Origin of the sequence: Stygiolobus sp. CP859M, assembly GCF_037389975.1 — an archaeon.
In the GTDB taxonomy this organism is placed as follows: Archaea; Thermoproteota; Thermoprotei_A; order Sulfolobales; family Sulfolobaceae; genus Stygiolobus.
Genome location: NZ_JBBHKS010000024.1, coordinates 1 through 56,811 on the forward strand (window position 1 = coordinate 1; position 56,811 = coordinate 56,811).

The 56,811-nt window shown below is 38.6% G+C and carries 58 protein-coding genes, 4 tRNA genes and 7 pseudogenes; 28 read left to right on the top strand and 41 right to left on the bottom strand.

Translation table 11 applies throughout. From position 1 onward, the window contains the following. Both WIW72_RS11275 and WIW72_RS11280 read left to right on the top strand, forming a co-directional pair. Positions 1-214 (top strand): annotated as a pseudogene (locus WIW72_RS11275) (DUF1286 domain-containing protein); the annotation flags it as partial. Positions 215-277: 63 nt separating this feature from the next. Continuing rightward, a pseudogene (locus WIW72_RS11280) lies at positions 278-582 on the top strand (type II toxin-antitoxin system RelE family toxin). Here WIW72_RS11280 and WIW72_RS11285 read toward each other — a convergent pair. Together WIW72_RS11285 and WIW72_RS11290 are read right to left on the bottom strand one after the other, a co-directional pair. Beyond that, positions 539-688, bottom strand: coding sequence for a hypothetical protein (locus WIW72_RS11285; RefSeq protein ID WP_009075704.1), 150 nt, complete (start codon positions 686-688; stop codon positions 539-541). The pseudogene WIW72_RS11280 and the gene WIW72_RS11285 overlap by 44 nt on opposite strands. A 99-nt stretch (positions 689-787) precedes the next feature. Then, positions 788-1,507, bottom strand: a pseudogene (locus WIW72_RS11290) (IS1/IS1595 family N-terminal zinc-binding domain-containing protein). A gap of 178 nt (positions 1,508-1,685) precedes the next feature. Between WIW72_RS11290 and WIW72_RS11295 the strand changes: the two are divergent. Together WIW72_RS11295 and WIW72_RS11300 are read left to right on the top strand one after the other, a co-directional pair. Then, a pseudogene (locus WIW72_RS11295) lies at positions 1,686-2,360 on the top strand (IS6 family transposase). Positions 2,361-2,521: 161 nt separating this feature from the next. Next, positions 2,522-2,692 (top strand): annotated as a pseudogene (locus WIW72_RS11300) (putative integrase); the annotation flags it as partial. A gap of 30 nt (positions 2,693-2,722) precedes the next feature. On the opposite strand, the gene WIW72_RS11305 reads toward WIW72_RS11300, so the two are convergent. Beyond that, positions 2,723-2,797: transfer RNA gene (locus WIW72_RS11305), tRNA-His, on the bottom strand. A 132-nt stretch (positions 2,798-2,929) separates the two neighbouring features. Next, positions 2,930-4,168, bottom strand: coding sequence for a bifunctional phosphopantothenoylcysteine decarboxylase/phosphopantothenate--cysteine ligase CoaBC (coaBC, locus tag WIW72_RS11310; protein ID WP_337699764.1), 1,239 nt, complete (start codon positions 4,166-4,168; stop codon positions 2,930-2,932). 45 nt (positions 4,169-4,213) lie between these two features. Between coaBC and rimI the strand changes: the two genes are divergently transcribed. Further along, positions 4,214-4,717: a ribosomal protein S18-alanine N-acetyltransferase gene (gene rimI / locus WIW72_RS11315; protein WP_337699762.1), complete on the top strand. Its 504-nt coding sequence runs from the start codon at positions 4,214-4,216 to the stop codon at positions 4,715-4,717. Here rimI and WIW72_RS11320 read toward each other — a convergent pair. The 10 genes from WIW72_RS11320 to WIW72_RS11365 all read right to left on the bottom strand — a co-directional run bounded on the left by WIW72_RS11320 (position 4,697) and on the right by WIW72_RS11365 (position 10,727). Further along, positions 4,697-5,119 carry a hypothetical protein gene (locus WIW72_RS11320; RefSeq protein WP_337699760.1) on the bottom strand — a complete coding sequence of 141 codons (423 nt, stop codon included), beginning with the start codon at positions 5,117-5,119 and terminating at the stop codon, positions 4,697-4,699. The two genes, rimI and WIW72_RS11320, sit on opposite strands and share 21 nt — an antisense overlap. After that, the gene (locus WIW72_RS11325) at positions 5,103-5,993 is read right to left on the bottom strand and encodes a triphosphoribosyl-dephospho-CoA synthase (RefSeq protein WP_337699758.1); all 891 of its coding nucleotides are present in this window, start codon (positions 5,991-5,993) and stop codon (positions 5,103-5,105) included. The genes WIW72_RS11320 and WIW72_RS11325 overlap by 17 nt, the downstream gene beginning before the upstream one ends. Further along, on the bottom strand, positions 5,962-6,885 hold the full coding sequence (locus WIW72_RS11330) for a nucleotidyltransferase domain-containing protein (RefSeq protein ID WP_337699756.1): 924 nt from the start codon (positions 6,883-6,885) through the stop codon (positions 5,962-5,964). The genes WIW72_RS11325 and WIW72_RS11330 overlap by 32 nt, the downstream gene beginning before the upstream one ends. Next, positions 6,849-7,751: a DUF1464 family protein gene (locus tag WIW72_RS11335; protein ID WP_337699754.1), complete on the bottom strand. Its 903-nt coding sequence runs from the start codon at positions 7,749-7,751 to the stop codon at positions 6,849-6,851. Before WIW72_RS11335 ends, WIW72_RS11330 begins: the two co-directional genes overlap by 37 nt. Further along, the gene (locus WIW72_RS11340; RefSeq protein ID WP_337699753.1) at positions 7,748-8,263 is read right to left on the bottom strand and encodes a hypothetical protein; all 516 of its coding nucleotides are present in this window, start codon (positions 8,261-8,263) and stop codon (positions 7,748-7,750) included. Before WIW72_RS11340 ends, WIW72_RS11335 begins: the two co-directional genes overlap by 4 nt. A gap of 56 nt (positions 8,264-8,319) precedes the next feature. Then, entirely contained in the window at positions 8,320-9,006 is a 687-nt protein-coding gene (locus tag WIW72_RS11345; RefSeq protein ID WP_337699751.1) for a hypothetical protein, read from the bottom strand. Between the two features lie 232 nt (positions 9,007-9,238). After that, a tRNA-Met gene (locus tag WIW72_RS11350) sits at positions 9,239-9,329 on the bottom strand. Between the two features lie 91 nt (positions 9,330-9,420). Beyond that, a tRNA-Ser gene (locus tag WIW72_RS11355) sits at positions 9,421-9,532 on the bottom strand. Positions 9,533-9,633: 101 nt separating this feature from the next. Continuing rightward, positions 9,634-10,542: a polyamine aminopropyltransferase gene (speE, locus tag WIW72_RS11360; protein WP_337699749.1), complete on the bottom strand. Its 909-nt coding sequence runs from the start codon at positions 10,540-10,542 to the stop codon at positions 9,634-9,636. Next, on the bottom strand, positions 10,542-10,727 hold the full coding sequence (locus tag WIW72_RS11365) for a 50S ribosomal protein L37e (RefSeq protein WP_337699748.1): 186 nt from the start codon (positions 10,725-10,727) through the stop codon (positions 10,542-10,544). Before WIW72_RS11365 ends, speE begins: the two co-directional genes overlap by 1 nt. Before the next feature lie 88 nt (positions 10,728-10,815). Between WIW72_RS11365 and WIW72_RS11370 the strand changes: the two genes are divergently transcribed. Beyond that, entirely contained in the window at positions 10,816-11,517 is a 702-nt protein-coding gene (locus WIW72_RS11370; protein ID WP_337699746.1) for a peptidylprolyl isomerase, read from the top strand. Here WIW72_RS11370 and WIW72_RS11375 read toward each other — a convergent pair. Beyond that, entirely contained in the window at positions 11,510-12,562 is a 1,053-nt protein-coding gene (locus tag WIW72_RS11375; RefSeq protein ID WP_337699744.1) for an NAD(P)-dependent glycerol-1-phosphate dehydrogenase, read from the bottom strand. The two genes, WIW72_RS11370 and WIW72_RS11375, sit on opposite strands and share 8 nt — an antisense overlap. A gap of 82 nt (positions 12,563-12,644) precedes the next feature. Between WIW72_RS11375 and WIW72_RS11380 the strand changes: the two genes are divergently transcribed. Continuing rightward, a complete protein-coding gene (locus tag WIW72_RS11380) occupies positions 12,645-14,558 on the top strand; it encodes a beta-CASP ribonuclease aCPSF1 (protein ID WP_443295032.1) in 1,914 nt (637 codons plus the stop codon). A 49-nt stretch (positions 14,559-14,607) separates the two neighbouring features. Beyond that, positions 14,608-15,453, top strand: a complete 846-nt coding sequence (locus WIW72_RS11385; protein ID WP_337699742.1) for a CAP domain-containing protein — start codon at positions 14,608-14,610, stop codon at positions 15,451-15,453. Positions 15,454-15,456: 3 nt separating this feature from the next. Here WIW72_RS11385 and WIW72_RS11390 read toward each other — a convergent pair. Together WIW72_RS11390 and WIW72_RS11395 are read right to left on the bottom strand one after the other, a co-directional pair. After that, a tRNA-Val gene (locus tag WIW72_RS11390) sits at positions 15,457-15,545 on the bottom strand. Between the two features lie 107 nt (positions 15,546-15,652). Then, positions 15,653-15,910, bottom strand: a complete 258-nt coding sequence (locus WIW72_RS11395) for a hypothetical protein (RefSeq protein WP_337699740.1) — start codon at positions 15,908-15,910, stop codon at positions 15,653-15,655. A 192-nt stretch (positions 15,911-16,102) separates the two neighbouring features. Between WIW72_RS11395 and WIW72_RS11400 the strand changes: the two genes are divergently transcribed. After that, entirely contained in the window at positions 16,103-16,552 is a 450-nt protein-coding gene (locus WIW72_RS11400; protein WP_156004954.1) for an EVE domain-containing protein, read from the top strand. Here the strand turns inward: WIW72_RS11400 and WIW72_RS11405 are convergent. After that, the gene (locus WIW72_RS11405; RefSeq protein ID WP_337699738.1) at positions 16,545-16,856 is read right to left on the bottom strand and encodes a hypothetical protein; all 312 of its coding nucleotides are present in this window, start codon (positions 16,854-16,856) and stop codon (positions 16,545-16,547) included. The two genes, WIW72_RS11400 and WIW72_RS11405, sit on opposite strands and share 8 nt — an antisense overlap. 116 nt (positions 16,857-16,972) lie before the next feature. Between WIW72_RS11405 and WIW72_RS11410 the strand changes: the two genes are divergently transcribed. Both WIW72_RS11410 and bluB read left to right on the top strand, forming a co-directional pair. Next, positions 16,973-18,136, top strand: coding sequence for a pyridoxal-phosphate-dependent aminotransferase family protein (locus WIW72_RS11410; protein WP_337699736.1), 1,164 nt, complete (start codon positions 16,973-16,975; stop codon positions 18,134-18,136). A gap of 45 nt (positions 18,137-18,181) precedes the next feature. Continuing rightward, positions 18,182-18,811 (top strand): annotated as a pseudogene (gene bluB, locus WIW72_RS11415) (5,6-dimethylbenzimidazole synthase). A gap of 236 nt (positions 18,812-19,047) precedes the next feature. Here the strand turns inward: bluB and WIW72_RS11420 are convergent. From WIW72_RS11420 to WIW72_RS11440, 5 genes are all read right to left on the bottom strand, one after another. Continuing rightward, positions 19,048-19,542 (bottom strand): 3-isopropylmalate dehydratase small subunit, encoded by a 495-nt coding sequence (locus tag WIW72_RS11420; RefSeq protein WP_337699734.1) that lies wholly within the window; start codon positions 19,540-19,542, stop codon positions 19,048-19,050. Next, positions 19,539-20,786 (bottom strand): 3-isopropylmalate dehydratase large subunit, encoded by a 1,248-nt coding sequence (locus WIW72_RS11425; protein ID WP_337699732.1) that lies wholly within the window; start codon positions 20,784-20,786, stop codon positions 19,539-19,541. Before WIW72_RS11425 ends, WIW72_RS11420 begins: the two co-directional genes overlap by 4 nt. A gap of 63 nt (positions 20,787-20,849) precedes the next feature. After that, positions 20,850-21,683: a twin-arginine translocase subunit TatC gene (gene tatC, locus WIW72_RS11430; protein WP_337699730.1), complete on the bottom strand. Its 834-nt coding sequence runs from the start codon at positions 21,681-21,683 to the stop codon at positions 20,850-20,852. Beyond that, complete coding sequence (locus WIW72_RS11435) at positions 21,680-22,036, bottom strand: hypothetical protein (protein WP_337699728.1); 357 nt, start codon at positions 22,034-22,036, stop codon at positions 21,680-21,682. The genes tatC and WIW72_RS11435 overlap by 4 nt, the downstream gene beginning before the upstream one ends. A gap of 20 nt (positions 22,037-22,056) precedes the next feature. Further along, positions 22,057-22,347 (bottom strand): twin-arginine translocase TatA/TatE family subunit, encoded by a 291-nt coding sequence (locus WIW72_RS11440; protein ID WP_337699727.1) that lies wholly within the window; start codon positions 22,345-22,347, stop codon positions 22,057-22,059. Positions 22,348-22,853: 506 nt separating this feature from the next. On the opposite strand from WIW72_RS11440, the gene WIW72_RS11445 reads away from it, so the two are divergent. The 5 genes from WIW72_RS11445 (at position 22,854) to WIW72_RS11465 (ending at position 29,097) form a co-directional block, all read left to right on the top strand. Continuing rightward, positions 22,854-23,567 carry an ABC transporter ATP-binding protein gene (locus WIW72_RS11445; protein WP_443295075.1) on the top strand — a complete coding sequence of 238 codons (714 nt, stop codon included), beginning with the start codon at positions 22,854-22,856 and terminating at the stop codon, positions 23,565-23,567. Further along, positions 23,564-25,201 carry an ABC transporter permease subunit gene (locus tag WIW72_RS11450; RefSeq protein ID WP_337699723.1) on the top strand — a complete coding sequence of 546 codons (1,638 nt, stop codon included), beginning with the start codon at positions 23,564-23,566 and terminating at the stop codon, positions 25,199-25,201. The genes WIW72_RS11445 and WIW72_RS11450 overlap by 4 nt, the downstream gene beginning before the upstream one ends. Positions 25,202-25,405: 204 nt before the next feature. Then, on the top strand, positions 25,406-26,944 hold the full coding sequence (locus WIW72_RS11455; RefSeq protein WP_337699721.1) for an acetyl-CoA carboxylase biotin carboxylase subunit: 1,539 nt from the start codon (positions 25,406-25,408) through the stop codon (positions 26,942-26,944). Then, positions 26,944-27,447, top strand: a complete 504-nt coding sequence (locus tag WIW72_RS11460; RefSeq protein ID WP_337699719.1) for a biotin/lipoyl-containing protein — start codon at positions 26,944-26,946, stop codon at positions 27,445-27,447. The genes WIW72_RS11455 and WIW72_RS11460 overlap by 1 nt, the downstream gene beginning before the upstream one ends. An 81-nt stretch (positions 27,448-27,528) precedes the next feature. After that, positions 27,529-29,097 carry an acyl-CoA carboxylase subunit beta gene (locus tag WIW72_RS11465; RefSeq protein ID WP_337699717.1) on the top strand — a complete coding sequence of 523 codons (1,569 nt, stop codon included), beginning with the start codon at positions 27,529-27,531 and terminating at the stop codon, positions 29,095-29,097. Here the strand turns inward: WIW72_RS11465 and WIW72_RS11470 are convergent. Beyond that, a complete protein-coding gene (locus tag WIW72_RS11470) occupies positions 29,069-29,251 on the bottom strand; it encodes a hypothetical protein (RefSeq protein ID WP_337699715.1) in 183 nt (60 codons plus the stop codon). The two genes, WIW72_RS11465 and WIW72_RS11470, sit on opposite strands and share 29 nt — an antisense overlap. Then, a complete protein-coding gene (gene hel308, locus WIW72_RS11475) occupies positions 29,220-31,340 on the bottom strand; it encodes an ATP-dependent DNA helicase Hel308 (protein ID WP_337699713.1) in 2,121 nt (706 codons plus the stop codon). Before hel308 ends, WIW72_RS11470 begins: the two co-directional genes overlap by 32 nt. A 156-nt stretch (positions 31,341-31,496) precedes the next feature. Here hel308 and WIW72_RS11480 point away from each other — a divergent pair, with 156 nt between their 5' ends. Together WIW72_RS11480 and WIW72_RS11485 are read left to right on the top strand one after the other, a co-directional pair. Then, positions 31,497-31,721 carry a ribbon-helix-helix domain-containing protein gene (locus WIW72_RS11480; RefSeq protein WP_337699711.1) on the top strand — a complete coding sequence of 75 codons (225 nt, stop codon included), beginning with the start codon at positions 31,497-31,499 and terminating at the stop codon, positions 31,719-31,721. Beyond that, positions 31,708-32,688, top strand: coding sequence for an inorganic phosphate transporter (locus tag WIW72_RS11485; RefSeq protein WP_337699709.1), 981 nt, complete (start codon positions 31,708-31,710; stop codon positions 32,686-32,688). The genes WIW72_RS11480 and WIW72_RS11485 overlap by 14 nt, the downstream gene beginning before the upstream one ends. Here the strand turns inward: WIW72_RS11485 and WIW72_RS11490 are convergent. Genes WIW72_RS11490 through WIW72_RS11500 form a run of 3 tightly spaced genes read right to left on the bottom strand, consistent with a single transcriptional unit; the run spans position 32,677 to position 35,643 of the window. Beyond that, entirely contained in the window at positions 32,677-33,336 is a 660-nt protein-coding gene (locus WIW72_RS11490) for a DUF47 domain-containing protein (protein WP_337699706.1), read from the bottom strand. The two genes, WIW72_RS11485 and WIW72_RS11490, sit on opposite strands and share 12 nt — an antisense overlap. Positions 33,337-33,395: 59 nt before the next feature. Beyond that, positions 33,396-34,520 carry a citrate synthase/methylcitrate synthase gene (locus WIW72_RS11495; RefSeq protein WP_337699704.1) on the bottom strand — a complete coding sequence of 375 codons (1,125 nt, stop codon included), beginning with the start codon at positions 34,518-34,520 and terminating at the stop codon, positions 33,396-33,398. Next, positions 34,498-35,643, bottom strand: a complete 1,146-nt coding sequence (locus tag WIW72_RS11500; protein ID WP_337699703.1) for a DUF763 domain-containing protein — start codon at positions 35,641-35,643, stop codon at positions 34,498-34,500. The genes WIW72_RS11495 and WIW72_RS11500 overlap by 23 nt, the downstream gene beginning before the upstream one ends. 36 nt (positions 35,644-35,679) lie before the next feature. Here WIW72_RS11500 and WIW72_RS11505 point away from each other — a divergent pair, with 36 nt between their 5' ends. Further along, positions 35,680-36,360, top strand: coding sequence for a metallophosphoesterase family protein (locus WIW72_RS11505; RefSeq protein WP_337699701.1), 681 nt, complete (start codon positions 35,680-35,682; stop codon positions 36,358-36,360). Here the strand turns inward: WIW72_RS11505 and WIW72_RS11510 are convergent. The 5 genes from WIW72_RS11510 to WIW72_RS11530 all read right to left on the bottom strand — a co-directional run bounded on the left by WIW72_RS11510 (position 36,337) and on the right by WIW72_RS11530 (position 39,793). Further along, positions 36,337-36,984 carry a peroxiredoxin gene (locus WIW72_RS11510; RefSeq protein ID WP_337699699.1) on the bottom strand — a complete coding sequence of 216 codons (648 nt, stop codon included), beginning with the start codon at positions 36,982-36,984 and terminating at the stop codon, positions 36,337-36,339. The two genes, WIW72_RS11505 and WIW72_RS11510, sit on opposite strands and share 24 nt — an antisense overlap. Before the next feature lie 113 nt (positions 36,985-37,097). Beyond that, positions 37,098-38,075: a DHH family phosphoesterase gene (locus tag WIW72_RS11515; RefSeq protein WP_337699697.1), complete on the bottom strand. Its 978-nt coding sequence runs from the start codon at positions 38,073-38,075 to the stop codon at positions 37,098-37,100. 13 nt (positions 38,076-38,088) lie between these two features. After that, positions 38,089-38,697, bottom strand: coding sequence for a cysteine hydrolase family protein (locus tag WIW72_RS11520; protein WP_337699696.1), 609 nt, complete (start codon positions 38,695-38,697; stop codon positions 38,089-38,091). A 47-nt stretch (positions 38,698-38,744) separates the two neighbouring features. Next, positions 38,745-39,341 (bottom strand): endonuclease V, encoded by a 597-nt coding sequence (locus WIW72_RS11525; RefSeq protein ID WP_337699695.1) that lies wholly within the window; start codon positions 39,339-39,341, stop codon positions 38,745-38,747. Then, positions 39,323-39,793, bottom strand: a complete 471-nt coding sequence (locus WIW72_RS11530; RefSeq protein WP_337699694.1) for a phosphatase domain-containing protein — start codon at positions 39,791-39,793, stop codon at positions 39,323-39,325. Before WIW72_RS11530 ends, WIW72_RS11525 begins: the two co-directional genes overlap by 19 nt. A gap of 172 nt (positions 39,794-39,965) precedes the next feature. Here WIW72_RS11530 and WIW72_RS11535 point away from each other — a divergent pair, with 172 nt between their 5' ends. Both WIW72_RS11535 and WIW72_RS11540 read left to right on the top strand, forming a co-directional pair. Continuing rightward, positions 39,966-41,303, top strand: a complete 1,338-nt coding sequence (locus WIW72_RS11535; RefSeq protein ID WP_337699692.1) for an FAD-binding oxidoreductase — start codon at positions 39,966-39,968, stop codon at positions 41,301-41,303. Then, positions 41,281-41,802, top strand: a complete 522-nt coding sequence (locus WIW72_RS11540; protein ID WP_337699690.1) for a nicotinamide-nucleotide adenylyltransferase — start codon at positions 41,281-41,283, stop codon at positions 41,800-41,802. Before WIW72_RS11535 ends, WIW72_RS11540 begins: the two co-directional genes overlap by 23 nt. Before the next feature lie 5 nt (positions 41,803-41,807). Here WIW72_RS11540 and WIW72_RS11545 read toward each other — a convergent pair whose 3' ends face one another. Together WIW72_RS11545 and WIW72_RS11550 are read right to left on the bottom strand one after the other, a co-directional pair. After that, positions 41,808-43,349 carry a M61 family metallopeptidase gene (locus WIW72_RS11545; RefSeq protein WP_337699688.1) on the bottom strand — a complete coding sequence of 514 codons (1,542 nt, stop codon included), beginning with the start codon at positions 43,347-43,349 and terminating at the stop codon, positions 41,808-41,810. Between the two features lie 9 nt (positions 43,350-43,358). Continuing rightward, positions 43,359-44,051 (bottom strand): TIGR00266 family protein, encoded by a 693-nt coding sequence (locus tag WIW72_RS11550; protein ID WP_337699686.1) that lies wholly within the window; start codon positions 44,049-44,051, stop codon positions 43,359-43,361. 39 nt (positions 44,052-44,090) lie between these two features. Here WIW72_RS11550 and proC point away from each other — a divergent pair, with 39 nt between their 5' ends. Together proC and WIW72_RS11560 are read left to right on the top strand one after the other, a co-directional pair. Beyond that, on the top strand, positions 44,091-44,876 hold the full coding sequence (proC, locus tag WIW72_RS11555) for a pyrroline-5-carboxylate reductase (RefSeq protein WP_337699684.1): 786 nt from the start codon (positions 44,091-44,093) through the stop codon (positions 44,874-44,876). A gap of 69 nt (positions 44,877-44,945) precedes the next feature. Further along, the gene (locus WIW72_RS11560) at positions 44,946-46,304 is read left to right on the top strand and encodes a RuvB-like helicase (RefSeq protein WP_337699682.1); all 1,359 of its coding nucleotides are present in this window, start codon (positions 44,946-44,948) and stop codon (positions 46,302-46,304) included. 46 nt (positions 46,305-46,350) lie between these two features. Here the strand turns inward: WIW72_RS11560 and WIW72_RS11565 are convergent, their stop codons facing one another. After that, the gene (locus WIW72_RS11565) at positions 46,351-46,803 is read right to left on the bottom strand and encodes an NUDIX hydrolase (RefSeq protein ID WP_337699679.1); all 453 of its coding nucleotides are present in this window, start codon (positions 46,801-46,803) and stop codon (positions 46,351-46,353) included. A gap of 3 nt (positions 46,804-46,806) precedes the next feature. Continuing rightward, positions 46,807-48,246 (bottom strand): annotated as a pseudogene (locus WIW72_RS11570) (L-aspartate oxidase). A 66-nt stretch (positions 48,247-48,312) separates the two neighbouring features. On the opposite strand from WIW72_RS11570, the gene WIW72_RS11575 reads away from it, so the two are divergent. Together WIW72_RS11575 and nadC are read left to right on the top strand one after the other, a co-directional pair. Next, positions 48,313-48,879 carry a GMP synthase subunit A gene (locus tag WIW72_RS11575; protein ID WP_337699677.1) on the top strand — a complete coding sequence of 189 codons (567 nt, stop codon included), beginning with the start codon at positions 48,313-48,315 and terminating at the stop codon, positions 48,877-48,879. Then, positions 48,879-49,712, top strand: coding sequence for a carboxylating nicotinate-nucleotide diphosphorylase (gene nadC / locus WIW72_RS11580; RefSeq protein ID WP_337700056.1), 834 nt, complete (start codon positions 48,879-48,881; stop codon positions 49,710-49,712). Before WIW72_RS11575 ends, nadC begins: the two co-directional genes overlap by 1 nt. Here nadC and WIW72_RS11585 read toward each other — a convergent pair. Both WIW72_RS11585 and WIW72_RS11590 read right to left on the bottom strand, forming a co-directional pair. Next, positions 49,704-50,396, bottom strand: a complete 693-nt coding sequence (locus WIW72_RS11585) for a DUF929 domain-containing protein (RefSeq protein WP_337699676.1) — start codon at positions 50,394-50,396, stop codon at positions 49,704-49,706. The two genes, nadC and WIW72_RS11585, sit on opposite strands and share 9 nt — an antisense overlap. Positions 50,397-50,541: 145 nt before the next feature. Continuing rightward, positions 50,542-51,225: a CRISPR-associated protein Cas4 gene (locus tag WIW72_RS11590; protein ID WP_337699674.1), complete on the bottom strand. Its 684-nt coding sequence runs from the start codon at positions 51,223-51,225 to the stop codon at positions 50,542-50,544. Between the two features lie 258 nt (positions 51,226-51,483). On the opposite strand from WIW72_RS11590, the gene WIW72_RS11595 reads away from it, so the two are divergent. From WIW72_RS11595 to WIW72_RS11605, 3 genes are all read left to right on the top strand, one after another. Further along, entirely contained in the window at positions 51,484-52,488 is a 1,005-nt protein-coding gene (locus WIW72_RS11595; RefSeq protein WP_337699672.1) for an AIR synthase family protein, read from the top strand. 99 nt (positions 52,489-52,587) lie between these two features. Beyond that, positions 52,588-53,724: a radical SAM/SPASM domain-containing protein gene (locus tag WIW72_RS11600; protein ID WP_337699670.1), complete on the top strand. Its 1,137-nt coding sequence runs from the start codon at positions 52,588-52,590 to the stop codon at positions 53,722-53,724. After that, positions 53,697-54,749, top strand: coding sequence for a TIGR04053 family radical SAM/SPASM domain-containing protein (locus tag WIW72_RS11605; RefSeq protein WP_337699668.1), 1,053 nt, complete (start codon positions 53,697-53,699; stop codon positions 54,747-54,749). The genes WIW72_RS11600 and WIW72_RS11605 overlap by 28 nt, the downstream gene beginning before the upstream one ends. Before the next feature lies 1 nt (position 54,750). On the opposite strand, the gene WIW72_RS11610 is transcribed toward WIW72_RS11605, so the two are convergent. Further along, the gene (locus WIW72_RS11610; RefSeq protein WP_337699666.1) at positions 54,751-55,104 is read right to left on the bottom strand and encodes a NifB/NifX family molybdenum-iron cluster-binding protein; all 354 of its coding nucleotides are present in this window, start codon (positions 55,102-55,104) and stop codon (positions 54,751-54,753) included. A 76-nt stretch (positions 55,105-55,180) separates the two neighbouring features. Continuing rightward, positions 55,181-56,803 carry a thiamine pyrophosphate-binding protein gene (locus WIW72_RS11615; protein WP_337699665.1) on the bottom strand — a complete coding sequence of 541 codons (1,623 nt, stop codon included), beginning with the start codon at positions 56,801-56,803 and terminating at the stop codon, positions 55,181-55,183. Positions 56,804-56,811 lie beyond the last annotated feature (8 nt).

Genomic DNA, 56,811 nt, shown 5'->3' on the forward strand with positions numbered 1-56,811 from the left:
TTAGTTTGTTGAACGGCCCATCACACATGTTATTGGACGTGTTTACTGAAAGAGGAATATACGTAAAGAGGAACGGGAAGTGGAAAAGATTTGCATTAGCCCACTTCTCTTACGACAACCCGGCAGTAAACGGTGTAGCTGTTCTCATGGGATACTAATGCTGTTTGCAGCAACACAACTACATAACTACCATTATTACAACTATTATTTCTAGCGAGATAATATACGAAAAGAGATAGAAATAGATTTTTAAAGTAAGTTCTCTATATCTTTTATCGTGGTTTGCAGAGAGTGGAAGTTAAGGTTTCAGCTGAAGAAGGCTAAGAGCTATGAGGAATTCATAGAATTCGCTACTGATGAATTCAATGATAAATTGCTCATGCTGATTTTAGAGAAATAGGAGTTGTTGCAAGAGACCCTTTCAAATACTCCAGGGAGAAGTTGGGAAAAGATATATACGGAAATACTATGTTTTCCATAGAAGTAAGTGGGGATATAAGGATACTTTATAGCGTTGATCCAAAAAATTGCATAGTTTTCATTTGGGAGATTGGGTCTCATAAGAAGGTTTACGGGCATTAGCCTTTTCCTTAGCCCTCTTTAATAAATCCTCCTTAAATTTCCTAAAATCTTCCTTATTCTCGATTTCTAGAAACCTATTACCGTACTTGTCCTCAACAATTCTCATATGTATAAACTTCTCAAAGAGGTTATTAAAACAATTTGCCAATAGAGTTTCTTCTTATCCAATTTTAAAAAATTGTTAAGTAAGCAGATAGTGTCGTCATTAAGCTACAAATTCTGGGATTAACCTTCTCTCCCATAAGACTAGGGCTATGGAGTACATCATGCTATGAATGCTCCTATTTACTGCCTTCGTTGCTCTCTTGAATCTAATTAGCCTATCCCTTAATGAGAAAGGACTAGACGGGTTAACTAGCTAGACAACCGTGTGGTCTTTCAACCAGAAGTACAAGTTATAATCATCGCTCACCCATCTACCCTCTTCAGGCAAATACTTTTTGACCTCACGGAAAGTTCTCTCATCCCTATCCCCTAAAACGAGCTAAACTCCCAGCTTCGTGTACACGTAACAAGTGAAAACCCACTTGTAAAAAGCCCTAGTATTCTTGTACAAGTAAGTCCACATCTCATCAACAACCTTAGCAACAACCTTACCCTTGACCAACTCCTTAGCCCTACCCCACAACTCCACTAACTTCTCATACTTCTTCCTACCATAACGCTTAACCCAAGTGAAAACAGTACCAAGAGGTACGTTAAGGCTAGAAATAGCCCTCATACTCATACCATTAGCATACATTCTCAAAGCCTCCTCCCTCAACTTCCTAGAATGATGATGATAACTAGCATCACCCAAGAAGTACTTACCACAATCCCTACACAAATACTTCTGCCTACCCAAAGGCCTACCACACTTAACAACGTGATGACTACCACAAGAGGGACAAGAAACGTCTTGCCTAAATACAGGCTTCCTACCCATAAGTAATACTCGTTATACAAATATAAATAACTTAACGACGACACTATCAGTGTGGTCAACAATTTTGTTAATTTAATATAATTTTATTCAACAATCTTCTCTTGTTCTGTAAGAACTTGTTTTCGCGTAATACTATTTAAGGGTGAGCACGGGGTTTTATCTTGGTGAGCACACGGGAATCAAGTGGAAAGTTCCCGTGCTCACCCAAATTATATTTTGAGTATATTAATGTTAAGCCAAGGTTTTACACTAGAGAGCAAGTAGCCCGAGCGTTGGCAGAATACTTGTGTGGTTTGTCCTCTTGGAGGGTTAGTTTACCGCATTCTACACTCTTGTACTATTTTAAGAGGTTGAGTTATGTTAGGTATGTTTCTTTGAGTGGGGTTTACACTGTTGATGAGACTAAGGTTTTGAGTGTTAAGGGGGAGTATTACTTGTGTTAGGACTGTTAAGACTAGGGCTGTGCCTTTCTTCATGGTGAGGAGTGCTAGGAGTGGTGTTCATGTGTTAGTAATTCTCACTGCAATGAGGGGCATGGAGGAGTTAGCTAGTAAGCAAGAGGGTGGACGAGGTAGTATACTTGCACGATGGTGCTTCAATATACAACGCTTTCACTTGGCTTAACGTGAATCACAAGAGGGTAACGTTCGGAAAAAGGGACTATGCGGAACAAGGTTTTAGGAGTGTCAAACATAGGCTTTCACCAATGGACAAACACTTCCCTTGGAACTCTAACGCAAAGACGATCGAGAGATGGTTCGCAACCTATTTCCTTATCTATAACATCCTTTACTGCCCGGTGTATTTGTTAGATAAGGGGGTGATAATAAATGTAAATATTTCAAATGAGTGAAAATGTTGTCCACACTCACAGCTGCTTAGACAAAATTCAATTTTTCGCACAAATGAGGGATCTTTGCCGTCTTCTTTCAACTCTACACAAATCACGGCAAAAATTGATGGGTTGCCAATGCTTATAAACGCGAATTGGCAACCATAATACGGTTGGCGTTCTTGGGCGAAAAACAACGTCGTTATAAATTCGGCGACTATATTTTACGCGAAAGAAAAGGTCGGTATTACGTTTACAAGATAGAGTGTGAGGACGGTAACCCAAGGGAACGTTACGTAGGTCCTTTAGCTGACGTAGTTGAATCGTATCTAAAAATGAAAGAAAATAGCATTGGGGGTATTAGGGGGTATCCCCCTAATGAGGGCTCGGGCCGGGACTTGAACCCGGGACCTACGGGTCCACAGCCCGTCGCTCTAACCAGGCTGAGCTACCCGAGCCACTTTGTGTCCCAGCCAATTAGAGTTTAACGAGTTGTAGAATTTAAACTTAAAGCTGAATAACATTCAACAAACTACGCTACAATAAGGAGAACCAATTTTCCAACGGTATGCGGAAAGACGCTTAAAGACTCAATTACTTCTCCCCTTTCTTTTCATGTATTCCTCTTTTATCTTGTCTAACAAAATTCTTGCTATTACGCTCTTGTAATCCTTACCTAGCTTCTCGATCTTGTCGTCACTTATAACGATGACTTCATTGAACTCCGACGAGAAAGCTATATCTTTTCTCCTAGCGTTATTCGCGACGATCATATCAAACTTGTGCCTTTCTTTCTTTAACTTAGCTTTCTCTATTAATTCTTCATCATCCTTAGCAGTTTCGGCAGCAAAACCCACTAAGAACATGTCGTATTTCCTAATCGTTGAAGAGATCTTAGGAGTTTTTTCCAATTTGACCTCTGGAACTACAGTATGGCTATCGATTTTGCTTTCTGCAGTGATCACTGGTCTGAAGTCCGCAGGGGCTCCTGCAAGGATTACAATATCGTAACCCTCCTTGACTAACTTTTCCACCTCGTCCGCCATCTCCGCGGTTGTAGTTACTGGTACAGTCCTAGTATATGGTTTATGATGTGTAGATAAGGGTCCATGAACCAGCACTACGTCAGCTCCCCTGAAGTAAGCCTCGTTAGCTATATCAACTCCCATAGTCCCGCTACTGGGGTTTGAGATAAACCTCACCGGGTCTATGAACTCTCTGGTCGGTCCAGCGGTAACTACAATTCTGAAACCAGTCAAGTCTTTACCCCTAAGCATATAAGTGACTATATACTGAGTTAGGTAATCCACTTCCGGATAGTGTGCTAAGTCCTTGATTATCATGGGTTCTATTATCTCTGCACCGACTGATCTTAACTTTTGCAAATTGTCCCTTAACTGAGGGGAATGATACATTGGTAAGTGCATTGCTGGGACCATTACTACCTTCTTCTTCATTCCTATGAAGTTCAGAGCCGTAAGTGTTACCGGAGTGTCCCCTATCCCGTTGGCAATTTTTGAGATTGTGTTAGCAGTTGCAGGGGCTATGATAAATACGTCGTAGTCCTCAGCCAACTCTACGTGTTCTAGTTCGCCACCTATTTGCGTTATAACATCATTACCGGTAGCCCAATGGAACATAGTAGGTGAGATGAGTTTACTTGCATCTTCGCTCATTATCACCTTTACTTCGGCTCCCCTTCTCATTAAGCTCCTAGCCAGATCTAGGGACTTATAAATGGATACACTTCCAGTAACGCCGAGCAAGAGCCTCTTACCTTTAAGCTCTTCCGAGATCTCTCCGATGATCCTCTTGGATGGGTGTATCATTAAGTGTCAGACATAAATTTAAACTACGGATAAAAACCTTATATTATGGAGTTCGCCGAAACGAAGAAATACGGAGCTTTCATAGTCAGATTGGCAAGGATTACTGATATAGACCAGATTGTAAAGATTAACAGACTTACCCTCCCAGAAAATTACCCATACTACTTCTTCGTAGAACATTTAAAGGAATATGGGGGTGCGTTTTATGTAGCTGACATAGACGGAGAAGTAGTAGGATATATCATGCCCAGAATAGAGTGGGGGTTCAGTAACGTTAAACAGATACCTACGTTAGTCAAGAAGGGTCACGTAGTTTCAATAGCGGTATTGGAAAAATTCAGGAAAATGGGAATCGGTACGGCGCTTTTACAGAACTCCATTAAAGCTATGAAGGAAGTATATGAGGCTGAAGAGGTCTATTTAGAAGTGAGAGTGTCAAACGCGCCAGCAATATCGCTTTATAAAAAACTAGGGTTTTCCGAAGTAAAGGTGTTAAAGCACTACTATGCAGATGGAGAAGACGCTTATTTAATGGCTCGCCCTCTCTAGCTCTACTGAATTATTAGACGAGTCGAAAATTAAATAGTAGCCATCTTCCAGACTACCTGCTGAATATACTCTTGTTTTTCCTACACTATACTCCTTCTGAGATCGTAAATGACCGTGAATAAGTAGTTCTGGGGACTCTGAGAGTATTTTCCCTAGAATCAGCTGTGAACCGTAAGATGTCCTAGGCTGGAAGTGGGTTATAACAATCTCAGTAGAGAAGTCTACAGATAAATTCCCAAAGGTTGTGGTAATCAGCTTGTTTCTCTGCCTTAAGTGCTTTTGAGTTGTTATGTTATCCATTTCACCAAGTATTCCGTAATAGTTAGATATGTACTGAGGGCATTCTACATCTCCTAAGCCTACTATGTAGTCTACACTTAACGAATTAAGGAACTCTATCACATCCCCTTTGCACGGAGTTAAAGTAATTAACGCCGTTTTTGTCATACCAATCACCTAGTTTGAAGAGAGCGATCCCCACAGCCACTATATCTGCTGTAGAGCCCGGGTTATATCCATTTTTTAAAAGGAACCTATCTAGTTCATTTATTAATTTTGGATTTTCTAAAGCCTCACATGACATTTTAGAAACTGTTATAGCCGTCCTTCCCCCGTGTTTTCTCCATATCAGCCCGTCAGGGACTTGACATAGGACTGATAGAAAACCTTCGAGTACACCCTTTTCCATTCCCAGTTTTTCGATCTTATCGACTACTAACCTAGAGAACTTATAATCTTCAAGCATATTTTTGACAGCACTATCTGAGGATGAGTGCAATAAGACTTCGTAAAGGGGAAGTTTTCCTATAGTTCTATAGTCGAAACCGCTGTCTATCTCGCCCAAGTAACTTAATCCTAATATTTGTAACGACTTTGAGAAATAAATAGAGTCGTTCTCGTCTAAACTCCTGATGGTTACCGAGGCTTTTTTTAGCGTGTCGTCTAGGGATCTGGAAATAGAGGAATAAGCTATAGGGATCATTTGGATAAACGTGCCTAGAATAGCGAAATTTATTCCCAATTCCACACTTTTTAGTACAGCCTTGTATAAAGAGTCAAACAAAGGTTTCTCTTTCCTAAGTCCCCTCTTACACAATTCTTTATAATACTCCTTAGATACTAGTGCGGAGAGTACCAAGTCCTTAAAGCTTACGGATTTAATGTCCCTCCGTCTCGACGCGTTACCAGGTTTATCATAAAATGCCTCTTCTACAGTAGACGAAGAAAGGATGAAAGAGATCGAGTTACAAAATTCTTCTAATGTACCCAGGTGCATCTCTATCACCTACAACTATAATGGGTTTTTCACATTCAACTAGCATCCCATTAGCTTCAATTTTCCTCGATTTAAAGAGGAGTGTGGAGTATATCCCCTCATAAGACACTAAAATTTCGGGCTTCAGTCCCACTTTTCCTGAGACCACGTTGACGTTGTGTAAAATAACTTTAGATGGGTAAAATAGTGCATCACAGCTACCGTTTTCTATCTCAGCCGTTATAGTTATCTCTCCCTTCCTCTTGCATACTTCCTTACACGGTCTCTGCGGTCTCGGATCCACGAAGAGAATAGAGAACTTTATTCCTTTTATCACACCCCGAGTCCTTTTATCATATAATTGCTTAGAATAGTCTAAAGTTAGCCCGTAATTACGTGAGGTCTCAACAATCCAATCTTTATCTTCTTCAAAGCCGTCAAAGTTATTCATAACATGTAGAGTGTCTTCACAACCGTATATTACTATATCGAGGTCTGAGTTTTCATGGTTAATCCCCGCTAACAAGCTCCCCGTTATTCCTATTTGTCTGACTCCTAAGGCTGTATAAAGTTCGAGAAATGAGATTTCGTGTTCAGAACCAGACGCGTGCTTAATTAATTCTAACGCTTTTTCTTCTGGTTTTAAATGCTTTGAAACACTGGAAAGTCTTAATATAGGGAAAGTTACATCACAGCATGGTTCCATGAGGAACTCTTGATTTAGTCTAAGCATGTTATTTACACCGTAATATTTTAGCACTCTTTCGTACCCTTTCCATAATCCTTCCCCTGTATAGACATACTTTAACATGGCGTAGATGTAACCGTAAGGGTTTATATTAGAGAATACTAAGTATATGTTTCTGTCCTTGTCCACTATAATGTCTTTATCAAGGAAATAATCTCTTCCCATCCTTTCAACCTCACGTAGTCTATCGGCGTGCCGACACTTTCGAGGAAGTTAACGTAATTCCTGAATATACCTCCGAATAAAGCGTTAGCAATATAAGCTGAACCTACCGACGACTCCTTAAATTTGAAGTTATGCTTAATACCGAAAGGTACTTCCCACTTTTTATTACCGGATATTATGATCGGTATTTTATACTGAGCCGAATACCACTCCGAGAGTATTTGTAAGAGTTTTAATCCCCTAGCCCAATTTCCTCGCGTATATATAGTGTCTTTATTTATCTTCGAGTATTTGCATAACAAGTAAGCCACTTCACCGTCCAAGAAACCAGCCGAGTTAACTCCGGGCATTATACTTCCCCCTAACCCGTCTACAACTTTCCCGTCAATTACTACTAGAAATGACGAAAAAGAAGAACCCACTTCAACCAAGACGAAACTATCATACATGGTTCTGTAGAAGAAAGCGGAAGCTACTTTATCAGCCGTACCCATGTCGATGAGGTTTATTTTCTTGTTCTCATCTACGCTTTTTAATTCTATGACCCCGGGTACGGTAAAGGCGTTATGTAATAACTTAGCTGAGATTATAAAATTTCGTAAAGGACCATCAATGTCAGGGTCTTTTAGGGTCATGAGGAAAATGTCTCTATTAGTGATTTCTGAAATCCTTTTAAATGGCAACCCATGTCCTGAAGGCAGTGCTACTCCATTAGGTCTAAGGTCGGATATAGCTTTGACCAGAGTACTTGATGCTTTACTGACAAGCTCTGTAGGAACGGAGAAAAACTTTATTATCCTTCCCATTTCGTCGACAAAAGCAAATTCATATGTCCTACTACCGGGATCTACTCCCGCAAAAATCATTCCGTAACCCTTACAACCGTACCATCCCTCTTGACTTTTAAACTTAACGAATAACTTTCATTTAACATCCTAGCTAAAGATTCAATTATATTCTCGAAATATATAGCAGCTTTCTCATTTTTAAAGGAGTAAGTAAAGGTGTTTCCGTTATTAGATGGTATTGGTAGGGGTTTCCCATCCATGAAGTCCAACAGTAAATTTAGAATGCTAAACATGTTGTTTAAAACAGTGCTTTTTGACACGCTTCTTGCCATTAAATAAGACCCCAAATAAGTTGCAAGAGTTTCAGATGGTATCTCGAGATTAATACGTAAGACTTCGGCTTGTTTTAATAGTTTATAAAGTTCTAACTCAGTTAAAAAAAGGGATAAATTTACTCCAAGAGATAATAACCTATTATAAACCATTATTGCCTCATTTGTAGCATCATAAATGGTCTTACCGCTTGCATCACAGTAGGACTTAATTATCGAATATGCCTCATCTGACATAAAACACGGTTTTCTTCCCATGCGTATACAAATGTATATTCCTTAATATAAATTTTATGATAATAGTTAGGGAACATCTAAATAATTATAGAAAATTTTATGGTCTGTTCTAAAAATTGTTGATCTTCTACTTTAAATCCTATACGTGTGAGGAAATTCCTCAGGATTTCACCAATTCTTTCCGTAAGGTCTTTAGTTGACCCTTGTATCGCAACTATTACGTAGAATTTATTTTGATTAGGATATGCTTGATCTTTATTAACCATTATTAATGGAGAGATGTCCATTAGTATGGGGGTTTTATCAAGCAAATTTTGGATATCGGTCTCAGTTATTATATCCTTTTCTGTAATAAGATCTTTAATACTATCTGCATATTGCAACGTAACGTTTTCATACCATAAGAAAATTTCATTAATGATCGTTTTATCTAACTTACTGAAAACTGAAAGCGGAACACGTAAAAATCCTTGTCTATTTAATTTAGTTAAATAAGCAAGTAATATATAATTCGCTGGATACTCTACAATATCTATATTGCGGGTGACCTTCAAAGAGTATGTCGTTTGCTTAACAACATTGCTGAGGTAAAGGGCACGTATATCTTCTTCCTTTCTGTTTTTACCGTCAAGTGAAGTGTATTTCAAATTTAGTTGTAAACGTATGAGTTGTTCCATCTCATCTAAGGAATGTACGGCATCTTCATAAATTGGTATGAGTTTCTTGTTATCATCTTTCTTGGGCTTATTATTTTTCTTCGCCACGTTATCATGAATTAACGGTTTTTAGTATTAAAATATTTTCGTTAACTGCTTATATTTTTCAACAGATTGAATAATGACTTTAATATATTATTATAAGTGTTTCGTTTGTTATACCAAGTGTTGGGCTATTAGTATTTTTGTTTTGATAAGTAGATAAATAGTTTTCAGTGGCTGCCCACAGAAAATGTCACTACTCCATTCGGCTCTTTGTCATCATAAATAGCGGGGAAGGTAGCGGCGCCAGGATTTGAACCTGGGATCTCGGGGTGTCTCAGGTTGAGACCCTATGAGCCCCGCGGGATACCTGGCTACCCTACGCCGCTACTATTTCCCCGCTAATATCTCTTTCATGGGCTATGTAATTAAAGCTTTCTATGAAGTAATACGGTGAAAACTACAAAAAAGTTGAAATAACGCCGGGGGCGGGATTTGAACCCGCGTGCCTCAGAGAGGCAGTAGGTCGCGCGCCTCTGAACGCTGGAAATGGTCTCGAGCCTACCCCCTTGGTCCGCTCGGGCACCCCGGCATTTATTACTTTTTGTGTGTGAACTTAAAAGTTGTACGGTAGGGTAAAAAATCGTAATCCGTATCTAGAAAATGAAACGGAGATAGGAAAGTTAACCTAATTCACGCTGGAACTGCTATAGGCTCTTTTTCCGTAGATATCCTTTTTTCACTCTCAAGCTTAACCCTAATGTGCTTAGGTATGCTGAAGATCATCTCGTGAGTCTCACCGTCATAGAACTTCAGTTCGCCAATAATCGTCTCTTTTATCAGCTTGTCAACTTGTTCGGCAGTGAGCGAAGAAGGACTACGATAATCTGAAGCATATACGAAACCCCATAGACTGTCAAAGCCCGGTATATATGCTATGGACGCACTGACGTACTTAAACACGTTTCTTAATGTGTTATAAATAGCTGAGAACGTGTCCAAACTAAATGAAGGAGAAGTAGCTTGAGTCACTAAACCTCCGTTTTCCTTTAGAATTCCCTTCACTTGTTTGTAAAACTCCACAGTGTAAAGGAGCTGAGAAGGAGAATCTTTAATTGGATCCGTAAGGTCTAAAATCACAGCGTCAAACTTCTGATTTGTCTCCTTTACAAATTTGTAACCATCCCCTATAATCAGTTTGGTCTTTGGATTGTCAAAACTACCTTGATGCCATTCGTGGAGGTACTTTTTGGCGAAGTCTATAACTACAGGGTCAATATCCACCATCACAGCACTATTTACACTTTTGTGCTTCAAAACTTCTCTAAGTGTAGCCCCTTCTCCTCCGCCTAATATTAGCACATCTTTAGGATTATCTAGAGTTATTAAAAGAGGGTGAACTAAAGTCTCGTGGTAAATATATTCGTCTGAAACTGTAGACTGCACTTTACCATCAATTATCAGGCTTTTTCCAAACCTGAAAAGCTCTACTAGGAGAACCCTCTGGAACTCGCTCCTTTCCTCTGCTATAACCCTCTTTATTGCATGAGCGTGATACTCATAAGGAGTTTGCCATTCTATGTGCCAGTGCCATTCGTACATTATACTAATCTCACTCCGTTCACCTTCTTGTTTTGCCAACTATATCTTCTGATTTTCTTAGTCCTCCCGAACCCGCAGGCTGCACAGTAGCCTTTTCTAGCGTTAAAGGAATTTCTACCACATCTTCTGCATCTAACATGAGTAGCTCCTTTATTCATCTTACCGAATGAGGGTGTACCTTTCATTACCTTTCACAATCTGATTAACTAACTCGTTTATAACTTTATTTGCTTAGCTTTAAAAACTAGTAGCTCAACTAATTTTAGATACTCAATGTTTAAAGACAAAGATTTTGTCTATATTGACTACATAGCAAGAATAAAAGATACTGGAGAAATATTCGATACAACTATTGAAGAGGAAGCTAAAAAAGCTAACATATATGATAGTGAAAAAATTTACAAACCAAAACTCGTGATTCTGGGTGAAGGAGCTATAATAAAAGGTCTTGAGGACGCCCTATACCAAATGAGTGTAGGAGAAGAGAAAGAGATAGAAATACCGCCGGAGAAGGCTTACGGTGAGAGAGATCCAAATAAAGTAAAAACGATGTCTTTAGGAGAGTTAAGGAAACAAGGTATTAGACCATATCCTAACATGATGTTAAGGATGAGTAACGGAAGTATTGCCGTAGTAAAAAGTGTCACTGGAGGTAGAGTTGTCCTAGATTATAATCACCCACTAGCTGGAAGGACATTAATATACAAGGTAAAGGTCGTAAAAGTAGCGGAAACAGAACTAGATAAAGTAAAAGCACTTTTGGAAAGATACTTCGGTAGCTCTAACGTAGACAAGTTCGCTGTCGAGATAAGTAATGATAAGAAAGAAGTAAAGATAATTGTTCCCAAGGAACTTTACTTAGTGGAGGACTTGCAGTCAAGAATTTACGTTACCGCAAAGGATATAATAACCTACGTATTGCCTGACGCTAGTGTGTCATTCATGGAGACATTTAACAAATCTAACTTCAGCTAATTACACCAGTTTCCTTAGCAATTTTTTCAGCCGAATTCCAACTTAATCCTCTGTCTCCCAGAATAGTATATCTCTCTGGTCTTAAGCTATGAGCGATTGTTAATGCCTTTATAACACCCTCATCAGGGATTCCTATTTCTTTGGCTTTAGTAGGTAACCCTACTCTTTTCATAGCTCTTTTAATTTTTCTCCAGTTAATTCCATGAACGTAAGCCATTAGAATAGTCCCTATAGCAACCAACTCACCGTGGAGACCCTTTCCGGGGTATAACATCTCTATCGCATGGGCGAATAAATGCTCCGAACCACTTGCAGGTCTAGTACTACCTGCCATCCCCATAGCTACTCCGCTACTTATAAGCGCTTCAACGAGAACTCTAACACCAGCCCTTATATCCTTGTTAAGAAGTTTCGTGCAAGACAATGCATGCTTAGCTGAAAGTAAAGCTAGAGAGGCAGTATAATCACCGTAATACTCTCCGGTAATTTTGGAAGACAATTTCCAATCCCTGACTGCAATGAATTTACCAAGAGTATCACCTACTCCTGCGTTTATGAGCCTTCTAGGAGCTGATGAAAGTACTTGAATATCAGCTATGATACTCAAAGGTCCTTTTGCCTTAACTGATATGGGCTTTCCTAATCCTTTTATCGCAGCAAAAGGTGAAGTTATGCCATCGTGAGATGGAGCTGTAGGTATACTAATGAATTCTTTATCTATCCTAAATGCAACGTATTTAGCAACGTCTATTACACTACCTCCTCCAATACCTATTATAGTATTAGCCTTGAACTGTTTTGCAGATTCTCCTACTCTATTCACTTCCTCTATGTCCGCACTTTGGACTTCTATGACTTCATGCTTAAAATCTTCTATTGACTCAAGAAGTTTCGAGGCTATACTTCTCCTAACTATGGGACCAGTAACTATCAGAAAGGGATCAGATAGATTTAGAGAAGTTAGATATTCTCTAACATTTAAAAGAACGTCATTGCCTATATAAACTCTCTTCGGTAGATCAATCACATGTTCTCTACTTTCCACATTTGTACATAACAAGAATTTAAATATTAAAAGTTGCTATACATGAGCTTGTAAGTCTACTTCTTTAGAGTTGGTGAATAGTGTGAGTTCAGTTAGATTAAATATAATATCAGCAATATATGGAAATCTACCTAAAGAAGCTCAGATAACCAAAATCGAGTTTGAAGGACCAGAGATAGCAGTCTATGTAAAGAACCCTTCAGTGCTTGCCGATAAGGGTGAAATAGTAAAGAAAATAGCCAAAGATATAAAGAAAAGAATAGTTATCAAAGCTGATGAAAAAGCGAGAAAAGATAAGAAAGAAACAGAAGAAATTATAAAGAATTTGGTACCGAAAGAAGCTGAAATTGTGAACATAAAGTTTGATGACGAGTTAGGTGAAGTTTTAATCAAGGCTAAAAAGCCTGGTCTCGTAATAGGAAAAGGAGGAACACTTCAGAACAAAATCTTTTATGAAACTTATTGGAGACCTGTTATTGTTAGAGAGCCTCCAATAAAATCGAGGACTATAGACAGTATCCTTACTCATATATACAATGAAACCGAATACCACGCAAAAATCCTGAAAGTTTTCGGAGAGAGGATACATAGGGAATTACTATTTAAAGATAGGTCTGTTAGAGTCACTGCATTAGGCGGATTTTACGAGGTAGGTAGATCAGCAGTTTTAGTAGAGACCCCTGAAAGCAAAATCTTACTAGACGTAGGGCTTAACCCTAGTGTTACGGGAGGAGAGAAGTTCTTCCCCAGGCTCGACATCGACCAAGTAAGGCTGGAGGATATCGATGCCGTAGTGATAACTCACGCTCACTTAGATCATTGTGGAATGGTTCCTCTCTTATTTAAGTACGGCTATAATGGACCCGTATACACTACAGCACCTACGAGGGATATAATGGCTTTAATGCAGTTAGACGCATTAGACGTGGCTGAGAAGGAAGGTAGACCCGTACCATACACGGCTAAAGAAGTAAGGAAAGAACTACTCCACACGATAACTTTGGATTACGAGGAAGTGACAGACATCGCTCCAGACGTTAAACTGACGTTCTACAACGCTGGGCATATTATAGGATCAGCGATGGCTCATCTACACATAGGAGAAGGGACGCATAACATAGTTTACACTGGTGACTTCAAATATGCAAAGACTAAATTACTTGACAAAGCTAACGACGAGTTTTTAAGAGTAGACACAATGATAATGGAAACAACCTACGGTGCACAAGAGCAAGAAGGAAGGGAAGAAGCGGAAGAGAAGTTAATCAACATCATAAATGGCACGTTAAATAGGGGTGGTAGAGTGCTAATACCAGTTCTGGCGGTAGGTAGAGGACAAGAGATAATGCTGGTGCTTAATGAGGCGATGAAAAATAAGAAGATACCAGAGGTGCCCATATACGTCACTGGATTAGTTGACGAGATCACGGCAATACATAATGCATATCCTGAAATGTTAAGCAGAGAAGTAAGGGAGGCAATACTTTACAAAGATGAAAACCCGTTCACTTCTGAGTTCTTCCATAGGATAGAAGGATTCAGAGAAGATATTGCCCAAGGAGAACCGAGTATAATCTTAGCTACTTCTGGAATGCTAAACGGCGGTCCTGCAGTAGAGTTTTTCAAAACTATGGCATCAGACAGCAAGAACTCAATAATCTTCGTAAGTTATCAGGCTGAAGGAACCTTAGGTAGAAAGGTTAGGGAAGGAGTAAAAGAAATCCAGATTATAGATAGAGATGGAAGAGTAGAAAATATAAAGATAGAGATGGAAGTAAATCACGTTGAAGGATTTTCAGGGCACTCTGACAGAAGGCAACTCCTGCATTACTTACGTAACTTAAGTGCTAAGCCTAGGAATCTAGTACTAAACCACGGCGAACCTAATGCTATAGAATCTTTCAGAAGACAAGTTGATAGAGAGAAAGAAAAACTGGGGCTAAGAGGTACAAAGATATATACTCCACAGATCTTAGACAGCTTACGAGTGGCGTAGACTATCCTAATTGTTTTAAACTTTAATCGTCCAAGATATACGCTAGAATATGGTTCTTAGAAATGAAAAGGCTAATTTTGACTTTTCTTTATCATTACGTCTAATAAATTTCCTTAATACGTTGAGAATACAAAATAATGTACCCAGCGTGAGATATACAAATACCGGTTTCGCCCACTTTAGATCAGCCTATATGCTAAAGACGAGAGTTTTCAGCCATTATGACGTAACTGGAATAGCCCCTCCGCTTTTCTTTACGACTCTAGGCAATTATTACTACATGGAAGAATCGATTGGATACGCATGGTCTAATACACCTCTTTCTTATTCAACAACTGTCCAAATTAGTGAAAAGTTACTTTACGATATGGTATATAATGACGCAGATGAAGGATGGTTCCATAGAGATACTTTGCTCGATCCTTGTTTTAACTATGCAGATATTTCCGTATCTTTCAACTTTAATGAGATATATCTAGACGTAGTTATGATAAATGCAAGAATCGACTGGATTTCTACACCGAAAATTAGTAACGGAAATTTTTCTTTAAAAGGTAGGTTAACGGACGATAACTTCATTCCGAAGCAATTAATCATTTATAGGGACGAGCCAAAACCTGATCGTATCAATGATCACAGTTATTCCTTAGGAGAGCCAGTTGCTGGGGTAATACCTAAGCCCCACTATTATAAAAGCATTGAGACAATAAGACCTTATAAGTGGAGGATGGATTCAAGTATTATCGAAGTAGAGTTCCCGCTTAAATTTTTCACAAGGGGAGTATATACGATTCTACTTCACGCTGAGGATAAGAGAAAAATCCATTGGAGCCCATATACTAAGAGAAAGATAGGAGAGTGCGGGATTATGATGTATTCCTTTCTTGTAAAGTAGATATGGGCCCGCTGGGATTTGAACCCAGGATTTCCGCCGCTCTAACCCTAGGTCGTCAGGGCGGCGTCCTAACCAGGCTAGACGACGGGCCCATTATAAAAGTAAAAAGTACTCGCTTAAAAGATTAAGGCTTAAACTATTTTAGGAAAAAGTAGAAAAGGGAAAAGTAAAAGGCTTTACGTCTAATACATCCTAGATTTTACTCTTCTGACCTTAACGATTCCTTTCTCCACTGTTTTATTTCTGCTATTGCTTCTTTTCCTTCCATATATTTCATTCTTATTTTTCCTTTTTCGAATAAGGCGTTTATATACCTTATATCGCCGTCATCCCATCTATCATACTCTATAAGCCTACCTAAGTTGAACTTTTTGGATATGTTTCTTAGCATCCTGATCTCATAATCTCTTAAGGAATCGTCTCTCTGTGGTGTTATAAATGCAAAAAGCTTTCTCACATGGTTTTGATCGATTATGTCTTATTAAGTTTTAGGTTTATTTTCCTTGTAAGACTAAACTTTTACGGCGGACTTAAAGGAAAAAATAAAGAGTGCCAACAGTGATTGTATGCAATTTTCTTTTTTGAAATTATTTTGAATTATTTGGAAAAATACGTCACACTTAAATAGTCAGCGGGAGTTTTGATAACCGTGGCTTACTGGATAATCCCCGTACAAGAAGACTTTTGGGAGACAATTTTCTCAACAAACATTTATGGTTACAATAAGGAGAACATCAAACAGTACGTGAAGAAGGACGACGGGATAATATTTTACGTGAATAAATACTACGCAAAGAAATACGGGGGGAAATTTGTAGGGATTTATAAGGTTGTATCAGACTGGTTTGTGGATAACACTATATTGTTTCCTGAAGAAAAAATAAAAAATAAACCGATTTATATTTATAGAATAAAATTGGAAAAAATTATAGTAGGTGAGTGTGCATCTAAGGACATTATTGAAAAAGTACACTTTATCGAAGACAAATATCAGTTTTCCAAGTATCTCAGAAATGTTCCAGCTAACCTTAAGAGACCGGTACCTTTCATAGACGTTCAGCTAATAGAGCAATGCCTTAGGGAGTCAATATTCATATAACCGATATGAAGTACTTAATCGCGTTGATTAACTCCTTGACTAGTCTTTCGAGGATAAAGTTGTAGATGAAGAATATCAAGTACTTCAGTTTCATCAGTGTTAGAATGTTCCTCGCTATTTTAATGTGCCGTTGAATATACGTCCTTAATTTCTCTCCTACAGCTTCCAAATACATGTCTTTTAGAAAGTCCAAGAACCTCTTGATCACTAATCGTAACTCTTTGTCATTCTTACAATAACTTATCTCCTTGAGGTAACTCTCATAGGTTTTCCTAACAATAGTGTAGTCAATAACGTCCGTCATGTTATATATATTATTTGATAATATAATTTAAAACACAAGGTCGGAGCATTTACCTAGTTAACCGTATTCCCTATAAAGGATAGGATATTTTACCTTTTAGTAACATATTATTACCCATGGACTTAATAAAAAACAAAAAACTACTTATGCATGTAGGCCCTGTAGACATATACGAAGAAGTGCTTTACGCGGGTCTCAAAAATAACGTAGGCTTCACCTCCGAAGAATTTGTAAACGCATTTAGGGATTCTCTGAAAGGACTAAGGTACTTATTCCAGGTAGACGACACATACCAGCCTTTCATAATCCCTGGAGGTGGCACGTCTGCTATGGAAAGTGTTACGTCCTTTTTAACGAAAGGAGATAAAATACTAGTAGTATCAAACGGAGTTTTCGGAGACAGATGGATAAACATCTTTAAAAAGTACCCAGTAGAAGTAGATTACCTCAAAGCTGAAGCAGGAGATTACGTTTCAACAGACTCTGTAAAAGAGAAAGTAAAGCAAAAACATTACAAACTTGTTACGTTTACCCACGTGGAGACAAGTACTGGTGTAAGACATCCAATAAAGGACAGTGTTAAAGAGATCAAGGACTACGTAGATATAGTAGTAGTAGACGGCGTGTCAAGCGTAGGTGCAGAAGAAGTAAAAGCTAAGGATTGGGATGTTGACATCTATTTAACGGCTAGCCAGAAAGCGATAGGAGCTCCCCCAGGTTTAGGTCTTTTAGCGGTCTCGGAAAACGCCATGAAACACTTGAGAGAAGATAATATAGCTGGCTATTACCTTGACCTAAAGAATTGGCTACCAGTGATGAGGAGTATGGAAGAAGGTAAAGCGGCTTACTTCTCTACACTTCCAGTCCATACGGTTTTCATGCTTAATGAAGCACTTAAGTTAATACAAGATGAAGAAATAGAGAACAGAGTAAAAAGACACGAGAAAGTAGCAGGGACTATAAGGGCTGGTATTGAAGGAATGGGATTAGAAATAGTAGCAAAGAGACCAGACGCCTATAGTAACACAGTGACTGGAGTGATGTTAAGGAAAGCTAAAGCGCAAGACGTTCTCTCTGAGATCATAAAAGAGGGAGTAGAAATAGCCCCAGGTGTACATCCGTCATTACAAGGTAAATACGTTAGAATAGGTCACATGGGCTGGGTAACTCCTAACGATGCAATAATTACCATTTCTGCGTTAGAGAGAACCCTTAAAAGATTAGGAGAAGACGTCAGAGTAGGCGAAGGAGTGAAAGCAGCACAATCTTATTTAACATAGTCTGGATAGATTAACCATATTGACTTATATGAGGCAATTAAAAATATGAAGTTATTACATTAAAGATAAGCCCATACCAGACCATGTTTTAGCTAAAATTTTGTTAGCCGCCCATTACGCACCTTCTGTAGGTTTTTCTCAGCCTTGGAACTTCATAGTAGTAAAAGACCCAGAGATAAGAAAGAGAATCAAGGAGTTAGTAGAAGTTAAAAGAGAGAAATTTAGAAACTTATTACCTGAAGACAGAAAGAAGGTTTTTGATAAAATAAAGATTGAGGAAATACTGGATACTCCTATCAACTTAGCAGTAACATGTGATCCTACACGATTTGCTCCTTATGTCTTGGGCAGAATGACAATGCCTGAACTCTGTCAGTATAGCACTGTTCTAGCTATAGAAAATCTATGGCTTGCGGCTACAGTTGAAGGCATAGGTGTAGGATGGGTAGGCTTTTTCAAAAAGGAAGACGTAAAGAGGATTCTTTCGATCCCAGAACACGTTGACTTAGTAGCTTATTTAACGTTAGGTTACGTAGAAAGGTTCCCTGAGAGACCAGAACTTGGGAAAAAGGGTGGCTTAGTAGACTACCGTTAGAAGAACTAATTTACATAGATACCTTTGGCAAAAAACCTGATGAGAGTTTTATAAATGTCTTAAGAAATTCAAAATTTTAGTTCCGAGAGTAGACACCACAAGATACTCTACAAAAAACACGCTAAGTATATAAAAAAGCAATAAGAACGGTGTCGAAATTAAAAGTGAGAAAACCTTCTCGCCATAGATATCTTTAATTACATATAGCCCTATCCTAACGTCAATAATTGTTAAAAACAGAGAGAGTAAGCCGAAAATAATTTTATTCATTAAGGAAAAAATATATTTACTAAAAGATAAGGATTTTTATTTCGTTCTAGTTCGTAGATTTAGTAGTCTTTAAGAACGAAAGTATTCCTCCGGCTTTTAATATCTCAAGTGGCATCCCAGTTATTCCTTTTCCCTTTAGTATCGTATTACCATTTACTATTATTTCTCCAGTCTCTACATTGACCTTAACATAATCATCTTGATTTATCTTCTTAGTAGCGTCGGGAAGTATTATTGCAGGAAGGCCATTATTGATAGCATTTCTGAAGAATATTCTAGCAAAAGACTCAGCAATTACAGCCCTTACCCCGGCAGCCTTTAAAGCAATAGCAGCTTGTTCTCTAGAGGAGCCCATTCCAAAAACTTTCCCTGCTACTAGTATAACACCTTGAGATGCTTTCTTATAGAATTCAGGGTCTAAAGGCTCCATAGCATGTTGGGCTAGATATTGCGGATCAGTATACTTTAAGTGCCTTGCTGGAATAATAATGTCAGTGTCTATCTTATCTCCGAATTTTAGAACCTTTCCTTCTATAATCATGAGAATCGCCTTGGGTCAGTGATTTTACCCTCCACAGCAGTAGCTGCAGCTACTGCTGGTCCAGCTAGGTATACCTTTGACTCTGGACTTCCCATCCTACCTTTGAAGTTTCTTGAACTCGTTGACACCATCACCTCACCCGGTCCAGCAACTCCAAAGTGTCCTCCCAAACAAGGACCACATGTTCCGTAAGTCACGACACAGCCAGCCTGGACTAGAGTATCGATATAGCCTAATTCCATAGACTTCTTGAACAAATCATAAGAGGCAGGGATAGCTATACACCTTGTCTTAACCCTTCGTCCCTTCATTATCTTAGCCGCCATTTCAAAATCGCTCAGTCTACCGTTAGTGCATGAACCAATATACACCTGATCCACTTCTAATCCCTCTACTTCACCTACTGTCCTTACGTTGTCTACGCTGTGAGGAGCAGCAACTAACGGCTCTAACTTCGAAAGGTCTATCGTATACTCGTCCTTATACTTAGCCCCGCTATCAGGCTGAATGACCGGAGGCTCATAACCCCTCATAGTCTTAATATAGTTCACTGTCTCAGAATCTGGAACGAACATCAAAGCATCTGCATTCATTTCTATTCCCATGTTTGATACAGTTGCTCTAAAGTCCATCGGGAATGCTGAAGGCTCTCTTACAAACACCTCTATAGACATACCGTTGAAGTAGTCCGCCTTAAATTCTCCAAGTATCTTCAGTGCTACGTCTTTACCGTTTACCCATTTGTTAGGTTTACTTTCTAATGTAATCTTAAACGGTTCAGGAACCACTACCCATGTTTTTCCAGTAATTACCGCAGCAGCTACATCACTTGCACCTAACCCTTGTGCAAAAGCCCCTACAGCTCCAGAAGTTGTAGTGTGGCTGTCTGCTGCTACTATCACATAACCGGGGTTTGCATATTTCTCCAGCAATAGCTGATGTAATATACCAACGTTTATGTCATGAAAGTTCGGTATTGATAAGTTCTTTACAAAATGCCTTATTTGATCCTGGATTTCTGCACTTCTGACATCAGGGGGTGGAGCTAAGTGATCAAACGCTATTACTATCTTATTCTTATCGAAAACTTTCAACATGCCGGCTTTCTCCATGACCTCTATTACGTGGTATCCTGTTAGATCGTGAAACGCCGCTATATCCACTTTGATTTCTGTAACGTCACCAGGGGACACGTTTTTCCCAGCAGCTCTGCTCAAAATTTTTTCGGTTAATGTTTGGGACATCAGGTAGATAAGTTAGAAAGGGTAAAAATAAATATTTATACCGTTGATGGTTTCCGTTTCGAACTATATAGTGATCACTTTTTTCGAATTATTACTCTTTTTAGCTATCAGGTAAGATACTCCTATTCCGGCAAAATACAAAGCGGAAAGAATCGTGCCTATAGTAGTCTCTATGAGCCCACCTGTAGTACCCGGTGATATTATCCATGCTATTATGAAGGAAATCATAACACCCCATCTCCAGTTTTGTAACCACGTCTGAGGTTTCACTAAACCTAACTTTGTCATTCCAGCCATCACTAACGGTAACTCAAATGCCATACCAGTAGCGGTCATGAGTAGTAAAATCGTTGAGACTATCGACTTAAAGCTAAGTGTTGGGTCAATATTTAACGCTATATCATACCTGTAGACGAAGAGGAACATAAAGGGGATAATTATAAAATACGCAAATGCAGAACCTGCCGCAAAAAGGAGAACGGCAGGAACTATAGTCATCCTAATGAATTTTTTCTCGTGCTCGTATAAGCCTGGAGCTACAAAAGCCCAAAACTCCCTAGCAATAAACGGGGAGGCTGAAAATAAAGCTAGATAAGCCGCTACCGATAGTCCAGAAAAAATAGGATCCAAGGTATTTATAGTTATTGGTTTTAGCCCGACAGGTAATTCCCTATCTATAAAATCCCTAACAAAAACCACTGCTATACTATTATATAGTGAGGGATAAAGAATCGGAACTGTAAAAGAACCTATTTGTATGAATGCAATTCCAAACATAAAGTATAGTATGAAGAAAAAAGCCAAAATCATAACCACTCTTTTAATCCTAGTAAGTAATTCCTTAATATGCTCTAGTAAGGGTAATTCTTTGTCTTGAGTCTCTCTCTGATAACTCATTTATTAACGCCACCTTGTTGCTTTTTGAGCCTTTCAATTTCCTCTTCTAATTCCCTTATTCTTTCTTCCAAGATCTTTACTCTTATATCTTTAGCTGCGTCATTCAGAGTAGTTGACGTCTCCCTAAAAGCTCTAGAAGTTACTTGAGTAGTCTCTCTTACTATTTCGTCAGTAGAGTTAGTCACATCTTCTAATTCTCTCCTGAGTTCACTCACTAATTCACTCTGTTTTCTCTTGAGTTGGTTATACCCTCTAATAGCAGACTTTATAGCGGATAAGGAATTCTTATCACCTGAAAAAAGGAGGAGACCAACTAACACTAAAACCAAAAAATCATCTATTGAATTAATCATATCCCCCACCTTTAGGGGATTTAACTATTCTGTTGTTTTTGCTGCTTTTTGAGCTCCTCTAACTGTTTCTGTAGTTCTTCCATCTTTCTCTGTAGTTCTGCTTCTTTAGAAGACTGAAGCTGTTGGAAATTCTGGTTTTGAGCTTGTTGCATTTGCATTAACTCCATTTCAGCTTCCATCTTACCCTTCTTGAATTCGCCGGTTGCCCTACCCAAAGACCTAAAGATCTCAGGGATTTTAGTTGCACCAAAGAACACTATTATGGCGACAACGATTATTATTATCACGTCACTAGGAACTAACCCTACCATATTTTATCACATATAAATTCTTGTATTTCGTACTAATAAACTTTCACTTCGCTTAAAATAAATAACAAATGAAATTATGGTAAACTAAGCATATTTTAATTAGTTATTTAATAAATACTATTTCAGGGATTTAAGCATTATTCGCAAATATTATGCTTATTCGTAATTATACTTAATTTATTTAAGTAATGTAAAAATACATAACTAGATTTAATTACAGAATTATTTTAACTCTAGTTCTTTTCAGAAGAGACAGTTAGTTTCTAGAACTAAAGAGCATTCACATCACAAAATATTTCATTAAATTTATAATAACTTCTTGTCTGTTTTTGTGATATCTTTTACGCCCCATCGAAATAACCTAAATATATTCTCTCTAAATTAAGAGTAAAATTTTTAAATGGTTAAAAGACCTTTGCCTTAGGTGGTCAGATGGAAGAATCTTAGAGACGATAGATCTTGGGTATGCTTACGTTGAGGACAACTTCGTGATAAGACATGTTAACATGGAAATGCACGATAACGAACTAGTTGCTATAGTTGGCCCCTCTGGAATAGGAAAATCAACCTTGTTGCGAATTCTGGGAGGGTTCGTTCAACCAAAAGAGGGAGAAGTGAGATTACTAGGGAAGAGAGTTGTTCAACCTTCTCCTAAGATAGCACTTATCCATCAATCGATAGCTACATTCCCTTGGATGACAGCCCTTGATAATGTTAGGCTCGGGTTGAAGTATAGAAAACTCTCTAAAGAGGAGGAAATAAGGATTGCTAAAAAGATGCTTGAGTTAGTTGGACTATCAGGATTTGAGAACTTCTATCCTAAACAAATGAGCGGAGGAATGAGGCAAAGAATAGCCATAGCTAGAGCACTAGCTGCTGAACCTCTAGTCCTTCTTATGGACGAACCTTTCTCCCACTTAGATGAGTTGACAGCTGAGGGTCTTAGGCAAGAAGTTTACCAAATGTTGTTTAGCGAAGAGTCTCCGTTGAAGACGGTGGTATTAGTATCTCATAACTTATTCGAAGTTGTAGAACTGGCGGATAGAGTTTATGTCTTAAACGGTATACCTGCTACTGTAGTCGGCGATATAAAAATTAACTTACCAAGACCGAGAGATCAGCACGACCCCAAATTACAAGAATACGTAGATACTCTTTACAAGTTATTGAGCCCATCTCTCAAAAAGAAATTAACGGATGGAAAAGGTGAGACTATTTGACCGACTTTCTCTCCATACTTCCTACCCTTATTTTGGCTTCGTTGGTATCTATAGGAAGAGTATGGATAACTATTCTATTTTCCATAGTCACTGGGTGGTTTCTAGCATGGGCTTCTATTAAGAGCAAGGTTTTTGAAAACACTTACATTAGCTTAAGCGAAGTTTTTGAGTCAGTCCCGGTCTTTAGTTTCCTACCTATAGTATTTATCTTCTTTGTTTATGATATTGGCGGTAGCTTAGGTATAGAATTATCTGTACTCTTCTTAGTGTTCACAGCAACAGTATGGAATATCTGGATGGGGATTTATCAGGCTTTTAAGACAATTCCTCATGACTTAGTAGAAGTCACCGAAAACTATAAACTAGGTTTTTGGGGGAAGATGCTAAAACTTTACATTCCATATTCTGTTCCGCGGATAGCTTCTGAGCTAATGTCAAGTTTTTCTGATGGCTTATTCTACGTAACCGTAAGCGAGGTTTTTAGTGTAGGTACCAGTAATTTTGAAGTTTTCGGCATAGGTTCGGTCATAGCTAATTTAACTCAAGAAGGAAACTACCTAGGAGCTTTAGAAGGTGTAGCTGTAATCGGAATCTTTGTAGCTGTAATAACATACTTACTCAGGGAATTTGCAAAGTACAGCGTTTCTAAATACGGTTTAGACACCGAGATGATTATAAGAAAGAAAGGGAGGCTTAATATACGAAGTTCTTTAAGGGTTACAAACAGTTTGCCAACTTTCACTAAAATTGCTAGAGTATTCCCTACTTTAGACAAACTCAGGAGAAGTTCCACTGAAGACTATTACGAGGAGCCGCATAAAAGAGAAAAATTATGGAAAATTGTAGGTGGGACTATAGGCGTAGTATTGCTAGTCTTAATTATATACGGTGCTGTAAGAATTATAATATCCGTACCCTTTACCGAATGGGCTCAGCTAATTTCTTCAATACCAAGAGATTTAGTCGCTATAGGTGTAGATTACCTGAGAGTAGGAATAATAGCTGGAGTTTCCTTTTTACTTGCTGTATTTCTAGGTTATTATTTAGCTACTCACGAGAGAGTTGAGAAAATAGTAATTCCAGTGATCCAGTCCTATGCTGCATTACCTGCCCCTGCTTATTTTCCCCTAGTCTATCTAGTTACTTTACCGTTTGTTCACGAAGTCTTTGGACCTTTCACCAACGAGTTTTATGTACTATTTATCGGCTTTATATCTACGTTTTATTACATATTTTACAGTTTCTGGCTAGGGGTAAAGAACATGCCTACACAGTATTGGGAAATCATGAAAAATTACCAGTTAGGTTTCTTTGAGAAAATGAAAAGTATAATACTCCCGAGCACACTACCTTACATAGTTACCGGTTTGTCAAGCACCATAAATAGTGCATGGGGTGGTTTAGCAATAGCAGAATACTGGCCTAACATAATAAATGGACATAACTTATACGTTAGAACCGGGATGATGAGGGACATAGTCTATTACACTAATGTGGGAGACATAGCAGACGCAGCATGGCTTTCGTTCCTCTTCGGAATAATAGTAGTATTATACTCAATACTATTTACTAGAAAACTTATGGACCTGTCTAGGCAAAAGTATGTAGCAGAAGAAGGAATATACTTAGCTTAAGCCCCTTTTTCTCAGCTTTACCTGAACAGTTACTTATGAATTTATTATACTCGACTTACATTTTGAAAAAGATGATGTGGAATCCGGGAACTGAGTATGATGACAAAGCGCGAGCACTGAACTTTTCTTTTTTTAAATTTACACGAAACAATTTGTAAAGTTAAAACCTTTTAAACCCCTAAAACAGTAATATTATGACTTAAAATGCCACCATTCAATAAAGTTCTCGTAGCAAACAGAGGAGAAATAGCAGTAAGAGTAATGAAGGCAATTAAAGAGATGGGAATGAAAGCAGTTGCTGTATACTCTGAAGCTGATAAATACGCTTTACATGTGAAGTATGCTGATGAAGCTTATTATGTTGGACCTGCTCCTGCGTTACAGAGCTACCTGAACATTCAGGCAATTATCGACGCTGCTGAAAAAGCGCATGCAGATGCTGTCCATCCTGGTTACGGATTCTTGTCAGAAAACGCTGACTTCGCGGAAGCAGTAATAAAAGCTGGCATGACATGGATAGGACCCTCGGTAGAAGCAATGAGATCGATAAAGAGTAAGTTGGACGGAAAGAGAATAGCTAAAATGGCAGGAGTTCCCGTTTCACCCGGTTCCGACGGACCATTAGAAAGCCTAGATGAAGCCCTGAAACTAGCGGAAAAAATAGGTTACCCAATTATGGTAAAGGCTGCATTCGGAGGAGGAGGTACTGGTATAACTAGAGTAGATAATCCAGAGCAATTACAAGAGGTTTGGGAGAGGAATAAAAGATTAGCATATCAAGCGTTCGGTAAAGCTGATCTATATATCGAAAAAGCAGCTGTTAATCCGAGGCACATAGAATTCCAGTTAATTGGAGACAGACATGGAAATTACGTAGTAGCATGGGAGAGAGAATGCACTATCCAGAGGAGAAACCAGAAGTTGATAGAAGAAGCACCTTCTCCAGCTCTGAAAATGGAAGACAGAGAGAGAATGTTCGAACCCATTATCAAGTTCGGACAAATTATAAAGTATCACACTTTGGGTACATTTGAAACCGTATTTTCTGACGTAACTAGAGACTTCTACTTCTTAGAATTGAACAAACGACTACAAGTAGAGCACCCAGTAACTGAATTGATATTCAGAATAGACCTTGTAAAGTTGCAGATAAATCTCGCAGCTGATGGTTATTTACCTTTTACTCAGGAGGAATTAAATAAGAGATATAGAGGACATGCTATAGAATATAGAATAAATGCTGAAGATCCTATAAATGACTTCACCGGTAGCTCTGGGTATGTCACTTACTACAAGGAGCCCTCAGGCCCTGGAGTAAGGGTAGATAGTGGTATAACTGCTGGTAGCTACGTACCTCCGTATTATGATTCTTTAGTTTCTAAATTAATCGTTTATGGTGAGAATAGAGAATATGCAATACAAGCTGGTATAAGAGCGTTAAATGACTATAAGATTGGAGGAATTAAGACTGTTATTGAGTTATACAAATGGATATCCAGAGATGAGGACTTCTTAAAAGGAAAGTTCACAACAGCATACGTTTCAGAGAAGAGGGAACAATTTGTTAAATACCTGAAGGCTAAGGAAGATATGAAGGCTGCATTAGCAGCATCAATTTATGAGAGAGGCTATATGAAGAAAGCAACAATATCTACACAACAGCAGCAAAATACAACAAGAAGATCCTCCGGATGGAAGACCTACGGTATTGCAGCTCAGTCTTCTTATAGGGTGATGTGGTAATGAAAATACTCAGAGTATTTTCGGATTTAGGCGATGTGACTACTACGACTTACGACCAAAAAGGCAACAAAGACAAGATAAAGACCGAGATAGGAGAATACGAAATAGAGTACTTAGGCTCTGCGTGGAGAGAAGGTGAGTTATTATTCAAAGTTAACGGGGAGATCCATAGAGTATACTTTGACAACGGATTTATCATAATAGATGATGAGGCGCTCTTCAAGATCGACAGAATATCAGAGAGCGCCGTTGAGGAGGGAAAGTCTTTAGAAGAACTAATAAAAGGAAAAGAGGGCGAAATACTCTCGCCAATGCAGGGAAGAATAGTTCAGGTAAGAGTAAAAGAGGGCGACATTGTAAACAAGGGACAACCGTTATTATCTATTGAAGCTATGAAGAGTGAAACAATCATATCAGCTCCAGTTTCAGGAACTGTACAAAAGATAATGATAAAGCCGGGACAAGGTGTAAAGAAAGGAGACTTATTATTAATAATTAAGTGATAAGATTTTTTCAAATGTTTAAAATGTATAAAAATTTAAAACTAAGTATGGGTAATATATAATCAATAGGTGAAGAGAACTATGTCAGCTGAAAAATCCGCATATGAAAAATTATTAGATGAATTAAGGCAAAGAAAAGAAAAAGCATATAAAGGAGGAGGAGACGAAAGGATAAAGGTACAACACTCTAAAGGTAAACTAACAGCCAGAGAAAGGCTTGCACTATTATTTGACGAGGGCACGTTTAACGAGATTATGACGTTCGCCACTACAAGAGCTACAGAGTTCGGGCTCGATAAAGAAAGATATTACGGTGACGGTGTGGTAACTGGTTGGGGTAAGGTAGACGGAAGGACTGTCTTTGCTTACGCTCAAGACTTTACGGAAATCGGCGGAACCTTAGGGGAAATGCACGCTGCAAAGATAGGAAAGATTTATGAATTAGCACTTAAGGTAGGTGCGCCAGTAGTAGGAATTAACGACTCAGGTGGTGCTAGAATTCAAGAAGGAGCAATGGCACTAGAAGGATATGGTCTTGTGTTCAAGAATAACGTAATGGCCTCTGGAGTAATTCCACAGATAACTATTATGGCTGGACCAGCTGCAGGAGGAGCAGTGTATTCCCCAGCACTTACCGACTTCATTATCATGATCAAAGGGGACGCTTACTATATGTTCGTAACTGGTCCAGAGATCACCAAAGTAGTATTAGGTGAAGAAGTTACCTTCCAAGACTTAGGTGGAGCAGCTGTTCACGCTAGTAAATCCGGTGTAGTGCACTTTATGGTTGACAGTGAACAAGAAGCAATAAACACGGCTAAGAAATTGTTATCTTACTTACCTTCAAACAATATGGAAGAACCACCTTACATGGACACTGGTGACCCAATGGACAGAGATGTTAGCGGAGTAGATCAAATAATGCCAGATGACCCAGCAAAACCGTATAACATGAAGGAAATAATAAGTAGAATAGTTGATAACGGCGAGTTCTTAGAAGTTCACAAACACTGGGCTAGGAATATAATAGTAGGATTCGCTAGGATCGGTGGAAACGTAGTGGGAATCATAGCTAATAACCCAGAAGAGTTCGGAGGTTCAATCGATATTGATGCAGCTGATAAGGCTGCAAGGTTCATCAGGTTCTGTGACGCGTTTAACATACCATTGATAAGCTTAGTAGACACACCAGGTTATGTTCCGGGTACCGACCAAGAGTATAAGGGAATAATTAGACACGGTGCTAAGATGTTATATGCCTTTGCTGAGGCTACTGTGCCCAAGATAACAATGATTGTCAGGAAATCTTATGGCGGAGCCCATATAGCCATGAGCATTAAAAGCTTAGGTGCTGACCTAGTTTACGCATGGCCTACGGCAGAAATTGCTGTAACCGGACCGGAGGGCGCCGTAAGGATCTTATATAAGAGAGAGATTCAGCAAGCAAGTAACCCAGACGACTTCATAAAGCAGAAGATAGCTGAGTATAGGAAGTTGTTCGCCAACCCATACTGGGCAGCTGAGAAGGGATTGGTTGACGACGTAATTGAACCCAAAGATACTAGGAGAGTTATAGCTGCTGCTCTTGAAATGTTGAGGAATAAGAGAGAATACAGGTATCCTAAGAAGCACGGTAATATTCCACTATAACATAACACAAACCTTTTTCTTTTTTCTCGATCCTTACCTCCCTTCCTAATGCTTTGAGTAATAAAATTAACTCCTTTAATGTTTCACAATCCCCACTAAATTGCCTCTCTCCGTTCAAAAACCTAAGTAATAGCTCTTGCAGCTTCTCTGACAATTTTTTCACCTAATTTTGGTCCTAACAATTGTTTCACTTTCTCGGGATTCATTATTATCTCCTCCGGTGTCTTTATCCCGTGAGAATAGAGTAATCTAGCCCTCACTCTTCCTATTCCCGAGACCTTAATCAAGGGAATTAATTCCTCTTTTACCCCGTCCTTAACTCTCATGTGGAGTTTTTCTAATACCTCTTTATGTTCCTTCAGACCAAGTACTGAGGCTACATGGAAGCCACTGTAGGTGAGCCAATCCATAGTTTCAATGATAGCTCTTAAGTCCCCGGAACCTATTCCATACCTACCTAAGATAGTGTCTTCGTCTACTTCTTCTATCCAATCCCTCATAATGAATGCAACTTTAAGAGAGGAAAGATAGTTCGATAGTTCATACTCGTCGTAAGGCTCTTCTATAAATAGTTCGCAGTCTAGCTCGTCTAATAGGACGTCCTCTTCAGCCTTAGTTATACTTACTAAGGGACCGTCTGGAGTGTATGCAAGCAAATGGAAATAGGCTATTTCACACCTTTTTTCATTTCGGGTAAGTGCATCCTTCATTGTAACTGCTGTAAACGGGTTAAGATATAAATCTGAAATTCTCCTGCCAAACCTCGTTAAAGTTAAGTATTCATCCTTTTGAGCAATAAATTCGTTATCAAGTAACCAGTTTAAAGCTTGCTTAAAATATTTCTTTGCTAGCTCCTTCGGAAGTAAAGTGTCTTGTATGTAATCGGTCAAAGTCTTTTCGGTCACATCTTCTTCGGAAGAGATTATGCTCAGGATAAAGGAATAGAATGCACTTTCTGACCCCAATTTTGACTCTAAAGGCTCGACGTCTGAGTTCAGATACCTCTGCATAACCTTGTCTACTTCACTCTTCGTCCTCACAACCACCACAGACTCTCCGTATTCATCAAATCCGGGTCTACCTGCCCTTCCGCTCATCTGTTTGTACTCCATCACTGGAATATATTCCATGAAACCTATGACCTTCCTATTAAATCTATGTATATCACCTATAACTACAGCTCTCGCCGGTAAATTAACACCGGCAGCAAGTGTCGGAGTAGCTACTATGACTTTGATGATCCTATCTCTAAATGCGTTTTCGATTATATCGCGTAACCCCTTAGACAATCCTGCATGGTGATATGCTACCCCTTTAAGTATTAGGTTATAAAGTGCCTCTTTTTCATTGCTTCCTCCGTCTTCTACTTCCTTAACCCTCTCTGCTACTTCGTGAAGTTTTTTATCGTTTAATTTTACAAAATTCATGTATTGTGAGATCTTAACTGCGGTAGCCTCAGCATACTTCCTAGAAGACCTGAATATTAAGACTTGACCATCCTTAGAGATCACGTCTAGGGCGTATGCTACAATAGGGCATTCGCCGTATACCTTTCTGAACGTTCCGTCCTTATACATTACTACAAAGTCCTTCTTTTTATTGCCAACATATAGCACACCTTCCTTTAAAGGTACTGGTCTCCAGTTGGTAGCTACTACATCTGCCTTTAGCCACTCTGCGATCTGTTTATAGTTCCCGATAGTCGCACTCAGGGCTAAAATTGTCCCTTTTCTTTTAGCTCTTACCGCTACGCTTTCAACTACTGGTCCCCTTTCAGGATCATTCATATAGTGGAACTCATCTAATACAAAGTAGTCTACTTCCTTAAGCCAAGGAGAGTTATGCCTCCATAGGGAATCTAACTTCTCATAGGTCGCAACTATAATATCGTAGTCCTTTAACCAGTAGTCATCAGTGTCATAATCCCCACTGGTCATTGCTACTTTCAGCCCTAACTGTTCCCAGTCTTTAAAAGTAATGTATTTTTCGTTAGTTAGGGCTCTGAGAGGTGTAGCATAGACTGCTTTTCCTCCTTTGTTTATGAGATGACTTACCATTCCGAGTTCAGCCATCAGAGTTTTACCAGAAGCTGTAGGAGAAACAATAAGTAAGGGTTTATCATCTAATAAGCCTTTTTGAACAGCCTCTGTCTGTGGTGGATTAAGTTTTTGAATCCCCCTTTTTTTGAGGATATCCTTAATTTTCTCGTTCACAGGTAACGAATCAACACTTATACATGTCATTTTTAAAATGTAAATACTATTTACAAAAGCCTTTTTAAGAATTTATCCGCATCTCTAAAGTAGGATATTGCCTAATTAGACTATTAACCAATTCTATCACTATAAAAAGATTACTAAGCCCTTTTTACTAGGAAAGACTTTTCTAAATGGAAGGAAATGAGATTTGTGATTCCTATGAATGGTGTTAAAAAACTAGACGAAATTACATACGAACTCGAATTCAATAGTGTTAAGACGATCTCCTTTAAACTGGAGGAGGAATTTCTCAGAGAAATAGACGAGAAGGTTAAAGTAATGGGTTATAGTAACAGAAGTGACTTGATTAGAGACGCTATAATAGCATATATAAAGGAGTTAGAAAGAAAGGATGGTAGTGAGTAGTTCGAACTTACTTGAATATTTTATATTTGTCATTGGTTTGATCTCATCATTTTTAGTTGGTGGAAATAACTCTGCGATAGCATTAGGAATATTAGTCTCAACTAATGTGTTAAGGAGGAGATTATCCTACCTAATTAATGCCATTTCACTGTTCTCAGGAGCGTCGATCGGTAGCATTACTATGGAATCCAGCATTTACGGTTTAGTAAGTTCACAGAACTTTTTACTTTTGGAAATAGCACTCTCTGCTATTCTTTTTTCCTCTACGGTCACGTTTTACTACCTTAATAAAATAGGAATTCCAGCATCATTAAGCCAGATGATTTACCCTTCGTTAGCCAGTGTAGTGCTGATAGCAAGAGGTACCATAGGATTCGACTGGGGTAAATTCGACTTCACTGTGTTGTCATGGATTCTTTCACCTTTAGTCGCCATAGCTACATCACTTTCTATGTATTTCTTTCTAAAGAAATTCTTAAAGAGCAAAAGAAATTTCATCAGAGAAATTAGATATTATAAATACGGTCTAATAATTTCCTCTATTTTTACTTCTTTCGTAACGGGGGCTAACGCAATTGGAATAATTATATCTGCTGGACTAATCAGCGAACCATTCTACATTACGGCACCAATTTACGCTGCTGCAGCAAGCTTAGGAATTTATTTAAGTTCGAGAAAGGCTGTAATAACGGTAGGTTTTAGAATAACAAGGCTCGGGTACACTGCCGCTTCTTCAGCACTTATAGGAAGTGACATAATATCTGAGGTATTTACCATTTTTGGTGTCCCCATATCAATAACGCAGACAATAATGGGTGGAATAATAGGATTAAGTTTGAGAAGCTTTGGATATGACGTTCAAAGGCAGTTAAGACAAATTGCGAAAGGATGGATTGTTTCTCCTATATTAGCAATGATTGTGAGCTTGGCAGCTTATGGGATTTTAAGGAGCATATTAGGACTTTAACGTAGCATACAGGACTTCAATACTTAACGTAGCATCTTCCATGAAGTCAAGAATGTCATCTAAGAAGAAAATCACATCCCTCATCTGAAGGATAGTGATGAGGTCTATGTCTTTCTCCATTGAATATAGTCTTGAAATGAGCATATCCTTTAGCTCATCACCACTTCTCTCCAACATTTGTATCTCTTTCCCTACTTTTAGCGCTTCAGTCATATCATTGGATAGTTTAGATAACATATCCTCCAGCCTCACTGATGCCTCATCTATCGTAGACAAATAAGATAATATGCTCTCCCTCAAATTAATGAGACATTTTTCCGCTGGTTTTCTAGAAGATACAGCCCTCGCCGCGTCTTTTATTGCAGCACTGGTTTGATATAATGCCTGAGTTAGCATTACCATAGCTTCCTTAAAATCCGGTAAAAACGCGCCACCATATATAATGGATAATGTTTCCTCTCTATACATTGCTATCCTTTCGGTTACCGTCTTGATCTTAACTATATTTGAATTCACGGTATCTTCTTCATTATTTAAAACTCCAACGAATAATTGTCTAAGATTATCACAAGCAACTTTCAGGTCCTCGCCAATCTTCACTAGTTTAATAAAGAGTTCCTCCTCTTTATTCAGTTTAAACTTAATCATTTAAGTTATCTCCTTACATAAAATTTAAAAACCTACTCTAAAACGTTTATGCTATGCCATTATCTACTATCTAAAGGAATATATTTCCTGCCTATTTCACCCTTATAATACGCTTTAGGTCTTATTATCTTGTTATCTTTCACGTACTCTAATATATGTGCTATCCATCCAGTAACTCTAGCCGACGCGAAAACCGTCGGGAAGAACTCTGGCTCGAAGCCTAGCGCATAAAATACAATGCTAGAGTAGAAGTCTACGTTAGGGTATATCCCTTTTGATCCTAGATGTTTAATTCCTATTTCTTCTACCTTCTCGGCTATCTCATAAAGTCTCCTAATTTCTCCTCCCTTTTTTTCAGCTAACAGTTTTGCATAGTCCTTCAATATTCTAGCCCTTGGATCATAAGTCTTATAAACTCTATGACCAAAACCCATTATCCTTTGTTTATTAGCCAGTCTATTAAGAATGTATTTCTCTACATTTTCTACATCTCCTATTTCCCTGAACATCTTGAGCGCTTCATAATTTGCACCTCCGTGTAACGGACCTTTTAACGCCGAGATGCCTGCTATAATAGCCGAGTATATGTCGGAAAGTGTGGATGCTACTACCAAGGAAGCGAAAGTGGACGCATTCATTTCATGATCTATATGGAGAATCATGGCAACGTCCATTGCCCTACATTCCTCTTCACTAGGTTTTGTTCCATTAACCATGTAGAGGAAATTTGCAGCATGTGAAAGGCTAGTATCTGGTTCTACAGGCTCTAAATCCCTTCTTAATCTGATATAGTAAGAAATTATAGTAGGAAATTTTGATATTAGGTTAATTATACTCTGTTCTGAAACACTGTAAGTATGAGTATTTTCCTCGAGCCCCATAATACTGACTGCTGTTCTCAGTACGTCCATGGGATAAGCGTTCTTTTTTACGCCTTTTAAAAATTCTTTAACCCTATCTGAAATACCCCTTGACTCCCTCAAAGACTTAACGAAATTCTCGTACTCATATACGTTAGGTAGCTTCCCGTAAAGTATAAGGTAACTAGTTTCTTCAAAATTGGAAAATTCAGCCAAGTCGTAAATAGAATATCCTCTATAATAAAGTCTACCTAGTTCACCGTCTATATAAGTTATTTCCGTCTCTTTAACATAAACGTCCTCAAGACCCTTCTTTATCTCCATGTTTAGCCAACTCCTTTAATTTACTTAAAGCAAACTCTTTATCTTTCTTCTCCACTTTTATCTTTTCTATAATATCTTCTAAGGTGTAAATTACTTCATAGGCTACCTTCCTATTCACGGGAAAAGGTATGCCGTCCTTACCTCCTATGGCATATGCATACTTAAACGGATCATAAGGATAATTAACAGGGTCCTCGTAAGACGGTGGTTCATTGTAGATTAAGTCGGCTACGAGATATAATGCCCTCGCCGTAGAAGGGCCTATACCATTCAATAATGCCTCCTCTAGGTTTATTGGGTTAAACTCATAGACCTTATTCAACACTTCCTTGACCCTTCTCAAGTCATTAGGTTTCATGTAGATTAACTTTACTTTAGGAGATATTTTCACGTTAAACGCTTGAGAGAACAGTGTAGACTGACCTTTAAGCAGGTTCTGTGCCATTTCTATATGGGATACTACTTTGGTCGGATTCTCCCTTATTAAATCGAGAAGTATTTCGCGTGTATTCTCTCTATCTCTTCTTACACTATCTATGGCTACATCATGCCTTATCCCAGCTATACCTTGGTGAGGTTCTACCGTAAATTTTCTTGTATAGAACCAATGATATCTTCTAGCATATCTTGTCTTAAGATTCATGCCTTGTTGTATTATCGCCCATTTGCCACTTTTAGTAACCAGCATAGAATGGTGATATAATGTGTGACCGTCTTGAACTAATACGCTATCTACTTTAGCAACTAGCCTACTTGCCCTTTCCAGTTCCCCGACATCCGCGTCGATCTTTTTGTCTAGAACCCTTAATTCCTCTGGGACTTTAAGCGCTTTTTTACCTTTTCCTCCTAATACAGCAATGCCTTCATCATCAATGCTTACTACTTCCTTTAATATTCCCAAGGTTACAGTTGTTGATCCAGAAGAGTCCCAATCCATACCTATTACGTTGTTGAATGCTTGAAACCACAAGGGATTTGATAACCTTTCTAATACTTTTTCCTCGCCCCATTCTATAATCATAACGTCTATAATAGCTTTTGATAGTCTCTTCATTATAGAGGCTAACCAGGCAGGGACTTTGCCCTCATGGAGGGGTAAATCAGCTATACCTTCTAATCTCACAATACTTTTCTAATTGCTAGAGATAAATATAAATTGATGTTGATAGCTGCAACGTCTGATCTCCATTCACCCAAATATCTAACTCAGTTCTTTGCATCTTTCAGCAAAATTAGAGAGGCAGAGATTTCGCTATTTTTACTAGCTGGAGATCTGGCAGAACAAGGGGAATGTAGGCACTTTACTCCGATTTACGAAGTCCTAAAGAAGTATAAGACCGTTGCTGTTTTCGGAAATGAGGACTTTACCGACAAGAGGGAGTACTATAAGAAGTTTTTTAGTGAAATAATATGGCTAGAGGAACAATCTACGACCGTAGAGATACAAGGGTTAAAAATCGTTATAGTAGGTAGTGAAGGTATCTTGGAGAAACCTACAAAATGGCAGATGCTTCACGGGGTAGATGAAAGAACTTATCAAGAGAGGAAAGAAAAGATAGAAAAATTACTCTGCGAAAGCAAAGGAGATTTGAAAATCCTCCTTACCCATTACGCACCAACTTTTCGAACAGTTTTCGGTGAGAAGAAATCGATCTACCCCAATCTTGGATATCAGATACTAGAAACAACGGAATGTTTACCAGATCTAGCTATACACGGACATGCACACTACGCCAAAGTAGTTTATGGAGAAGTGAGAAAAACTAGAGTCTACAACGTAGCATTTCCAGCAAATAAGAAAATATTATTAATAAATTTAGACTCTTTGATCAGGAGGTAACTCGTCGTATTTCTTGAAGAATAAATACCAAGCCTTGGCATTAGGTAGCTTCATTCTCATTTCAGCTTCGTCAAATACAGTAGGCGGAGGTACAATTACATCTTGTCCAGGTTGCCAGTTTGCCGGTAGTACGACTTTTGCCTTATAGTTTACTATTGCTGCCTTAGTTATCCTAAGTAACTCATCAATATTTCTACCGTATTCTAACGGGTATTGAGCTACAAACCTGATTATACCGTCAGGCGAAGCTAGCACTACAATTCTTATAGTCTGACCTGATGCATCGTCTAATGCATCTAACATTCTTGCAAACTTCTTATCAGGGTCAGCTATTACTGGGAAGGGTACTTTTACACCGTACCTCTGCTCTATATCCATTAACCACTGTATGTGTGAATAAATACTATCAACGCTTAATCCAATTAATTCTACACCTAGTTTCTTAAACTCTTCATATTTCTGAGAGAAGGCTACAAACTCAGTAGTACATACTGGCGTAAAGTCAGCGGGATGTGCAAATAAGAATAACCACTTTCCTTTGCCGAATACATCTTTATAGAAGTCTATTGGACCTTTAGTGGTTAGAACTTGTGTATCAGGAAACTTCTGATATAGTTTGACCATTTTAGAATCACTATGATCTCAAAACGTTTCGACTTTTTAAAGTATTTCTAATCAAAAGTAAAACGAAAAATCTTTTATTTTAAAAGGAGACATACAACTTTTCACAATTTTCTTCACATAGTTACGTTCTTCTTACCTTCATAATATATAAAACCGGTCTCAGTTACGACTTTTTTAACTATGTCAGAGGCCCAATTTAACAACGGACCCCTAATTCCTAGCCTATGAAGGAGAAACCTCCAGAATGGAGCTTTAAGACCCGCACCAGCTGCTAGTATGTGACCACCGCCACCTAGTTTCTCGGCAAACCTCCTCACGTCTATGCTGTTACTTCTAAACGATATTGCCTTTCCGTTCACTGATGCATAAACTATTGCACCGTATCGGTTCATCAAGAATTGAGAGGCATAACTAATATCCGGAGGTCCCCTCCATCTCACAGCCACTACTATGTTCTTTCCGTTGATATTCAGAACTCTAGTGTATTTATGTAAGTTCTCGTAACCCTTTAACTCCTTGTCTATTTGATCGAGCAAAATCTTTTCAAATTCATCATCCCATAGAACTCCATTATAAAACTTATTGATTAAGTACTCCTTCCACTTATAGTCTTTATTATACTCCACAACACGCCTTAATTTTTCACCCATGGGATCATCATGAAGCCAGATGTCTACTGAACAGTCAGCACTAGCCAACTTTCTTGAGAACTCGTCTTGCGGATTCAGATTCTTATTTACTACTCCTGCACCACATGTAGACAAATCGTGATACACTTTAACCCCTGTTTCTTGTAGCTTCCTCTTCCACTCCTCCTTCCACACATGGTGATCGAACCACTCTATTTCTGCTCCTTGACTTATTAATTTCTTTAAGTTCTCTATCACATTGTCTAAAGTAGATGCGTTTAAACCTATATCAGCTATCATAATCTTATAAACTCCTCTTAATTCCAAGCTCTTTAGTAAATTGTGGATCTTAGTAGGCTCTGTAAAAAACACTTTTTTCGGTAAAGAGTTAACAGCCCTAGCGTATATCGCAGCGGACGCAGTTCCATCAAAATCGTTATGTACGATAGCGTAATAATCCATGTCTCATCATTCGTTACTTTCTAGTAATAAATTTTATCCCTTCCGAGGTAGAAATCTTTCCTTTATACAGAAAATCCACTTGCCTTAATGACGCATAGTAATCAAATTCTGTTAAAGCTGAAATACCATCCTTTGCCACAACCACGTTATACCACCTCAAAGCCGCACTACCAGCCGTGTGAAGCACACAGATATTAGCTACTGTTCCGGTCATAATTACGTTCTTAATCCCCTTCACTCTCAATATATAGTCTAACGGGGTCTCGAAAAACGCGTCGTATCTGTATTTCTTTATTAAGAAATCGTCTTTCTCAGGCTTTAACTCGTCTACGATTTCAGCACCCCAAGTTCCTGCAACAGCGTGTTCTCCCCAAATTTTGAATTCCGGATCATCCTTCATATGCCAATCCTGAGTATAAATAACGTAAGCCCCTTCACTTCTTGCTTTTTGTATCAATCTTTTAATAGCAGGAATTGTAGCTTCTGCCGTAGGTACGTATAACTTCCCTTCCTTTCTCACGAAATCGTTTTGCATATCAACTATTATCAGAGCAGTAGTAGAAGGATCTAATTCGACTTCTTTTTCTTCGGGAATATCGGGAGTTTCTACGGTGACTTTCATAATTAGAAGTTATCTGTTAACTTTTTAACCTTTTATAAAAGCGAATTTCACCTTTTTCTCTTTGTCTCTTTAGAAATTTTATCAGCCAACTTAAGTGCTTCGGGATAACCGAGCCTGGATAACGTGATCACGTCGATTAAATCCACCTTATTACCTATGCTAAAATAATATTTCCCTCGTTTTACACCAACTTTTTCTCCGTTGACAAGTATGTAAGTTTCTTCACCTTCTCTAACCTCTTCTCCGAACAACCTCGATTTAGCTACACCTATTGTCGGAATATCCAGTAAAACACCTATGACTGTAGCTATTCCGCTCCTTCTGGGATGGGCTAACCCGTGACCATCAACTAGCGTTAGTTGGCATTGGTCTTGGTATTTTTCGAGAGCTTTCATCATTAATGGAGCCTCCCTCATGAATAAAAACGTAGGAATATAGGGAAAGTTTACCTCACCAGTGAAGACGTAATGCTCGTATCTGTTGCCGTCAAAGTAAACTACCACTGCATAACCTATATTACCTTTGTATGCTATGTCTAAAGCACATACGCTTTTCACGTTTTCTACTCCTAAGTGGGTTATACTTACATTCCTAGCAACTAAATACTGAAACTTTACTAAGAAATTTAAAAGTGGGTCTTCCACTTGCCCTTCAACCTTTCCACTTCTAATACAAAAAGCTCTTGCTCATAAGTTTGGATTGCACCAGGTTTATATCGCCTTACTTCATCTATAGCAGATTCTGCATCTAGACCTTCAGATAAAACTAAGTAACTCGCTATCACAGTTCCAGTCCTTCCCATACCGCCTACGCAGTGAACTAGATTACCCTTTCCTTGTTTAAGCCAATTATAAATTATGATAAATTGCTCCATAGTAGGAGGATGACCATCTGGTATCTTAACATGATAGTACTCAAAACCCAGTTCTTTTAAGGTCTCATAATAATAGTCTACGTTGCCCCATGCCTCTTCTATTTCCCAGTCCTCGGGCAAAATTAGAACTCTCTTTACTCCTCTTTGCCTCCACTCTTCTAACTCGTCTCGGGTGTAAGGTATAGGGGATCCGCCTATGATACCTTTTCTAACCCAGTACACTCATCATCACACTCTGCAGATCCGCTGTTCTTCATCCAATATTTATTATGGTGGGCTGTCCCTATAAATCCGTCTATAAAAATAAGGATCATCGAAGATTTAGCACTACACACTAAAAGTCGATTTGATTTAAATATATACTCATAAATTTCGGAAAGCTCATAATATTCATGTGCTAGACGGGATTGAAATAGAAGAGGGAAAAGAAAGGGAGGACTTTGCAGGATTTAAAATAAAACCTAAGTTTATCGCTTACCCAAAAAATGAAGATGAAGTAGTAAAGATAGTCAATTACGCTAGGGATAACAATATCCCCATTGTAACTTATGGTGCTGGGACAAGCCTTGCTGGTCACCTACAGTGTGAAGGATGTATCTTAGTAGACATGAAACGTATGGACAAGATCTTAGAAATTAACGAGATAGATTGGTATGTTAGAGTCCAACCTGCAGTAAATCTCGAGAGACTCAATATAGAACTTAGCAAAAAAGGATTTTTCTTTCCACCGGACCCTGCAAGTTACTTTCTGTGTTCAGTTGGCGGGGCTACTGCTAATGCTTCAGGTGGAATGAGAGGGGTAAAATACGGAACTTTCAGAGACTGGGTATTAGCATTAAGGGTAGTTTTACCTAACGGAAAGGTTGTGAAAATTGGAGAACCCCTAAGGAAAAACAGAGGAGGATACGACCTTCTACACTTATTCGTAGGCAGTGAAGGAACATTGGGAATAATAACCGAGATTTGGCTGAGGATAATACCTTTACCTCAAAGTAAAATTTACACACTGTTAGTTTACGTAAATGATATAGAGGAAGCTGGGGAATTGATTTTTAACATAAGAAAGAAGGGAATCCTTCCTGAAATAGCCGAATATATTGATGACCAAGTGGTGAGAGCTTTAAATAGACAATTAAATGCGAGACTCGATGAGAGCGGAGGGGGTGTTTTCATTATTTCAGTTGAAGAAGAAAATTTACTAAAACTTCGAGATCTTCTAGCGGATAAAAAATACGTAATAACCGAGGGAGATGAAGCAGAGAAAATATATTCAATCAGAGCACAATCGGCAATAGCGCTTAAGGCAGAAGCGAAACTAATGTATGTAGAGGACATAGTAGTACCCGTCTCCCGTTTAATTGATGCTATAAAGAGAATAAAAGAGATCGAAAAGAAATATAACATAAGAATGCCGGTAATAGCTCATATAGGCGACGGTAATTTACACCCCAACATAATTCTAGACGACCCACTAAAAGCTCAAGAGATCTTTGAAGAAGTCGCTAAGATAGCGATAGAGCTAGGAGGTTCCATATCAGGAGAACATGGTATAGGAGTTCAGAAGGCTAAGGTACTGGCTGAGCAACTTAGTGCACATAACGGTAAAGAGGTCTTAAAAATAATGAAGGGAATAAAGGATTTAATAGACCCCTACCATATTATGAACCCCGACAAATTTGTTGAATTAGCTTACAAACTGAGTGAGAAAAATGAGGGCTCTATTTCCAGGTAGGTTTCAGCCCTTTCATCTAGGGCATATGGCTGCTATCCAATGGTTATTGAATAAGTACGATAAAGTAATTATCCTTATAGGAAGTGGCCAGGAGAGCCATTCGATTTATAATCCCTTCACAGCCGGGGAGAGACTTATAATGATAAGAGAGAGCCTAAAGGAGTACGGCGTAGATTTTCGAAAGGTTATTCTGTTCCCTATAATGGAATCCTTTACAAACAAGAACTGGGTAAGAATAGTAGAAATGTACTCACCACCGTTTGATGTGATAGTAAGTGGAAACCCTTTAGTATACACAGTGGCAAAAGAAGCAGGATATCTAACAGATCAAGTGCCGATATTTAATAGAGAGATATATAATGCTACTAGAATAAGAAAGTTGATGCTAGAAAAAGATCCGAAATGGGAAGAGCTAGTACCGAAGAGTGTCTATAAGTTCATTAAGGAAATCGGTGGCGATGAGAGAATTAGAGAAGTCACTAAGACTGATTACTGTTAGCTAAGTTAAATTAACTTCTTGTCTGATACACCTTCACCTTTGCCGAAAACCTTCTCGAAAATACCACCATTGGTCTTTATCTTAACTGTATGCCCCGGATTACTACCGGGAAGAACCTCAAAATGCTTTACAACACCATCTCTAACAATTAACAAGTCTAGTGATTGTCCTTCTTGAATATTCGCTCCTTTTACACCGTTCACTGCGATTATCTCATCCCCTGGGAATAGACCAGCATTGTCTGCAGGTGAACCATCCTCAACAAAAGTAATCTTATTTGCTTCTAGCCTTATACCAACGTAAGGTTTACCTCGATCCACAAACTCAACTTCAACATACTTCGAAAGGTGCTTAAAGATGGGAGGATCCCTCTTATATACTAGTTCGTCGAGGAAATCAACCCCATACTCTTCTGCAACGTTTCTTATATCACTATAGGTATAACCGGTCTCTTTGAACCTCAAGTAGAGAGCCTTAAACATCGAATAAATGTCGTAATGGTTATCACTGTTTTCTCTTATTTTCAAGTCCATGAGCAGACCTACTACGAACCCAAGGTCGTAATACGAAACGCCTATATTAAGGAAATTATCGTCACGTTTATAAAGCTTTATCCACGTTAGTTTTGATGATTCTGCCAAGCTCATCCTCTTTATCCCAGGATAGGTCAAGTTCGAGAGGATATTCGAAATAGACTTTAGTCCTTGTTGTGTGTCAATTACCTTACTCAGCACAAGAGACAAGAATGCTAGGTAGTCAGTAACTCCTTCAGCAAACCACAATAGTTCCGTATAATTTTCCCTCTCATAGTCAATACGCATTAATTCTCTAGGTTTTAACCTCTTGACATTCCACTTATGCACATATTCATGGGCAAATAACCACAGCAAATCCTCTCTGTTCCACGGTACAACAATTGCCGATGAGTTCTCGTGCTCTATACCGCCGAAGTTTACATCACTACGCCTGAAGAAGAATATGTAGCTTTGTTTGTCTTCATTCTCAATTGATAAAGAGGAATCTAGAAAGTTGAGGACTTTAGATAACTTTTCCAGCTCGTTGACGTTATTGATTGTGGAAATCGAGTGAAACTCGGTAACCTTAATCAGATTCAATTTAGGGGAGGCCTGAATAGGTGAGTCCGCAAACTCATCATAGTTCCTTGCACAATATGTAAATTTTCCAATTTCCTTCAAAGTAGTGTGTACTACCCAGTTATTAGGTAATTTTAAGCTTATACAGTATTCTTCGTTTAAATCCTGATAAGGAAAAACTGACACGGGATTTATAAATATATAATCTACCGTCGAAATAGTCTCTCTTTGATCTTTAGATATTGCTGAATAGACATACTCAAATTCGTCATCAGTGAGAAAGTACTTGTTCTTGGAAACAAGGGAAGCTCCTCTTAGCATCACGACGTTCTTCTCTTGCTCTCTTATGAAGTACGATCCTGGAACCCACGTAGGGAAAACTATCTGTTTCCCTGCTACTCCTCTTCCCTTTACATAAATATACTTATTTTTAGGTTCCACAATAAAGAACATCCCAACACCTTAAAACGGAAGCTGAATACCACCTTGTTGCCCACTGGGCAGATATGGGATTAGTGCTGAAGCGAGTTGTTCGGCCGTTAATGTATGCAACCATACCCGTCCAGGGCCAGTTATAGTAACAAAGAAAAGTCCTTCATGGGCAAAGAAAATAGACCTAAGTCCTCCGACAAGCTGGACAGAGTAAGGCATTCCTTCCTCAAATGCCATTAAGTGAGAAGCTTCAACTTGTATCGTTTCACCTGGTTGTAGATCCCTTACAATTAATCCGCCATAAGAGTGTAGGAATAAGTTGCCGAAACCGGTAAATCTTGCTAAGAAAAGCCCCTCTCCTCCTAATATTCCAGCCGTCAGTCTGGATAAAGTAGCATCGTAATTTACAGTGGTCTCAGCGGCTAAAAAGGAGTGGGACTCGGCAAGAATCCTTCTACCTTGTAACGGAATTTGGACTATTTTGCCGGGGAATATCCCCGACAGTACTACTTGTCCAGGACCGTAGAACTCAGTTACAAAAAACGAACCACCAGTTAATGCCCTCTTGATTCCGGATAAAAGACCGCCTCTTAATTTTGTTTGCAAAGTAACAGTGTTATCTTTTATTATCATGTGTCCTGCATCGGCATATATTCCCTCGTTTGGAGATAAATATACCTTAAGGTACTGTAAATCATCTCCTTGGATCTCGTATTGTGGCATAAGAAAGAATATTTACAATAGTTATTAAAAATCTTCTAAATGGTTAGAGTAGCTATTTTAGGTTCTGGGAAGATCGGTACAGCAATTGCTAGATCTATTAAGGATGATTTCGAAGTTATAGCAACGGCAAGAAACGAAACTACATTAAAAAAAGTCCAAGAACTTGGCATAAACTCAACGAGAAATAACTCGTACGCCGTAAGTCAAGCTGACGTAATAATCATCAGTGTAAAACCTCAACACTTTAAACCGTTACTCTCAGAAATAGACACTAATTTGTGGGAAGGAAAGATAGTTGTCTCAGTAATGGCAGGTGTGAGACTGGCAACGCTTTCAAGACTCCTTAGAGGAGCTAAAGTATTTAGAGCAATGCCTAACATTAACGCTGTTGTAGCCAAGGCTACTACAGCAATAACACCAGGAAAAGACGAGATCGTTGAGAAGATCTTTTCTTTAATAGGAAACGTGTATTGGGTTCAGGAGGAGTTGCTAGACGCATGGACAGCAATTATAGGAAGTGGTCCTGCTTTCTTGGCTGAGATTATAGATGCCTTTGCTCTTGGTGCCGTAGCTTGTGGTATGCCCCGAGACCTTGCTTATAATGCTATTTTAGATATGGTGGAAGGGACAGTCACTATGCTTAAGAAATGTAAGACGCATCCAGTGTTTCTCAGAGACCAAGTTACAACTCCTGCAGGCACTACTATACGCGGTCTTATGGTTATGGAAAGTGAGGGGGTCAAGTCTGCTGTTATAAAAACCGTCGAATCTGCTTATCAGAGAGCCGTAACAATAGGTAAGGAAATCGATAGTTCTATTCAGTAAATGAAAATAAGTATAACTTCGTATTAATTTTGAGTTAAACTCAAAAGCATTTTTTATAATTTAAAATTGATGGCCGAGATAAGAGAAATTAAAAAAGTAGAAAGAGAGAAAGCGTCTATTCACAGCCATATATCAGGACTAGGACTAGATGAAAAGGGAAAACCTAAGTTTAAGGCTGATGGGCTAGTAGGTCAGATGGAAGCTAGAGAAGCAGCTGGAATAGTAGTCCAACTTATAAAACAAGGTAAAATGGCAGGGAAAGGTGTCCTCTTTGTAGGCCCATCCGGCACTGGTAAAACAGCACTGGCAATTGCAATAGCTAGAGAACTAGGTGAGGACACTCCGTTTACTATAATGAATGCATCAGAGATATACTCAACGGAGTTAAAGAAAACTGAGATTTTAACACAAGCAATAAGAAAATCTTTAGGTGTCAGGATTAAACAGAGGAGAACGGTATACGAGGGAGTTGTGAAGGATATGAAGCTAAAGGTGGCAAGGAGCAGATTAAACCCATATGCAGTAATGCCAAGAGAAGCCCAAATAACTTTGGCTACTAAGGATGATGAGAGGACTTTAAACGTCGGAGACGCGATAGCTGCTCAATTAATGAAAATGAACATAAGAAAGGGAGACGTGATATGGATTGATGCTGAAACAGGTGAGATATCTAGAGTTGGTAGAGCTAAAGGAATAGAGGGAGAAAAGACATACGATGTAGACGTTGTAAGGCAGGTAGAAGTACCGAGCGGACAAGTAAAAAAGGAAAAAGATATCACCTTCACCGTAACTCTCCACGACTTAGACTTAAACATAGCTGCACAAAGCATATCAATTACTGCTTTGTTTAGTTTCTTTACAGAGAGAGAAATAAACCAAGATATCAGAAAGCAAGTAGACAAGTTAGTAAAGGATATGGTAAGTAAAGGAGAAGCGGAACTAATTCCAGGGGTACTGTTCATAGATGACGTACACATGTTAGACATTGAAGCCTTCTCATTTCTCACCAAAGCACTTGAATCCGATCTAGCCCCTATACTAATCCTTGCAACTAATAGAGGCATAACAAAGATAAGAGGAACTGATATGGAGTCTCCCCACGGAATGCCGCTTGATCTATTGGATAGATTATTGATAATACCTACGAGACCATATAACCGAGACGAAATAAAAGAGATAATAAAAATACGTGCTGACGAAATAGATGTAAAACTTGACGAAAAAGCGCTAGAGTTACTTACTAAACTAGGAGTGGAGAACAGCTTAAGATACTCAGTACAGTTACTCGAACCATCACTAGTGATAGCTCAAAAGAAGGGTAGGGATGTAGTAATGCCGGAGGACGTAGAAGAAGCATCTAAACTATTCAGCGATACAAAGAGAAGCGTAAACTATGTTAAGGAGTATGAGAATTTACTACTGAAATGATGAGTGAAGACGGAACCGACCAGTGAAGAATCGTTGCCGGACTGAACTATTTCTTTAAGCACTCTTCATAGAATCTTTTTTCTAGAACGTCCTTTAAAATTCTGAAAGTCATCCCCCATATCCTAAAACCATTATAATAAAATTCGTCATTTCTACTTTCCAACTGCTTAGGATTTATCCATATTGCCATATCGACCTCGTCCTTCTGGATCTGTGGAATAAATTCTTCATCTACACAACCTAAGTAGGCTCTCACTTTCATATCAGGAGCGTTATTAGGGAAATATATTCCTAGGTCTTTAACTAATCTAGGCTTTATTCCCACTTCTTCGATACACTCCCTTACTGCTGTTTCATCACATGTTTCACTACTCTCTCTTCTTCCACCTGGAAATGCTATATGTCCACTCCAAGGATCATTAGGACTCTCTTTTCTCTTAATTACTAGAATTCTTCCGTTCTTCGAAACTAGGACGACTATAGCAGCTCTACACTCCATGTTTTAAGAATTAAAAACTCTGAAGTATATTCTCTTTTCCCATCTCGGATCTTTGAACGGATAGTCTTCTCTATAATGATTACCCCTACTTTCTGTTCTAATGTCCGCAGCTAATGCCGTTAGATATGAGATCAAAATCTCTGGTCTACTTTTTGAGGGATAATATACTGAAGTAAGTTTTGACAATTTCTCGTGGTTCCTAATTATCCCCAAGTTTTCCCAGTTTAACTTTCTAATTTCGTTTAATGTTAAGGTATTACCTATTCCTTCATCTTCAATGAGTTTTTAAGTTTTCATTATTCCGTCTTCAGTTGTTATTCCCTCCCATTGAAGGTCAACGTATTGTGATAAATTAATTCCGAAGACTAGCCCTTCAAGTAGGGAGTTACTGGCCAGCCTATTAGCACCGTGAAGACCACTATCGCTTACCTCGCCTATTGCGTAAAGGTTCTTCACATTGCTCTCTCCCCTAATATTCAATCTTATTCCTCCGTCTACAAAATGAACAGCGGGAGATATAGGAATAAGATCTTTCTTAGGATCTCTTCCGTGTCTGGCTAGGTAAGAAGCGACCACTGGGAATTTTTTCTAAAAATCTTCTATATCCCCTAAATCCATGAAAATCCGATGACCTTTCAACATCTCGATATATATAGCCCTTGATAATATGTCCCTAGGAGCTAATTCTCCTTTGGGATGGTAATTAAACAGAAATCTCTCGCCCTTCTCATTTACTACTTTAGCTCCTTCTCCTCTCAGCGTTTCGGTCATAAGGAAGGTCTCTCCATCCAATTTTGCTACAGTAGGATGAAATTGAACGAATTCCATATCGCCCACCACAGCTCCTACCTTAAAAGCCATAGCAATTCCTTCTCCTATATTAGTAGGTTGTGTAGCTGTGAACTCAAATAAGTACGAATAACCACCGGTAGCCAAGACGACTTTATCCGCATCCTCTATGATTCCTCTTGTTTTTGTGACAAAACCTCTGACCTCTCCTTCTTTAACTACCAAATCTGTCACCATGTCTTCTACAACTGGAATCTTAAGAGAACGCGCTTTGTTTAACAAAAACCTGAATATAAGCCCTCCAGTCTCATCAGTCTTATACATCACTCTACGCCTTGAATGGCCTCCCTCTAGTCTCAGCCCTTTATCAAATTCAAATCCCCAAGACTGAAGAGTTTCGACAGCGTGTTTCCCCTCTTGTGTAACATATCTAACTGTTCTAATATCACAAAGTCCATCTCCTACTTTGATCGTATCCTCCGCATGTAATTCCGGGCTGTCATCAGCAGAGACAGGTACTGCACCACCGCCTATGGCTATTGGGGTGGACCCTCCATCTACTTTCTTAGTAATTACCGTAACTTTATGACCCGATATTTTCAATGATACAGCTGCGGAGAGACCTGCAATTCCGGAGCCTATAATATAGATCATTTAATATCGAACTTATGTTCGGAATATAAAAGCTTTAATCCTAAGGAGATAAGTATTTGACTCGCAGTGAAAATAGCTGTAATTTACTTTGGAGGACAGTATAACCACCTTATCGTGAAAGATCTTAAATACCTCGGGGTTGAGGCTGTAGCCGTCACTCCTGACAAACCAGTGGACTTCTTAAATAATTTCGATTGCGTCATTTTCGGTGGAGGCCCTTATTCCGTAGTAACGGAATTAGATAAAATGGGGAATGCTAAAGAATATGTACTGAAAACCACTTTACCTAAAATGGGTATATGCTTAGGACATCAGTTAATAGCGAAAGTTCTAGGAGGAGAAGTAAACAAAGCTAAGAACCCAGAGTACGGCTTAGTTAACGTTATGATTGACGATGAGGATACGTTACTAAGAGGTTTAAAACCATCTATAAAGGCTTGGGAAAGTCACACAGATGAGGTTATATCACCGCCTAATGGGTTCAGAGTATTAGCACATAGCGAGAACGCTAAAGTACAAGCTATGGTGAACAGTGATAATACTATTTTCGGGGTTCAGTTCCATCCTGAGGTTAAACATACTGAAAAAGGGATTGAAGTATTTAAGAATTTCATCCAGGCATGTAAGAAATGATATTAGAAAAACTTATATCTAGAAGACTGTTAGAACTCCTAGAAGAAGATGTATTGCCTGAGGACATTACAAGTAAAGCCGTAAAAGGGGTTAAGTGTAGAGCGTATGTAGTAGCTAAAGAAGAAGGTTTGTTAGCAGGAAATAAGTTTCTTGTACCGTTCTTAGAAGACATGCGATTAAAGGTCATAAAAGCTAAACCAGACGGAAATTATTTCAAAAAAGGAGACAAATTGCTTATTTTCGAAGGAGACGGAGAAGACGTCCTAATGGTCGAAAGAACATTGCTTAACTTACTTAGCAGACTTTCTGGGATAGCTACTGCGACATCCTTAATGGTAAAGCTTGCAAGAACTGTTAACTCTAATGTTGTTGTCGCTGGAACTAGGAAAACTACTCCAGGTTTAAGACTATTCGAAAAGTACGCTATAGAAGTTGGTGGCGGAGACCCTCATAGATACAATCTGTCCGACATGGTTTTGATAAAAGATAATCACATAACATTACTAGGTGGAATAAGAAATGCTGTAGAGAGTGTTAGAAAATACGTAAGTTTCTCAAAGAAGATAGAGGTAGAAGTGACTAGTTTAAAAGAAGCTGTAGAGGCATACGAAGCTAAGGCCGATATCATTCTCTTAGATAATATGGCCCCAGATGAAGTAGGAGAGGTTGTTTCTCATCTGAAAGGAAAGATACTAATAGAAACCTCGGGTAGGATTACTCCTGACAATGTAGTGGAATACGCAAAAACTAGGGTAGACATAATCTCTAGTGGTTACATAACCCACAGTGTAAAGGCTATCGATATGTCCCTAGACGTAGAAAAACTAGACTAAACCTTGTATTTCTTTTATTCCAGATTGTATATAGCTCTGGTTCAAATGGTTTATCAAGTACTGCGGCGTCTCATTTTGTATTAAAGACGGGTTTATTAAATAACCTATCAATATATATGTCCCCTTATTCCCTGAAATTATAACGGTCGAAGGTATATGTGGAGGGTTGCCCATATACGCAGCAGATTGGAAGAATCCACCTTGCGCCCACCTGTCCACTACGTATTCCTTAACTATTTGGTAATATTGAGGTAAATATTGCTGTATCTGAGATAATCCGTATTGAACGTAGTTACTTACTTGCAGACCAGTTGCCGTAGCATTAAGGTAACGGTTATAAAGATAAAGGAACTTGAAGTGAACAGACGAGTTTGGCTGAAAACTTAGAAAAATAAGAGATGGAGTATCAGGGTATATGTCGTTAGGGTCTGAATAAGAAAAGTTGTATAAGACTTTACCGTAATGGGAAATAAATGCATACAATACCCAACTATCTGCCGCCCCATAGGGACAGCCGTACCACGAAATAAAGACAATACATACTAAGGCTTGGTTAGCTAAATCTACATCACTAACTTTGATAAATGTGTCTAAAGGTATTTCAAATGGGTAAAGTAAGTAGGGAAGCAATAAAAATATTACAAAAATTAAAACTATTGAAAGAACAATTATCCTTCTATTCACTTTCACCAAATCTAATACCTTTTTTATAATAAATTTTACTTCTTTTACGTTAAACCTTTTACTCAGCCTCTCAAATATCATGAATAATACATATCTGAGGAACTTTGCAAACGATTAATTTCAACAAAAAATGCTTGCTGGCTCCTTATTTCTGCTCAATCTTGCTCAATCTTTCACATTTATTTCTATACTCGCAATACGAACATTGCCATTGCATCTCTGGGTTATTCTTAGCCTCAGGAGGTGGGAGTTCTCTCTTTGTCAAATACTCATGAAGGAGTTCTACTCTCCTTATAGAATCATTAAATAACTCGGGATCAAAGTTAACTTCAAATTCCTCCATTTCAAAATTGCTTCTATCTATATAGAGAAGGATACCTTTGGCTCCAGGGTACGCCTTCAAATATAAGTTTAGTTGAGCTTTATGTTCTATTTTTGGAATAAAATTCCTTTGTCTCTTAGTCTCCAGGTCGTCGATGGTCTTTATCTCGACGATATAACGCGTCTTTCCTACTGTGATAATAATTATATCGTCAGCGCGGCCCGAGATAACTATATCGTGCCTAGCCGGATGAGGGATCCTTATAGGAACCTCTGACATGACCCTTATAGATTCTTCCTTCTTCAAAATGTCTGCTATGAACTCATGAATTATCGTACCTAGGGTTACAGTTCTTAAACTCTCAAGTGGCATGGGAATCGGAGAAACCCTCATTAGATACTGTTTCCTTAAGCACTGCCAAATCTGGGAAGGCCAATACTCGCCGTCATAATAATCTGGTAACTCATACCTCGCTAAATGTTTACCAATTATCTCTTTCACTACCATTAAATAGATGAAGGATATACTACATTTATTTCTTTTTCGACTCGTTACAATAATTCAAGTTATTAATTTTTATTCTAAAAAGTTAGATGTAGAAAATAAATTATTTAAAGCAAACTTAATTAGTTGACCTAACGACTAGATCGGTTTGAATTAGCGTGTTTCTTGAGTAATATAATACAACTAGAAACTATCTTTCTATCTTTTTCAGTTTTCATATCGACTTAAAACCTTTTATTTACACCATCACTACATGAAACAATGCTCGGTAAAATCGGAAAGAAAATTTTTGACGAGGTAATTTATCCGCATCTTGGTGAAAGACACAAAGAAGTAATAATACCGCCTATGAATGGTGTCGATACTGGAGCAATTGAACTTGAAGGTAATAAGATTATGGTGGTAAAGACTGATCCAGTTTTTATCGTACCACAATTTGGTTTCAGAAAGGCTGCATGGTTTGCCGTTCACATTCTAGCGAGTGATGTTATGACTTCGGGTATTCCTCCTAAATATGCTATGATTGACCTTAACTTACCTCCTTCTATGACAGATGACGAACTGAAGGATATGTGGATCGGAATTCATGAGGCGTTAAAAGAGATAGGTGTGATGGTTGTAGCGGGACATACGGGAAGATACGAAGGAGTGTCCTACCCTATGCTAGGCGGTTTCACTATGATAGGGATTGGAGACAAAGAGAAGCTAGGAATGCCATCAAAAGTGAAAGAAGGCGATTTGATTATAGTGACAAAAGGTCCCGCCATTGAAGCTACCGGTCTCTTAGCTAACCTATACCCAGAGTATTTTAGGCAAAGGTTACCTCTGGAGCTCTTTAAAGAAGCCTTAGATATGTATTGGCAAATGTCTTGTTGGAAGGACGGACTAATTGCAAGTGAAATAGGGATTCACTTGATGCATGACGCGACAGAAGGAGGTCTATGGAACGCCCTCGTTGAAGTTTCCGAGGTAACCGGGAAAAAGCTGGTAATATTTGAGGATAAACTGTTCATTAACCGTGCTGTCAAAGCTGTTACGTCTTTAGTGGGTATAGACCCTTTCATCTCTATTAGCGAGGGCACGATGATAATAATAACTGACAAGGTGAAAGTAAAGGATGCATTAATTAAAGAAGGCATACAAGCTGAAATAGTTGGAAGAGTGGAGAAAGGTGAAGGGGTATACGTAGGTCAAAAGAGGATAGAGAAACCTTCAGAAGACCCCTTTTGGGAGGCTTTCTTTAGACTTCAAAAACAATCAGTATAACACTAGGGGGCTAACTCTCTTTTATTTTAACAGTGTTATACATAGCACCCTAAGGACTACATAACTTCCTGATTTAAGTTTTGTAGATTATTTATAATTATGATTCCAGTTAGCGTGATGACAACTGGTTTAGGCACTGTCTCCTTTAGTGTTAAAGGGGTATATAATAAAGAAAATCTCAGTAAATTTAGCGAAGTATCGCGACCTGTTGTGACATGGAACTTGACGTATAAATGCAACTTAAAATGCATTCATTGCTATATTGACGCCTCAAATGATAAACAAGACGCTTTAAGTACTGAGGAAGCTTTGAATTTGATAGACCAGTTTGCTGAGCTAAAAATCCCTCTGATAATATTGAGTGGTGGAGAACCGTTAATGCGGAGGGATTTCTTTAAACTAGCTTCATACGCTAGAGCGAAGGGATTGAAGTTAGCCCTTTCCAGTAACGGTACGCTAATCACCAAAGATGTTGCCAGAAAGTTAAAAGAACTGAATTTTTCTTACATAGGAATAAGTCTTGACAGTGATAGTGCAGAATTTCATGATAAATTTAGGGGAGTTGAAGGAGCCTTTAACATGACAATAAACGGCATTAAAAACTCTGTGGAAGCTGGTCTTAACGTAGGTTTAAGGTTTACAATTTCCTCGTTAAATATACATAGATTAGATGGTTACATTGAACTTGCACTGAAGCTCGGAGTAAAGAGAATTACATTTTACCACTTATCAGCAAGCGGTCGCGGAAAGGGATTAGTCAATTTAATGTATACACCAGAACAATATGAGAAGTTCATTAACAAACTTATTGACTACTCGTTCAAGCTTAAAGGCATTATAGAGATAGAGACTACATTAGCACCTTTCGACGGGATTTTCATCGCAAAGAAGTTGGCTAGAAATGAAGAGGAGTTTCAGCAATACCTAAAGTTCGTAGAAAATTCAGGTGGGTGTGGTAGAAAGATGATATCGATATATCCAAATGGAGACGTTTATCCCTGCCAGTTTATTGATTTCGTAAAATTAGGAAACGTTAAGACTCAAAGGCTTAGTGAAATAATAGCTTCTATTCCTGACGTGTTCATTAATACCGAAAAATATCTCAAGGAAGGAAAATGCGCCGAGTGTGAATTTAAGAAATATTGTAAAGGTGGAGATAGGGCAAGAGCCTATTATTGGTATGGAAATATTTTCGGGAGTGACCCATTATGCCCTTTGAAAAGTCTCCGCATTTAATTTTCTGGGAAGTAACTAAAGCTTGTCCATTAACATGCAAACACTGTAGAGCTAACTCAATTAGTTCCCCTTTACCTGATGAGTTGAGCACAGAAGAAGGGAAGAAACTACTAGAGGAGATTGCTGAGTTTGGTAAAGTAGTTATTGTATTTACGGGAGGTGACCCATTATTACGGAAAGATATATTCGAACTTCTAACCTACGCTAAATCTTTAGGACTAGTTACCTCAATAGCACCTGCCCCCTCCCACCTCTTAAGCTCTGAGACAATAGAGAAGCTGAGAGGTATACTATCATACATGTCCATAAGCCTTGATGGTGCACAACCGCAAACTCACGACTGGCTGAGAGGTTTAGGGAGTTATAAATATGCAATCAAGGGAATTGAGACAGCCTTGAGATACGGAATTAATATTCAAGTGAATACGTTAGTTTGGAAAAGGAATTATGAGGAATTACCCGAGATCGTGAAGTTATTAAAAGATTTAGGAGTTAAAGTGTGGGAAGTGTTCTTTCTTATTCCGGTAGGGAGAGGGACGGCAGAGCTAGATATACCACGCGAACGTTATAGAGAAGTGATTGAATTCCTTGTGGAAGTAACTAGATATGACCTTGTTGTAAGGACAGTGGAGGCACCATTCTTTAGGAGAGCTAAATTAGAATACTCAGAAGATATTACAACTATGAATCCTTTGATAATAAAGTTGAGAAAAATGCTCGGTGAACCTATGAAAGGTGTTGACAAAAGTTTGATTCCAACTAGAGACGGAAGCGGAGTGCTATTTATCGCATATAATGGTGACATATACCCTAGCGGATTTTTACCGATAAGGTTAGGTAATGTGAGAACTGATAATATTGTAAAGATTTACAGAGAATCAGAATTATTAAATATGATCAAATCAGGAAAACTTAAGGGAAAATGCGGAACTTGTAACTACAATAGGATATGCGGAGGTAGTAGGGCTAGGGCATATGCAGTATATAAAGACCCATTAGCTGAGGATCCTGCATGTTATTACTAAACTAATGGTGACGGTGCTCGTCATGAGTAGGTTTATCAGTCTCTGGCAACTCTCCCTTCAGCAGCCTTTCAAGTGCTTCCTCGACCTTAAGACCTGGAGCTAAATATATTTTTGCCTTTCCTTTTAACAATCTGACGCCAGGAGGGCCTATTTCAGCAACAACAACAGCATTGATACCTTTATCTAAAGCAGATTTTAACATATGCAATCCGCGAGCTGCTGTAGCCCTTAAGGCTGGATTCTCATACTTTTCAACTAACGTAAACTTGCCTCCTTCAAGTTGATAGATCATAACCTCTGATCCTTCACCGGGCCCATCCACGAATCCGTTTGTAACGGGTATTGCTACTTTCATTAATATCAATTTCGATATTGGTAGAAAAACTTAAAAAAGTAACTATTGAAGTTAGTAGGGAAAATCAAATAAAAACTTAGAATAATACTGATTGATAGTCTTGCTCTATTTTAACATTTATTACGTTTATCTTATTTGGATTAGCGTTGAATATTGCGTCCTTTAGATCTGTAATTCCAACAACTGTAATCGCCTTAAGCGATCTTTCCAGTATCTCGTCATAGTTTTCATTACGAGGCGTTTTAGAAATTGTAGGTATGTCGGAAGAAGTAACATCGAGAGTCGTTGAACCGTTGTCGTTCATAACTAGTAATATTCCTCTTGCCTTATTCAATCTAGAACTTAATACACCTAGATTTGATATTACACCTTCAATATCGGTCACGGCAATCGTATTAGGATCGTTAGAACGAATTATACCTCCTACTGCTATATTACGTTCTAATAGTGACTCGCTCGTTATCCATGTGTAAGGTTTCTCTATAGGTAACCTTACGAAGTCTAGTGTCGGAGCTGATAAGTCTACAAAAACTTTTGAGAACTGATATTGTTGTACAACTCTTACTACGTCATAAGGCCATAAACCGCCATGAGAATTTAAGATATGAATCTTCCTATAGGTCTTAATCTTCTCTCTTGATCCCCTCTTAACTGCCTCTTTAACCTTAGCTTTTATTAGTGTAAGAAGTTCCTTAAGGAATAGACCCGTATCTGCGACAAGAGGAACATGAGCCATGAAAACTTTACCGATATCTTCACCATCTATATTATTATGTACTAGGTAGCCTTTAACCTTCATAGACCAGCCGGCTGTAGCTAATTGTGTGAACCTAGTACCTAGTGCTAATATTACGTCTGCCTCCTCTAATAGCTTAGCTCCTTCACTGGTCGCGAAAAGACCTAATCCTTCCCCTGCATATAAGGGGTGAGAAGCCGGAATAGCCCCCTTAGACCTAAACGTTGTGATAACCGGGATATCTAATAATTCCGCTAACTCTAGGAGTTCTTTTGTAGCTCCTGCAGCAAGCACTCCGTAACCGGCTATAATTACTGGGGTCTTAGAGTTTCCTAATAATTCACTTATCTTAGCTACTGTGTTTTTATCCGGAGTTCTCTTCTCGGGCTTCTGCTCAGCTGGCGATAATGGATAGGCCTTAAGCCTAAAGAGATCTTCAGCTATTTCTATGTATACTGGCCTATTCCTATTGCTTAGGGCTTCTTTATACCCCTTTTCTACAGTTACTGTTATTTCTTCAATACTTATAACCCTCTCTCGTAACTTAGTAATGGGTGCTATGGCTGATGATACGTCATCAGGTGTTCTCAGTTCTCCTATCCTACTCCTACCCGTGTCTCTGTAAGACCTTACGGTAGATATTATAAGTAGGGGCTGAGAGTCCACGAAAGCTTGAGCTATTATATCAGTAGCCTCTAGCACTCTATTCCCTGGAGCAACAAGGGCTGTCCCTACTGTGTTAAACTCTCTAGAATATGAATCAGCCATTAAAATTGCTTCCCTAGCTGAAGAAGTTATATTAGCATTAATTTCATACTGCTTTAATCTTTCTAATATAAAGTCTGGAACGCTATAAGGAACAAAAACATCCTTAATGCCGAGTTCCTTTATAACGTAAGCCAATGCTTCGTCTCCTTTCATTTCCTTTCCTACGGTCTCCTCTTTCCTTTTTGGTTGGCTCACAATATACT

Excerpts from the sequence above, each read along its gene's own strand:
- WIW72_RS11285 (WP_009075704.1), bottom strand. The coding sequence starts at position 688 with ATGAGAATTGTTGAGGACAAGTACGGTAATAGGTTTCTAGAAATCGAG.
- coaBC (WP_337699764.1), bottom strand. The coding sequence starts at position 4,168 with ATGATACACCCATCCAAGAGGATCATCGGAGAGATCTCGGAAGAGCTT.
- rimI (WP_337699762.1), top strand. The coding sequence starts at position 4,214 with ATGGAGTTCGCCGAAACGAAGAAATACGGAGCTTTCATAGTCAGATTG.
- WIW72_RS11325 (WP_337699758.1), bottom strand. The coding sequence starts at position 5,993 with ATGCACCTGGGTACATTAGAAGAATTTTGTAACTCGATCTCTTTCATC.
- WIW72_RS11330 (WP_337699756.1), bottom strand. The coding sequence starts at position 6,885 with ATGGGAAGAGATTATTTCCTTGATAAAGACATTATAGTGGACAAGGAC.
- WIW72_RS11335 (WP_337699754.1), bottom strand. The coding sequence starts at position 7,751 with ATGATTTTTGCGGGAGTAGATCCCGGTAGTAGGACATATGAATTTGCT.
- WIW72_RS11340 (WP_337699753.1), bottom strand. The coding sequence starts at position 8,263 with ATGGGAAGAAAACCGTGTTTTATGTCAGATGAGGCATATTCGATAATT.
- speE (WP_337699749.1), bottom strand. The coding sequence starts at position 10,542 with ATGTACGAATGGCACTGGCACATAGAATGGCAAACTCCTTATGAGTAT.
- WIW72_RS11365 (WP_337699748.1), bottom strand. The coding sequence starts at position 10,727 with ATGAAAGGTACACCCTCATTCGGTAAGATGAATAAAGGAGCTACTCAT.
- WIW72_RS11370 (WP_337699746.1), top strand. The coding sequence starts at position 10,816 with ATGTTTAAAGACAAAGATTTTGTCTATATTGACTACATAGCAAGAATA.
- WIW72_RS11385 (WP_337699742.1), top strand. The coding sequence starts at position 14,608 with ATGGTTCTTAGAAATGAAAAGGCTAATTTTGACTTTTCTTTATCATTA.
- WIW72_RS11405 (WP_337699738.1), bottom strand. The coding sequence starts at position 16,856 with ATGACGGACGTTATTGACTACACTATTGTTAGGAAAACCTATGAGAGT.
- WIW72_RS11410 (WP_337699736.1), top strand. The coding sequence starts at position 16,973 with ATGGACTTAATAAAAAACAAAAAACTACTTATGCATGTAGGCCCTGTA.
- WIW72_RS11420 (WP_337699734.1), bottom strand. The coding sequence starts at position 19,542 with ATGATTATAGAAGGAAAGGTTCTAAAATTCGGAGATAAGATAGACACT.
- WIW72_RS11425 (WP_337699732.1), bottom strand. The coding sequence starts at position 20,786 with ATGTCCCAAACATTAACCGAAAAAATTTTGAGCAGAGCTGCTGGGAAA.
- tatC (WP_337699730.1), bottom strand. The coding sequence starts at position 21,683 with ATGAGTTATCAGAGAGAGACTCAAGACAAAGAATTACCCTTACTAGAG.
- WIW72_RS11435 (WP_337699728.1), bottom strand. The coding sequence starts at position 22,036 with ATGATTAATTCAATAGATGATTTTTTGGTTTTAGTGTTAGTTGGTCTC.
- WIW72_RS11440 (WP_337699727.1), bottom strand. The coding sequence starts at position 22,347 with ATGGTAGGGTTAGTTCCTAGTGACGTGATAATAATAATCGTTGTCGCC.
- WIW72_RS11445 (WP_443295075.1), top strand. The coding sequence starts at position 22,854 with ATGGAAATGCACGATAACGAACTAGTTGCTATAGTTGGCCCCTCTGGA.
- WIW72_RS11455 (WP_337699721.1), top strand. The coding sequence starts at position 25,406 with ATGCCACCATTCAATAAAGTTCTCGTAGCAAACAGAGGAGAAATAGCA.
- WIW72_RS11460 (WP_337699719.1), top strand. The coding sequence starts at position 26,944 with ATGAAAATACTCAGAGTATTTTCGGATTTAGGCGATGTGACTACTACG.
- WIW72_RS11465 (WP_337699717.1), top strand. The coding sequence starts at position 27,529 with ATGTCAGCTGAAAAATCCGCATATGAAAAATTATTAGATGAATTAAGG.
- hel308 (WP_337699713.1), bottom strand. The coding sequence starts at position 31,340 with ATGACATGTATAAGTGTTGATTCGTTACCTGTGAACGAGAAAATTAAG.
- WIW72_RS11480 (WP_337699711.1), top strand. The coding sequence starts at position 31,497 with ATGAGATTTGTGATTCCTATGAATGGTGTTAAAAAACTAGACGAAATT.
- WIW72_RS11485 (WP_337699709.1), top strand. The coding sequence starts at position 31,708 with ATGGTAGTGAGTAGTTCGAACTTACTTGAATATTTTATATTTGTCATT.
- WIW72_RS11490 (WP_337699706.1), bottom strand. The coding sequence starts at position 33,336 with ATGATTAAGTTTAAACTGAATAAAGAGGAGGAACTCTTTATTAAACTA.
- WIW72_RS11495 (WP_337699704.1), bottom strand. The coding sequence starts at position 34,520 with ATGGAGATAAAGAAGGGTCTTGAGGACGTTTATGTTAAAGAGACGGAA.
- WIW72_RS11505 (WP_337699701.1), top strand. The coding sequence starts at position 35,680 with ATGTTGATAGCTGCAACGTCTGATCTCCATTCACCCAAATATCTAACT.
- WIW72_RS11510 (WP_337699699.1), bottom strand. The coding sequence starts at position 36,984 with ATGGTCAAACTATATCAGAAGTTTCCTGATACACAAGTTCTAACCACT.
- WIW72_RS11515 (WP_337699697.1), bottom strand. The coding sequence starts at position 38,075 with ATGGATTATTACGCTATCGTACATAACGATTTTGATGGAACTGCGTCC.
- WIW72_RS11520 (WP_337699696.1), bottom strand. The coding sequence starts at position 38,697 with ATGAAAGTCACCGTAGAAACTCCCGATATTCCCGAAGAAAAAGAAGTC.
- WIW72_RS11540 (WP_337699690.1), top strand. The coding sequence starts at position 41,281 with ATGAGGGCTCTATTTCCAGGTAGGTTTCAGCCCTTTCATCTAGGGCAT.
- WIW72_RS11545 (WP_337699688.1), bottom strand. The coding sequence starts at position 43,349 with ATGTTCTTTATTGTGGAACCTAAAAATAAGTATATTTATGTAAAGGGA.
- WIW72_RS11550 (WP_337699686.1), bottom strand. The coding sequence starts at position 44,051 with ATGCCACAATACGAGATCCAAGGAGATGATTTACAGTACCTTAAGGTA.
- proC (WP_337699684.1), top strand. The coding sequence starts at position 44,091 with ATGGTTAGAGTAGCTATTTTAGGTTCTGGGAAGATCGGTACAGCAATT.
- WIW72_RS11560 (WP_337699682.1), top strand. The coding sequence starts at position 44,946 with ATGGCCGAGATAAGAGAAATTAAAAAAGTAGAAAGAGAGAAAGCGTCT.
- WIW72_RS11565 (WP_337699679.1), bottom strand. The coding sequence starts at position 46,803 with ATGGAGTGTAGAGCTGCTATAGTCGTCCTAGTTTCGAAGAACGGAAGA.
- WIW72_RS11590 (WP_337699674.1), bottom strand. The coding sequence starts at position 51,225 with ATGGTAGTGAAAGAGATAATTGGTAAACATTTAGCGAGGTATGAGTTA.
- WIW72_RS11595 (WP_337699672.1), top strand. The coding sequence starts at position 51,484 with ATGCTCGGTAAAATCGGAAAGAAAATTTTTGACGAGGTAATTTATCCG.
- WIW72_RS11600 (WP_337699670.1), top strand. The coding sequence starts at position 52,588 with ATGATTCCAGTTAGCGTGATGACAACTGGTTTAGGCACTGTCTCCTTT.
- WIW72_RS11605 (WP_337699668.1), top strand. The coding sequence starts at position 53,697 with ATGCCCTTTGAAAAGTCTCCGCATTTAATTTTCTGGGAAGTAACTAAA.
- WIW72_RS11610 (WP_337699666.1), bottom strand. The coding sequence starts at position 55,104 with ATGAAAGTAGCAATACCCGTTACAAACGGATTCGTGGATGGGCCCGGT.